Origin of the sequence: Streptomyces sp. NRRL S-920 (assembly GCF_000717945.1) — a bacterium.
GTDB lineage: Bacteria > Actinomycetota > Actinomycetes > Streptomycetales > Streptomycetaceae > Streptomyces > Streptomyces alboniger.
The window spans coordinates 112576-153272 of record NZ_JODF01000008.1 but is presented as its reverse complement, the minus strand read 5'-3'; the positions used below and the strand labels follow the sequence as shown (position 1 = coordinate 153272).

Annotated in this window: 36 protein-coding genes and 1 pseudogene (1 of these 37 running past the window's edge); 28 read left to right on the top strand and 9 right to left on the bottom strand. The window is 72.0% G+C overall.

The annotated features are described in order from the left end of the window. The 4 genes from IG54_RS0108895 to sucD form a co-directional block, all read left to right on the top strand. Window positions 1-1128: VWA domain-containing protein (locus IG54_RS0108895; protein ID WP_030779557.1), on the top strand; the 1128-nt coding region annotated here is incomplete at its 5' end. A gap of 1326 nt (window positions 1129-2454) precedes the next feature. After that, on the top strand, window positions 2455-3417 hold the full coding sequence (locus IG54_RS0108885) for a hypothetical protein (RefSeq protein WP_030779551.1): 963 nt from the start codon (window positions 2455-2457) through the stop codon (window positions 3415-3417). A 354-nt stretch (window positions 3418-3771) separates the two neighbouring features. After that, window positions 3772-4950, top strand: a complete 1179-nt coding sequence (gene sucC, locus IG54_RS0108880) for an ADP-forming succinate--CoA ligase subunit beta (protein ID WP_030779549.1) — start codon at window positions 3772-3774, stop codon at window positions 4948-4950. A 22-nt stretch (window positions 4951-4972) separates the two neighbouring features. Next, window positions 4973-5857 (top strand): succinate--CoA ligase subunit alpha, encoded by an 885-nt coding sequence (gene sucD, locus IG54_RS0108875; protein WP_030779547.1) that lies wholly within the window; start codon window positions 4973-4975, stop codon window positions 5855-5857. 70 nt (window positions 5858-5927) lie between these two features. Here sucD and IG54_RS0108870 read toward each other — a convergent pair whose 3' ends face one another. Then, window positions 5928-7262 carry a helix-turn-helix domain-containing protein gene (locus IG54_RS0108870; RefSeq protein ID WP_030779545.1) on the bottom strand — a complete coding sequence of 445 codons (1335 nt, stop codon included), beginning with the start codon at window positions 7260-7262 and terminating at the stop codon, window positions 5928-5930. A 151-nt stretch (window positions 7263-7413) separates the two neighbouring features. On the opposite strand from IG54_RS0108870, the gene IG54_RS43555 reads away from it, so the two are divergent. After that, the gene (locus tag IG54_RS43555; RefSeq protein ID WP_051819372.1) at window positions 7414-9654 is read left to right on the top strand and encodes a DUF6350 family protein; all 2241 of its coding nucleotides are present in this window, start codon (window positions 7414-7416) and stop codon (window positions 9652-9654) included. Between the two features lie 123 nt (window positions 9655-9777). Here IG54_RS43555 and IG54_RS0108860 read toward each other — a convergent pair whose 3' ends face one another. Then, complete coding sequence (locus IG54_RS0108860) at window positions 9778-10551, bottom strand: hypothetical protein (RefSeq protein ID WP_051819371.1); 774 nt, start codon at window positions 10549-10551, stop codon at window positions 9778-9780. 275 nt (window positions 10552-10826) lie between these two features. Here IG54_RS0108860 and purN point away from each other — a divergent pair, with 275 nt between their 5' ends. Together purN and purH are read left to right on the top strand one after the other, a co-directional pair. Continuing rightward, window positions 10827-11465, top strand: a complete 639-nt coding sequence (gene purN / locus IG54_RS0108855; RefSeq protein ID WP_420712233.1) for a phosphoribosylglycinamide formyltransferase — start codon at window positions 10827-10829, stop codon at window positions 11463-11465. Between the two features lie 11 nt (window positions 11466-11476). Next, complete coding sequence (gene purH / locus IG54_RS0108850; RefSeq protein WP_030779532.1) at window positions 11477-13081, top strand: bifunctional phosphoribosylaminoimidazolecarboxamide formyltransferase/IMP cyclohydrolase; 1605 nt, start codon at window positions 11477-11479, stop codon at window positions 13079-13081. A gap of 111 nt (window positions 13082-13192) precedes the next feature. Here the strand turns inward: purH and IG54_RS0108845 are convergent, their stop codons facing one another. Continuing rightward, window positions 13193-13819 carry a hypothetical protein gene (locus IG54_RS0108845; RefSeq protein WP_030779529.1) on the bottom strand — a complete coding sequence of 209 codons (627 nt, stop codon included), beginning with the start codon at window positions 13817-13819 and terminating at the stop codon, window positions 13193-13195. 242 nt (window positions 13820-14061) lie between these two features. Between IG54_RS0108845 and IG54_RS0108840 the strand changes: the two genes are divergently transcribed. The 6 genes from IG54_RS0108840 to IG54_RS0108815 all read left to right on the top strand — a co-directional run bounded on the left by IG54_RS0108840 (window position 14062) and on the right by IG54_RS0108815 (window position 20925). Further along, window positions 14062-14922 carry a bifunctional methylenetetrahydrofolate dehydrogenase/methenyltetrahydrofolate cyclohydrolase gene (locus IG54_RS0108840; protein WP_030779526.1) on the top strand — a complete coding sequence of 287 codons (861 nt, stop codon included), beginning with the start codon at window positions 14062-14064 and terminating at the stop codon, window positions 14920-14922. A 36-nt stretch (window positions 14923-14958) separates the two neighbouring features. After that, entirely contained in the window at window positions 14959-15558 is a 600-nt protein-coding gene (locus IG54_RS0108835) for a DUF3017 domain-containing protein (protein WP_030779523.1), read from the top strand. A 584-nt stretch (window positions 15559-16142) separates the two neighbouring features. Beyond that, the gene (locus IG54_RS0108830) at window positions 16143-17324 is read left to right on the top strand and encodes a sensor histidine kinase (protein WP_030779520.1); all 1182 of its coding nucleotides are present in this window, start codon (window positions 16143-16145) and stop codon (window positions 17322-17324) included. A gap of 4 nt (window positions 17325-17328) precedes the next feature. Continuing rightward, window positions 17329-18018: a response regulator gene (locus IG54_RS0108825; RefSeq protein ID WP_030779516.1), complete on the top strand. Its 690-nt coding sequence runs from the start codon at window positions 17329-17331 to the stop codon at window positions 18016-18018. Between the two features lie 397 nt (window positions 18019-18415). Next, on the top strand, window positions 18416-19573 hold the full coding sequence (locus IG54_RS0108820; protein ID WP_030779513.1) for an XRE family transcriptional regulator: 1158 nt from the start codon (window positions 18416-18418) through the stop codon (window positions 19571-19573). Window positions 19574-19935: 362 nt separating this feature from the next. After that, window positions 19936-20925: a malate dehydrogenase gene (locus IG54_RS0108815; RefSeq protein ID WP_030779509.1), complete on the top strand. Its 990-nt coding sequence runs from the start codon at window positions 19936-19938 to the stop codon at window positions 20923-20925. 107 nt (window positions 20926-21032) lie between these two features. On the opposite strand, the gene IG54_RS0108810 is transcribed toward IG54_RS0108815, so the two are convergent. Further along, a complete protein-coding gene (locus IG54_RS0108810) occupies window positions 21033-22433 on the bottom strand; it encodes an MFS transporter (protein WP_051819370.1) in 1401 nt (466 codons plus the stop codon). A 92-nt stretch (window positions 22434-22525) separates the two neighbouring features. Between IG54_RS0108810 and IG54_RS0108805 the strand changes: the two genes are divergently transcribed. The 8 genes from IG54_RS0108805 (at window position 22526) to IG54_RS0108770 (ending at window position 31688) form a co-directional block, all read left to right on the top strand. After that, window positions 22526-23482, top strand: coding sequence for a LysR family transcriptional regulator (locus IG54_RS0108805; RefSeq protein WP_078593866.1), 957 nt, complete (start codon window positions 22526-22528; stop codon window positions 23480-23482). A gap of 18 nt (window positions 23483-23500) precedes the next feature. Further along, a complete protein-coding gene (locus tag IG54_RS0108800; protein ID WP_030779490.1) occupies window positions 23501-23746 on the top strand; it encodes a helix-turn-helix transcriptional regulator in 246 nt (81 codons plus the stop codon). Beyond that, window positions 23746-24309, top strand: a complete 564-nt coding sequence (locus tag IG54_RS0108795) for a hypothetical protein (RefSeq protein ID WP_030779487.1) — start codon at window positions 23746-23748, stop codon at window positions 24307-24309. Before IG54_RS0108800 ends, IG54_RS0108795 begins: the two co-directional genes overlap by 1 nt. A gap of 194 nt (window positions 24310-24503) precedes the next feature. Next, on the top strand, window positions 24504-26033 hold the full coding sequence (locus tag IG54_RS0108790) for an aldehyde dehydrogenase family protein (RefSeq protein WP_030779473.1): 1530 nt from the start codon (window positions 24504-24506) through the stop codon (window positions 26031-26033). A gap of 64 nt (window positions 26034-26097) precedes the next feature. Further along, on the top strand, window positions 26098-27645 hold the full coding sequence (locus IG54_RS0108785; RefSeq protein ID WP_030779470.1) for a GMC family oxidoreductase: 1548 nt from the start codon (window positions 26098-26100) through the stop codon (window positions 27643-27645). After that, window positions 27642-28751, top strand: a complete 1110-nt coding sequence (locus tag IG54_RS0108780) for a quaternary amine ABC transporter ATP-binding protein (RefSeq protein WP_051819368.1) — start codon at window positions 27642-27644, stop codon at window positions 28749-28751. The genes IG54_RS0108785 and IG54_RS0108780 overlap by 4 nt, the downstream gene beginning before the upstream one ends. Further along, on the top strand, window positions 28751-30721 hold the full coding sequence (locus IG54_RS0108775) for an ABC transporter permease (protein WP_030779464.1): 1971 nt from the start codon (window positions 28751-28753) through the stop codon (window positions 30719-30721). Before IG54_RS0108780 ends, IG54_RS0108775 begins: the two co-directional genes overlap by 1 nt. Window position 30722: 1 nt before the next feature. Further along, window positions 30723-31688: an ABC transporter substrate-binding protein gene (locus IG54_RS0108770; RefSeq protein WP_030779460.1), complete on the top strand. Its 966-nt coding sequence runs from the start codon at window positions 30723-30725 to the stop codon at window positions 31686-31688. Between the two features lie 68 nt (window positions 31689-31756). On the opposite strand, the gene IG54_RS0108765 is transcribed toward IG54_RS0108770, so the two are convergent. From IG54_RS0108765 to IG54_RS0108755, 3 genes are read right to left on the bottom strand one after another with little or no spacing between them, the layout of a single operon-like run. Beyond that, complete coding sequence (locus tag IG54_RS0108765) at window positions 31757-32485, bottom strand: isocitrate lyase/PEP mutase family protein (RefSeq protein WP_030779456.1); 729 nt, start codon at window positions 32483-32485, stop codon at window positions 31757-31759. Beyond that, the gene (locus tag IG54_RS0108760) at window positions 32482-32928 is read right to left on the bottom strand and encodes a carboxymuconolactone decarboxylase family protein (protein WP_030779453.1); all 447 of its coding nucleotides are present in this window, start codon (window positions 32926-32928) and stop codon (window positions 32482-32484) included. The genes IG54_RS0108765 and IG54_RS0108760 overlap by 4 nt, the downstream gene beginning before the upstream one ends. Then, window positions 32925-33455, bottom strand: coding sequence for a carboxymuconolactone decarboxylase family protein (locus tag IG54_RS0108755; RefSeq protein ID WP_030779450.1), 531 nt, complete (start codon window positions 33453-33455; stop codon window positions 32925-32927). Before IG54_RS0108755 ends, IG54_RS0108760 begins: the two co-directional genes overlap by 4 nt. A gap of 47 nt (window positions 33456-33502) precedes the next feature. Here IG54_RS0108755 and IG54_RS0108750 point away from each other — a divergent pair, with 47 nt between their 5' ends. The 3 genes from IG54_RS0108750 (at window position 33503) to IG54_RS0108740 (ending at window position 36830) form a co-directional block, all read left to right on the top strand. After that, entirely contained in the window at window positions 33503-34909 is a 1407-nt protein-coding gene (locus IG54_RS0108750) for a PLP-dependent aminotransferase family protein (protein WP_030779446.1), read from the top strand. A gap of 134 nt (window positions 34910-35043) precedes the next feature. Beyond that, entirely contained in the window at window positions 35044-35928 is an 885-nt protein-coding gene (locus IG54_RS0108745; RefSeq protein WP_030779443.1) for an NAD(P)-dependent oxidoreductase, read from the top strand. A 95-nt stretch (window positions 35929-36023) separates the two neighbouring features. Then, entirely contained in the window at window positions 36024-36830 is an 807-nt protein-coding gene (locus IG54_RS0108740; protein ID WP_030779440.1) for an SAM-dependent methyltransferase, read from the top strand. 8 nt (window positions 36831-36838) lie between these two features. Here IG54_RS0108740 and rocD read toward each other — a convergent pair whose 3' ends face one another. Further along, window positions 36839-38053 (bottom strand): ornithine--oxo-acid transaminase, encoded by a 1215-nt coding sequence (gene rocD / locus IG54_RS0108735; protein ID WP_030779436.1) that lies wholly within the window; start codon window positions 38051-38053, stop codon window positions 36839-36841. A gap of 285 nt (window positions 38054-38338) precedes the next feature. Beyond that, window positions 38339-38470, bottom strand: a pseudogene (gene glyA, locus IG54_RS40080) (serine hydroxymethyltransferase); the annotation flags it as partial. On the opposite strand from glyA, the gene IG54_RS0108730 reads away from it, so the two are divergent. From IG54_RS0108730 to IG54_RS39165, 4 genes are all read left to right on the top strand, one after another. Beyond that, a complete protein-coding gene (locus IG54_RS0108730; RefSeq protein ID WP_030779432.1) occupies window positions 38464-38673 on the top strand; it encodes a hypothetical protein in 210 nt (69 codons plus the stop codon). The pseudogene glyA and the gene IG54_RS0108730 overlap by 7 nt on opposite strands. A 24-nt stretch (window positions 38674-38697) precedes the next feature. Further along, window positions 38698-39711, top strand: a complete 1014-nt coding sequence (trpS, locus tag IG54_RS0108725; RefSeq protein WP_030779429.1) for a tryptophan--tRNA ligase — start codon at window positions 38698-38700, stop codon at window positions 39709-39711. 101 nt (window positions 39712-39812) lie between these two features. Beyond that, window positions 39813-40394, top strand: coding sequence for a 2'-5' RNA ligase family protein (locus IG54_RS0108720; RefSeq protein WP_030779427.1), 582 nt, complete (start codon window positions 39813-39815; stop codon window positions 40392-40394). Window positions 40395-40429: 35 nt separating this feature from the next. After that, a protein-coding gene (locus IG54_RS39165) for a hypothetical protein (protein ID WP_051819367.1) crosses the window boundary here: on the top strand, window positions 40430-40697 show its 5' end (the start). The gene runs 950 nt beyond the window's last position; the window shows 268 of its 1218 coding nt (coding positions 1-268); the start codon lies at window positions 40430-40432; its stop codon lies off the right edge, out of view.

Below are 40697 nucleotides of genomic sequence, written 5' to 3'. Positions count from 1 at the left end.
GTGTTGGGTGGGGAGGGAGGTGAGGGGACCGGGTGTGCGCTCGCGGGGCGGGACGCGGCGATGGACGGGGCGCTCACCGCGTTGTACGGGGCGGGGAGTGAGAAGGGCGGCCGGGGGCGGGAGCGTTCGGCGGGGCTCGGGGGGTCGGCGCCGTCCGTGGCGCGCTGGCTCGGGGACATACGGACGTACTTCCCCTCGTCCGTCGTCCAGGTCATGCAGCGCGACGCCATCGCCAGGCTCGGGCTCTCCACGCTGCTCCTGGAGCCCGAGATGCTGGAGGCCGTCGAGGCGGACGTACACCTGGTGGGCACGTTGCTCTCGCTCAACAAGGCCATGCCCGAGACCACCAAGGAAACCGCGCGGGCCGTCGTGCGCAAGGTCGTCGAGGACCTGGAGAAGCGGCTCGCGACGCGGACCCGTTCCACGCTCACCGGAGCGCTCGACCGCAGCGCGCGCGTCAGCAGGCCCCGCCACCACGACATCGACTGGAACCGCACGATCGCGGCCAACCTCGGGAACTACCTGCCGGAATACCGGACGATCGTGCCCGAGCGGCTCATCGGGTACGGACGGGCGTCGCGGTCCGTGAAGAAGGAAGTCATTCTCTGCATCGACCAGTCGGGCTCGATGGCGGCGTCCGTCGTCTACGCCTCGGTGTTCGGCGCGGTGCTCGGTTCGATGCGGTCGCTCAACACGCGGCTCGTCGTCTTCGACACGAGTGTCGTCGACCTCACCGATCAGCTCGACGACCCGGTGGATGTCCTGTTCGGCACGCAGTTGGGGGGCGGCACCGACATCAACCGCGCCCTCGCGTACTGCCAGGCGCAGATCACCCGGCCCGCCGACACCGTCGTCGTCCTCATCAGCGACCTCTACGAAGGGGGCATACGCGACGAGATGCTGAAGCGGGTCGCGGCGATGAAGGCGTCCGGGGTGCAGTTCGTGACGTTGCTCGCGCTCTCCGACGAGGGGACGCCCGCGTACGACCGCGAGCACGCGGCGGCGCTCGCCGCGTTGGACGCGCCCGCCTTCGCCTGTACGCCGGACCTCTTCCCGGAGGTGATGGCCGCGGCGATCGAGCGGCGGCCACTGCCCATACCGGACACGGCGGTGGGGAACCGGACATGACTGTGCATCGGGCGCAGGGGGCTTGCGCGAGGGCGGGCGTTCCGTGCGAGGATCGACGCGCCGTGGGCGCGGAGTGATGCGTTCCGCTCTCGCGGCGACGTGACACGGGCGTACGTTCCGAGCCCCGTTCTCCTTCGCCTCCCGCTCCCCTTCCCCTCCCGCTCCCCTTCCCCTCCCCGCCCTGCTTCCCTCCCGCCCTGCTTCCCTCCCCCCCCGCCGCGTAGAGGAACCTCTTCGTTTTGAACCCCGCTTCCGCAGCTGTTCCGTCCGGAGCTGCCCTGCGCCTCGTGCGCGCGGTGGCCGGGCGGCGTGCGCTGCGAGTGGCCATGCTGCTCGGGGGGTTGCTCGTCATCGGGTTCCTCTTCGGAGAGCGGGCGCAGGCGGCGGACGGGCCGGTGCGGCCGGTGGAGCGGGTCCAGCCCGTGCCGCGGGCCGTCGCCGAGCCGGTGGTGAAGCCGGTCGTGCGGAGCGCCGAGCGGGGTGTCGTGCGGGGTGTCGGGCGTCCCGTGGGCGAGGGTGTTGACGAGGTGGCCGCTGCCTTGCGCAAGGCGCCGCATCCGGGGCCCGGGGAGTTGCTCCCCGAGCAGCCGTTGCCGTCGCCTGGCGTCGGCCTTGGCCGGGGCGCCGTGCCCGCCCCCATCCCCCTCCCTCTCCCGACACCCGCGCCTCTCCCGACTCCCACGCCTCTCCCGTCACCCGCGCCCCTCCCGACACCTACGCCTGCCCCGGCTCCCGCACCCGCCCCGACACCCGCGCCCGACCCTCAGGTCGAGGCCGAGCCGCAGGGTGAGGGCGGTTCTGCTCCGGGGCCGGTGCGTCGGGCCGGGCGGTCGGGCGGGGCGGGGGCCGAGTCCTCGGATCGTGCCGCGTACGCCACCGCGCATGGGGCCGGGTATGGCACCGGGAGCTGGTGTGGGGGCCTCGGTTCCTGTCACGGCGCCGACCGGCACGGTGACCGTGACGCGGTCGCGGAGGTGGACGGGTCGGGGCCGGGGTCTGTGCCGCTGCCCGCGCCCGGGGTTCCCGGCGGGAGCCTCGGCGGTGCCACCGCCGTTGACGGTGGCGCTTCGCGGTTCGGCGGCGATGTGCAGGCGGCCGCGCTCTCCGGCATGGCGCCGGTTCGGCTTCTTGAGGGTCCCGGTCTTTCCGCGGGCTCCTTCCCGACACGTGACAGACACCGGGACATTCCCGAATTCCCTGGCTAGGGCAGCCCTTTCCCCGCGATGACCTGCCGCGCGGGGGCGGAACAGGTCTGCCCGCCGGTCCGTGGACATCTCCGGACCGGATCCACAGCCAGAACACGAATTCGAAGGATCTGACGTCAGCATGAACAAGAACATCCGCCGTTCCATCGTCATAGCCGCCGGTGTGACCGGGGCCTGGGCCCTCGGTTCCGCCGTCGCCAGCGCCGACGAGCTGCCCCAGCACTCCGTCGCGGTGCCGGACCAGGCGTCCGACGCGGTCTCCGACGTCACGGGTGGTGTCGCCGATGTGACCGACGCCGATGTGACCGACGCCGATGTGACCGACGCCGATGTGACCGGTGACGACGTGACCGGCGACGAGGTGACCAGCGATGAGGTGATCGGCGACGACCTCGCCGATGTGCCGGACAAGGCCGAGACCGAGGCCGAGGCAAAGGCCAAGGTCTCCGACGACGTCGACTACCTCTTCGGCCCCCTCTCCTCCTTCGCCCCGGACCTCGCCCAGGCCCAGGACACCGCCACCCGAGCCGCCGCTCAGGCCCCCGGCCAGGCCCAGCGCACCGCCACCCCCATCGTCGACGAGACCGCCGCCTCCGTGCTGCCGCCCGTCGCCGCCACCGCCGTCGACGGTGTCGTGCCGGTCGCCGGGCAGGCCGTCGGGGACGTGTCCGGCCTGGCGCGGGGTGTGACCGGTGAGGTGCTGCCGTTCGCGGGCGGGGTCGTCGGCGAGGTTCCGCCGTTCGCGCGGGAGGACGTCCAGCCGTTCGCGGACGGTGTCGTCGGCTCGGTCGCGCCGGTCGTGCGGACCGTCACCGACCAGGTGCGGCCCGTCGTACAGGGCGTCGGTGGCAGCGCCGAGGGGCTGGCGTGGGGCGTGGCCGGTGACGTGCAGCCCTTCGCGGGCGGCGTCACCTCGCAGGTCCACCCGTTCGCGCGGGACCTGACGGGCGCCACCGTCGCGCCGCGGGTCCAGACCCTCGCGGGCAACGCCGTCGGCGGCGTTCAGGGTGTGGCCGACGACGTCACGCCGAGCTACGTGCCGACGTACGACTCGGTCGCCGCGTACACGCCGTACGGCGTCTGATCGCCGCCCTCGTACACCCCGTACGCCGTCTGATCGAGCCCCATAGGCCCCCGTACCGCGCCCGCTCGCTGGCGCAACGGGAGCAAACGGGCGGTCCCTGCTCTGTCAGGGGCCGCCCCTCGGTGCTTCGCGGACGCGATCTGTGACCGTCATCACCGCCCAAATGTGATCTGCGATTTAGGGACCCACGTCCCACGGCGATAACCTGCGAGACGGACATGCCGCGTACTGGACTCCGTCCTACGCCTCCCTTGTGACAGCGCAGTCACGTTGCCCTCCGCGGCACGCCCACGCAGACAGCTGACACCAAAGCAGCGAGATCGCAGCGAGATCACGGATTAGGGACGGACGCGCGTGGACCTGTTCGAGTACCAGGCGAGGGACCTCTTCGCCAAGCACGGTGTACCGGTGCTGGCCGGTGAAGTCATCGACACGCCTGAGGCGGCGCGCGAGGCCACCGAGCGTCTTGGCGGCAAGTCGGTCGTCAAGGCGCAGGTGAAGGTCGGCGGCCGCGGCAAGGCCGGCGGCGTGAAGCTGGCGGCGGACCCGGACGAGGCCGTCGCTCGTGCGACGGACATCCTCGGCATGGACATCAAGGGCCACACGGTCCACAAGGTGATGATCGCCGAGCTGTCCCCGGAGATCGAGGCGGAGTACTACGTCTCGTACCTCCTCGACCGCACCAACCGCACCTTCCTGGCCATGGCGTCGGTGCAGGGCGGCATGGACATCGAGGAGGTCGCGGAGAAGACCCCCGAGGCCCTCGCGAAGGTCCCGGTCAACGCCGTCGAGGGCGTGAACATCGAGAAGGCCCGCGAGATCGTGGCGCAGGCGAAGTTCCCGGCCGAGGTGGCCGAGAAGGTCGCCGAGGCCATGGTGACCCTGTGGGACACCTTCGTCGCCGAGGACGCGCTCCTCGTCGAGGTCAACCCGCTGGTGAAGACCAAGGACGGCCGGATCCTGGCCCTGGACGGCAAGGTGTCCCTGGACGCCAACGCCGACTTCCGCCAGCCGGAGCACGAGGCTCTGGAGGACAAGGACGCAGCCAACCCGCTCGAGGCTGCTGCCAAGGCCAAGGGCCTCAACTACGTCAAGCTCGACGGCGAGGTCGGCATCATCGGCAACGGCGCCGGCCTGGTCATGTCGACCCTGGACGTCGTCGCGTACGCCGGTGAGGCGCACGGCGGCGTGAAGCCCGCCAACTTCCTCGACATCGGTGGCGGCGCCTCCGCCGAGGTCATGGCGAACGGCCTGGAGATCATCCTCGGCGACTCGGACGTCAAGTCCGTCTTCGTCAACGTCTTCGGTGGCATCACCGCGTGCGACGAGGTCGCCAACGGCATCGTGCAGGCCCTGGAACTGCTCGCCTCCAAGGGCGAGAAGGTCGAGAAGCCGCTGGTCGTGCGCCTCGACGGCAACAACGCGGAGCTGGGTCGCAAGATCCTGAGCGACGCCAACCACCCGCTCGTACAGCGCGTGGACACCATGGACGGCGCGGCCGACAAGGCCGCCGAGCTCGCGGCTGCGAAGTAAGGGAAGAGGTTAAGACACCACCATGGCTATCTTCCTCAACAAGGACAGCAAGGTCATCGTCCAGGGCATGACCGGTGCCACGGGCATGAAGCACACCAAGCTCATGCTGGGTGACGGCACCAACATCGTCGGCGGCGTGAACCCGCGCAAGGCGGGCACGAAGGTCGACTTCGACGGCACCGAAGTGCCGGTCTTCGGCACGGTCAAGGAGGCCATGGAGGCGACGGGCGCCAACGTGTCCGTCCTCTTCGTGCCGCCGGCCTTCTCCAAGGCCGCCGTCGTCGAGGCGATCGACGCCGAGATCCCCCTCGCCGTCGTCATCACCGAGGGCATCGCCGTCCACGACTCCGCCGCCTTCTGGGCGTACGCGAAGTCGAAGGGCAACAAGACCCGCATCATCGGCCCGAACTGCCCCGGTCTCATCACCCCGGGCCAGTCGAACGCCGGCATCATCCCGGGCGACATCACGAAGCCGGGCCGCATCGGCCTGGTCTCGAAGTCCGGCACGCTGACGTACCAGATGATGTACGAGCTGCGCGACATCGGCTTCTCGTCGGCCGTCGGCATCGGTGGCGACCCGGTCATCGGCACGACGCACATCGACGCCCTGGAGGCGTTCGAGGCCGACCCCGACACCGACCTGATCGTCATGATCGGTGAGATCGGCGGCGACGCCGAGGAGCGTGCGGCGGACTACATCAAGGCCAACGTGACGAAGCCGGTCGTCGGCTACGTCGCCGGCTTCACGGCACCCGAGGGCAAGACCATGGGCCACGCCGGCGCCATCGTCTCCGGCTCCTCCGGCACCGCGCAGGCCAAGAAGGAGGCCCTTGAGGCCGCCGGCGTCAAGGTCGGCAAGACGCCGACCGAGACGGCGAAGCTGGCGCGAGCCATCCTGGCCGGCTGACCCAGCCTTCGAAAGCGGGCCCGCACCTCTGTGGAGGTGCGGGCCCGCTTTCTCTTGGGTGGGCCGGGGGCTATTTCGGCTCCGGGAGCAGACGGTGGGGGCCGTTCGGTACGTAGGAGCGGAGCTTCTCGCGCAGTTCCTCGTCCTCGTACGAGAGAGGGCCCGGTCCCATGTGGGGCGGTACTCCGCTGATGGCCCTGCCCGGCGCCTGCGGGGGCTCGTAGTGGGTCGGGGCCGTCCGCAGGGTCATGGCGGTGGCGCCGATGATCAGGGTCGTGAGGGCGATGGCCGCGCGGGTCCAGACGCGGGCGCGGTGCTCGCCGGTGATCCTGACCCGCTCCGGCTTCGGCGGCCGGAGCTTCTCCGCGCCGCCCAGTTCGGCGAGGCGCCGGTGCAGCGTCTCGGGGTCCGCCAGATCGGGCAGCCGCTCGGCGACAACCTCGCGCGCGTGCAGCAGGCGGTACGCGGCGGCGGGCGTGCTCGCCTCCGTCTCGGCCGCGGTGTCGGGCAGGTCGAGGCCGATGCCGTCGTAGAGCAGCAGCGTGCGGCGCTGGGCGGGCGGCAGGCTCAGGAGTACGTCGAGGAAGGCGCGGTCGGCCGGTTCCGCGGGCGGGGCGTCCGAGTGCCGCAGGGAGGGGCGGAAACGGTGCCAGGGCGACATCGCGTACTCGTGTACGACGGCACGGACCCAGCCCGCCGGGTCGCGGTCCACGGCCACCTCGGGCCAGCGGAACCACGCCTGCTGGAAGGCGCGCTCCACGGCTTCCTGGGCCAGCGTCCGACGCCCCGTGAGCACGTAGGCCTGGCGGACCAGGGCGGGGGCGGTGCGGGCGCAGAGGGCGTCGAAGGCGTGGGCCGGGGTGCGGGGCCGGGCGGGGGCCGGATCGGCCGTAGATGTCGGCTCGGGCTCCGGGGCGGGCTTGGGTTCTGGCTCGGGGGCGGGATCGGGTTCGTTGTCGGGGCCGCACTCGGGCTCGGGCCCAGGCTCGGGCTCCGGCAAGGGCGGGGGTGGCGACGGTGACGGTGACGGGTGGTGGGCGTGGCCGCTCACCGCGGCCGGGCCCGGCGCCACCGCCGTCGGGGTCTGCGGCTTCGCCGCGCGCTTGACCGGGGGCTCGGGCCGCGTCGTCGACCGGGCGCCGTCCGTGGGCGGCGCTTGCGTCGCGTTCCGCCGCGCGGGCCGCTCCTGGGGCCGCTCCTCGCTCTTGGCGAGGGAGTTCAGGAGCTTCGCGTACGCCTCATGGGAGCGCCCCCGGGGGTGCGTGCGACCCTTCTCCCACAGACGGACCGTTTCGCGCGTGACGCCCAGCTTCGCGGCGACATCGGCATGGCTCAGCGACTTCGCCTCGCGCAGCCTGCGGCGTTCCTTGGGGGACGGCAGAGACGTGGCAGGGCTCTGGGGCATGTCGGACTCTCCGCAGCGTGGGCCGACGTGCGGCGGGCGGCCGGGCGCAGCCGATCCGCCGTACGAAAAAGTACATAAACGTATATTGGGCGACACATCCGATATTCGCCTGTTACGGGAAGAAAGCGCGTGTCGTTGGCAGCATGGCCGGGTGACCCAGACGACCGATCACAGCGCCTCGCCGCCGCCGTTGCTGTCGCGTGAACGCACCCGTGAACGCTCTCCCGGCCTCGCCACCTGTCTGGCGGGCGGGGCCGTGGCGGCGGGCCTCGGCCTCGGCTCGCTCGCCGTCCTGGTGATCGTCCTGTGGATCAGCTCGCCGTATCCGGACAGCGGTCCCGACGGGGCGCTGCACGTCGCGGCGGCGCTGTGGCTGCTCGCGCACGGCACGGATCTGATCAGGACGGACACGCTCGCGGGGGCACCCGCGCCGGTCGGGGTGACGCCGCTGCTCCTCACCCTCCTGCCGGGCTGGCTCGTGTACCGCGCGGCGCGGGACGCGACGGCCCCCGAAGAGCGGGGGCATCCGGCGCGGACCGTCTGGTGCGGGGTGATGAGCGGCTATCTGCTGGTCGGCACCGCGGCGGCGCTGTACGCGACGGGCGGCGAACTGCGCCCCGACCTGCTCGGCGCGGCGATCCACGTGCCGGTGCTCGCGGCCGGGGCGGCGGCGCTCGGGGTGTGGACGGCGCACGGCCACCCGCGCGGGCCGCTCCCACACTTCCTGCGGCCCGCCCTCGCCGCGCTGCCCCGGGGGGTACGGGCTCACTGTGTACGAGGTGCCTTCGTGCGGGGCAGGACACTGGCCGTCGCGCGGGCGGGGGTGAGCGGGGCGGCGGTGCTCGTCGCGGGCGGCGCGCTGCTGGTCGCGGTGTCGCTCATGCTGCACATGGGGCCCGTACGGGAGTCGTTCGCGCAGGTCGCCGACGTGTGGTCGGGGCGGTTCGCGGTGCTGCTGCTGACGCTCGCGCTGGTGCCGAACGCGGGGGTGTGGGGCGCGGCGTACGGCCTCGGTCCCGGCTTCGTACTCGGCACGGGAAGCGTGGTGAGCCCCCTCGCGGCGGACGCGGTACCGCTGCTTCCGCCGTTCCCGCTGTTCGCGGCGGTGCCCTCGGCGGGGCCCGGGTCGCCGCTCACGTGGGCGGCCGGGGCGGTGCCGGTCGCGGCGGGTCTCGCGGTGGCCTGGCGCCTGGTCCAGCTGGCGGCGCCCGCCTTCGGGGAACGGGAGGATGCCTGGTCACCGGGGAGGACGGCCGCGGGCGCGGCGGTGGCGGCGGTGCTGTGCGGGGCGACGACGGCGGCCCTCGCGGCACTGGCGGGCGGCCCGATGGGCGTGGCGGTACTGGCCGACTTCGGCCCCGTGTGGTGGCAGACGGGGGCGGCGGCACTGGCATGGACCGCGGTGGTGGGGGTGCCGGGGGCGCTGGCGATGCGGGGGTGGCGGGTGCGTTCACGGGCGGGGTCGCGGTTCCTGTCGAAGGCGCGGTTCCTGGCGGGGGCGCCTCGGGCGGGGCTGCCTGCCCCCGCGACCGGTTCGCCCGACGCGGCGGACCCCTCCGGCCGGGCGGGGGCCGGGGTGCGGGGGGCGTTGGGCCTGCGGGGTTGGCGGTTGCGGGCGGAGGAGCCGTCCGGGGTTACTGGCCGAGGCTCGGGTGAGCGTGGGCCTGTGGACGGGTTGCGTGAGGCGGGGTTGTTCCCCGGGGCTGCTGCGGGCCGAGTCGCGGGCCGGGTTGGGGCTGAGGCTGGGTTGCCTGATGTAGGGGCGGCTTTCGGGGAGGCGTACGGAGGCTCGGAGGAGTTCGGGCCCGTGGAGGGGCCGTCGGATGCCGATGTGTCCCCTCGCGCCGGGCATCGCACCTCGGATGGGGCCGAGGCCGGGGCATCCGACGCGGACGCGGCCGCCGGTGCCGCGTCACTGTCGCGGCGAAAGCTGCTGCCACGGCCCGGAGCGGCTAGCGGGGAACGGCCGCGCCGAGGATTGCCCCGCGTCAGGCTCCCCTGGCGCGGCTCGGAGCCCGCGGATACCCCGCCGTCCCCCGCGGTGCCACTCTCCCCGGCACCCTCAGCCGAGTCACCGTCCCTGGAACTCCCCGCCACCTCACCATCCCCGGAACCTCCCGCAGGCCCGCCCGCCTCGCCGCCCCCCGAACCGCATGGCGCACGCCTCGCTCCGCCGCCTTCAGGCGCCCCGACCGCCCCGGCCCCCGACCTCATCCCACCCGACTTCGAGCCGTACGCCTTCCTCCCGGAGAAGCCGAAGCCCCCGCGCGCCAAGCGTTCCGACACTCCGTACGACGACGAGTCCCCCTGGCACGACGACGCGTTCCGTGAGGCCCGCTGGCGGGCCCTGAAAGAGGCGGGGGAGCGGCCCCCCGAGGCGCCCGCGCCCTGAAGATCTCGGCGCGCCTCGCCGACACAGCCAGGCTCGCCCCGCTCCAGCCAAGCGCACGCAAAAGACCCGCCCCCCGCATCGCGGAGTGGGGCGGGCCCGAGCTGAAGGGGCGGGGAGGCCGCCCTAGTCCTCCTCGCCCAGAAGCGGACGCAACTGCTTCGGCAGCAGCTCCTCGCACGACTGCTTCGACGTGCTGGTGAGCGCGTCGTCCACGCACGTGTAGTAATCCCGGTACACAAGCTGCGCCGTGAACGTCCCCGCCACCATCAGCAGTGCCAGCGCCCCCGTGACCAGGCCACTGATCGCGGCCGTCGTCTGCGGCCGCGTGGTCGCGGGCGCCTGCGCCGCGCCACCCGGGGCGGTGGCGGCCGGTGCCGTCGGGTCCGGCGTACGCGGCTTCGCGCGCAGCGACTGGATGGCCCAGTTCAGCGCCAGCGCGCCGAGCAGCAGTGCGACGTACCGCCAGCCGAACAGCGCGAAGAAGAAGGCCCACATGCCCGAGAGCAGGGCGTAGCGCGCGCGGCGCTGGGCCGGGTCCGTCGGGTCCCAGCGCAGGCCACCGCCGGAACCGGAGGGACCGTCCTGGCCGGGGCCACCCTGCTGGCGCGGCCGGTCGCCGAAGCCGCCCGGGGAACGGCCGGGCTGCCGGTCGCTCCACTGGCTGCCCCAGGGGGAACCGTGGCCGTCACCGGAGCCGTCGGGCGAGGGCGAGGAGCCGTCCGAGGGGCGCGGCTGCCACGGCCGGTCCGGCGTCCCCTCCGGCGGCGGCGCGAAGGGGTTGTCGTCGTCCTTGCCCGTTCCCCGGGAATCCGTTCCCCGGGAGCCCGCGCCCCGGGACTCCGGTCCCTGGGCGTCGGAGTCCTGCGGTGGAGACGAAGGGCGGCTACGGTCCGGCATCAGGTGTGCGTCTTCCCCTTGGTAGGGCCGTGGAGGAGCCGTCGCGCGGCTCGGCAACTCGGCGTGCTTCGGTATTCAGGGCGCCTTCTCCACCAGACGCTACCTCTAGGCCGCGCCCCCGTCCCGTGAGGGGCGGTTCCGGGTGCCGGTATCGTTGCTGGCGGTCGGCCGCTTCGTAGGGTTCCCCGTATCGAGGGGCCTGAAGCCTTTGTACGACCGTACAAAGACGCAACGACGCGCCTTCCGAGACGCATCCTCCGAGAAAGGGCCCCGCTGTGGCCGAGAGCGCTGTGGTCGCGCGCCCCAAGCGACTCGTCGTACTGGTCTCCGGGTCGGGCACGAACCTCCAGGCCCTGCTCGACACCATCCGCGCCGAGGGGCCGCGGGCCTACGGGGCCGAGATCGTCGCCGTCGGCGCCGACCGCGACGGCATCGCCGGCCTGGAGCGCGCCGAGCGCGCCGGCATCCCGACCTTTGTCTGCCGGGTGAAGGACCACGCGACCCGTGACGAGTGGGACGCGGCCCTCGCCGCCGCGACCGCCGCGCACGAGCCCGACCTGGTGGTCTCCGCCGGGTTCATGAAGATCGTGGGGAAGGAGTTCCTCGCGCGCTTCGGCGGGCGATTCGTGAACACGCACCCCGCGCTGCTGCCCAGTTTTCCGGGGGCCCACGGCGCGCGCGACGCACTCGCGTACGGCGTGAAGGTCACCGGCTGCACCGTCCACTTCGTCGACGACGGCGTCGACACCGGCCCGATCATCGCCCAGGGCGTGGTCGAGGTCCGGGACGAGGACGACGAGAGCGCTCTGCACGAGCGCATCAAGGAAGTCGAGCGCACGCTGCTCGTCGATGTCGTGGGGCGTCTGGCCCGGCACGGCTACCGCATTGAGGGACGAAAGGTTCTTATCCCGTGACCGCCGAAGCTATGAACACCGCGAACGCCGCAGGCACCGACGGCACGCGGCGCCCCGTCAAGCGCGCCCTCGTCAGCGTCTACGACAAGACCGGCCTGGAAGACCTCGCGCGCGGCCTGCACGGGGCGGGTGTCGAGCTGGTCTCCACCGGTTCGACCGCCGCGCGGATCGCCGCCGCCGGGGTGCCCGTCACCAAGGTCGAGGAGCTGACCGGCTTCCCCGAGTGCCTCGACGGCCGGGTCAAGACCCTGCACCCGAAGGTCCACGCGGGCATCCTCGCCGACCTGCGCCTGGCGGACCACCGCGACCAGCTCGCCGAGCTGGGCGTGGAGCCCTTCCAGCTCGTCGTCGTGAACCTCTACCCCTTCAAGGAGACCGTCGCCTCGGGCGCCACTCCCGACGAGTGCGTCGAGCAGATCGACATCGGCGGCCCCTCCATGGTCCGCGCCGCCGCCAAGAACCACCCCTCCGTCGCGGTCGTCACCGACCCGAAGCGGTACGCCGACGTCCTCGCGGCGGTCAGGGCGGGCGGCTTCGACCTGACCGCGCGCAAGCGGCTCGCCGGAGAAGCGTTCCAGCACACGGCCGCGTACGACGTGGCGGTGGCGAGCTGGTTCGCGGATGCCCGCGGCGGAGCCGCTGATGAACACAGCGCCGCCGACGACGACAGCGGCCTCCCCGGCTTCCTCGGCGCCACCTACGAGCGCAAGAACGTGCTCCGCTACGGCGAGAACCCGCACCAGGGCGCCGCGCTCTACGTCGACGGCACGGGCGGTCTGGCCGAGGCCGAGCAGCTGCACGGCAAGGAGATGTCGTACAACAACTACACGGACACGGACGCCGCGCGCCGTGCCGCGTACGACCACGACGAGCCCTGCGTCGCGATCATCAAGCACGCCAACCCGTGCGGCATCGCGATCGGCGCGACCGTCGCCGAGGCGCACCGCAAGGCGCACGCCTGCGACCCGCTCTCCGCGTTCGGCGGCGTCATCGCGGTGAACCGCCCGGTCAGCAAGGAGCTGGCGGAGCAGGTCGCCGACATCTTCACCGAGGTCATCGTGGCGCCGGAGTTCGAGGACGGGGCTCTCGACGTCCTCACCAAGAAGAAGAACATCCGCGTGCTGCGCGCCCACCGGGCGCCGTCGAACCCCGTCGAGGTCAAGCAGATCGACGGCGGCGCCCTGCTCCAGGTCACCGACCGCCTCCAGGCCGACGGCGACAACCCGGCCAACTGGACGCTGGCCACGGGCGACGCGCTCAACCCGGGCGAGCTGGCCGAGCTGGCCTTCGCCTGGAAGGCGTGCCGCGCGGTGAAGTCCAACGCCATTCTGCTCGCCAAGGACGGCGCCTCGGTCGGCGTCGGCATGGGCCAGGTCAACCGCGTCGACTCCGCGAAGCTCGCCGTCGAGCGGGCGGGCGAGGAGCGGGCGCACGGCTCCTACGCCGCCTCCGACGCGTTCTTCCCCTTCCCCGACGGCCTGGAGATCCTGACCGCCGCGGGCGTCAAGGCCGTGGTGCAGCCGGGCGGTTCGGTCCGTGACGAGCTGGTCGTGGAGGCCGCGAAGAAGGCGGGCGTCACGATGTACTTCACGGGGACGCGCCACTTCTTCCACTGAGCGGTCCCGAGGTGGAGCTGAGCGGTACCTGACGTACGTACGACAGTGGCCGCGTCCTTCCTCCGGGAAGGGCGCGGCCACCGTCAGTGCCCCGGGGCGGGGTCAAGTCGCTCAGTAGCGCGGGCGGTTGAACCACGCGGTGCCGCTGGGGACGACCGGGGCCATCGTGATGATGACGGCGAAGACGACCCAGATCAGCGGGAGGATGATGGCGCTCGCGAAGCCCGTGTCCATGCCGATGAAGAGGTAGATGAGGCCGAAGACGCCGCCGAGCGCGCCGTAGATCACCGTGGTGATGCGGACGCCCTGGCCGCCGCGGCTGAACTTCACCCCGAGCGTGATCGACAGCGTGGCGAGGGCCGCGCAGATGAGCGCGAAGACCACGAAGATGCCGGCGGCCGCGTCACCGAAGTCGCCCGCGCTGTTGAACCCGAACTCGTCGGCGCTGTCCGAGACGTCGTTCGCGACAGCGGCGCCGTAGAGGAAGCCGATCGCGCTCAGGATCTGCACCGCAGAGATCAGGAACAGGAAGACCCGCGCGGTGACCAGGAGACCCGGCATCGACTGCTGCATCATGTTGCCGCCCGGGTAGCCGGGGTAGGCCGGCTGCTGCGGGTAGCCGTAGCCCTGCTGCGGCGGGACGCCGGGCGGGGCCTGCTGGGGGTAGCCGTAACCGGGAGCGGGCGGCGGCTGCTGGGGCGGCTGCCCGTAGGGGTTGTTCGGGTCGCCGTAACTCATGGCGGTCTTCCTCCGTCGGGTAGTGCGGGGAGACGCGGCACATCACGGAGGAATGTTCTACAGATGCGGTCCGTCCCCCCGACACTGCCCGCGGCACTGTGCGCTTATCGTTCTTTAGCTGTGGCTTATTTGTCCAGCCGCATTCCGTATGTGTTGTGCAAGTGCAACCTCGCTGATCAGCGGGCGGGCCGTGGGGGCGCCCTGATTGGTACCGGGCGGGCCTCATCCGGGAAGATGGAGCCATGACCGCCCAGATTCTCGATGGCAAGGCCACCGCAGCCGCGATCAAGTCCGAACTGACCGCCCGCGTGGCGGCCCTGAAGGAGAAGGGCGTCACGCCCGGACTCGGTACCGTCCTGGTCGGCGACGACCCGGGCAGCCAGAAGTACGTCGCGGGCAAGCACCGCGACTGCGCGCAGGTCGGCATCGCCTCCATCCAGCGCGAACTGCCCGCCACCGCCTCCCAGGAGGAGATCGAGGCCGTCGTCCGCGAGCTGAACGACGACCCGTCCTGCACCGGCTACATCGTCCAGCTCCCGCTGCCCAAGGGCATCGACGAGAACCGCGTCCTGGAACTCATGGACCCGGACAAGGACGCCGACGGCCTGCACCCGATGAACCTCGGCCGCCTCGTCCTCAACGAGCCGGCGCCGCTGTCCTGCACCCCCTACGGGATCATCCGGCTGCTGCGGCAGCACGACGTGGAGATCAAGGGCGCCGAGGTCGTGGTCGTGGGCCGCGGCGTGACCATCGGCCGGCCCATGCCGCTCCTGCTCACCCGCAAGTCCGAGAACGCGACCGTCACGCAGTGCCACACCGGCACCCGTGATCTGGCCGCGCACCTGAGGCGGGCCGACATCATCGTGGCCGCCGCGGGTGTCCCGCACCTCATCAAGGCCGAGGACGTGAAGCCCGGCGCCGCCGTCCTGGACGTCGGTGTCTCGCGCGACGAGAGCGGCAAGATCGTCGGAGACGTCCATCCCGGCGTCGCCGAGGTCGCCGGGTGGATCTCCCCGAACCCGGGCGGTGTCGGCCCGATGACCCGCGCCCAGCTCCTGGTGAACGTCGTCGAGGCCGCCGAGCGCATCGCCGCCGCGAGCTGACCCGGGGCGGGCGGACGGGAGAGGGGCGAGCAGCTCATGAACGCAGAATCTGAGCCGGGGGCGGGGCCGGTGGCGGAGGGGGCGGCGGGGTCCTCCTCGGGATCCCCGGAGTCCTCCGGGCCCTCCGCCCACTCCGGGTCTACGGAGGTCCAGGAGACCCACGAGACCCCGGATACCCCGGATACCCCGGAGACCGTGGAGGCCAAGGGCGCGGTCAGCGCGCCGGGCCCGGACGGGCAGCCGCGGAAGGTCTCGCGCCGCTTCCCGCTGTTCACCCGGGACACGGCACGCCCCGAGGGCGGCGGCCGCGCGGCCTCCGGTGACGCGCCCGCGCCCGCCCGGCAGTGGCCGCTGCTGAGCGTCGCCTCCGTGGTCGGGCTCGGGCTGCTGCTCACGGCGCTCGACGTGTTCCGCGTCGGCACGATGCTGGTCGGCATCGCGCTCGTCGGCGGCGCCGCGCTGCGGTGGGCGCTGCCGGACGTGGGCATGCTGGCGGTGCGCTCGCGCTTCACCGACATGGTCACGTACGGGGCGCTCGGCGTCGCCATCGTGCTCCTGGCGATGATGGCGCAGCCGAATCCGTGGCTGGAGATCCCGTTCCTCGACGACACGCTGCACTTCACGATCGACAGCTAGGGCCTGTCCGGCGGGTGGCGGTCGCCTTCCCGCGCGGGTGCCGGCCCCCGTGGCCCGCGGCATGACCCGCCGGACAGGCCCCCGGCCGTGTCCGGCGGATCGAGCCGGGCGGCATGGGGGTGCCGGCGGCTGCCTTTCCGTGCGGGCTGGGCCCCGCGATTGCCGTGCGGGCTGCGCCCCGTGATTCCGTGTGTGCAGGACCCTGCGATTCTGGGGGGGGGCTAGGCCCTGCGATTCCGTGGGGGTTAGGGCCCGCGCCCCCGTGCGTGCCGTACCCCGACCCCGTGCGTGCCGTACCCCGCGATTGAGCGCGTGCCGCCCGGGGGGGGGGGCTCATTGCCTGCCCCCGCCCCCCTCGGGCCAGCACGGCCCCCCCGAAACCCCCGTGACAGGTGGCCCGCCCTCCCCCGAAGGGACGGGCCACCCGCTGGGCGACGACGTTACGCGGCTGCCCGGCGGGGGGTCGTCCTCCGGCCGGGTGGTGTCCGGCTGCTCCCGCGGTGGTAGTCGTGCGGTTCCTGCAACTTCCGCGGTACTTCGGATGGTTGACGTTCCCGCGCCCGCGCGAGGGCTACGCTGCGGCGATGCGGATCCGCCCCCTCGTCGTCGACGCGCTCATCGCGGTCGCCCTCACCGCGGTGGCCGTGCTCCTCGGCCAGGAATCCGCGCGACAGGGCTGGCCCGAACTCGACGCCGCCGGATACGCGCTGGTGGCGCTGGTCAATCTGCCCGCGGTGCTGCGCGGCAAGGCGCCGCTCGTCGTATTCCTCTTCGTCCACAGCGTGTGGATCGTCTACGTCACGGTCGGCTACTGGCCCGTCCTCAACACCTTCGCGCCCATGCTCGCCGTCTACACGGTCGCGTCGCTGCGGCCCACCCGCGTCTCCCTGCCCTGCGCGGCACTGATGGGCGCCGTGTGGATCTACGCGGGTCTGCTCACGGAGGGCGCGGGCATGGCGGCCGTCGTCGCGCAGGCCGTCGGCTTCCCGCTGGTGCTGTGGCGTTTCGGGTACGCCGCCCGCCGGACGGCCGAACTGGCCCGTCAGCTCAAGCGCGAGCAGGACGAGCGGGCCCGGCGTGAGGTCGCCGAGGAGCGCGGCAGGATCGCGCGCGAGCTGCACGACGTGGTCGCCCACCACATGTCGGTGATATCCGTGCAGGCGGGCCTCGCCACGTTCGTCTTCGGCTCGGACCCCGCCACGGCGCGCGCCGCGCTCGGCACCATAGCGGGGACCAGCGGCGAGGCCCTCGAGGAGCTGCGCCGCATGCTGCGCGTGCTGCGGGCGGAGGAGACCGAGGGAGACGGGGCGGGCGGGGTAGGAGGGGACGGGCCGGAGGCGCCCATGCCGGGGCTCGCCCGCCTGGAGGAGATGGTCGACCGGGTGCGGGCCGGCGGCGTCCCCGTCGAGCTGCGCATCACGGGGACCCCGCGCCCGCTCGCCCCCGGTATCGAACTGTGCGCGTACCGCGTGGTGCAGGAGGCTCTGACGAACGTACTGAAACACGCCCACGGCGCCTCGTCGGCCGTCGAAGTCGCCTACCGGGAACGGCATATCCAGGTTTCGGTCAGCAACGACGGGCAGGGAGTCATTCAGGACAGAGTGCGAACCGGCAGCGGCCACGGCTTGATTGGGATGCGGGAGCGGGCCAAGCTCTACGGCGGGACGATCAGCATCGGCCCGCTGAGCGAGGGGGGATTCGCCGTGCGTCTCACCCTGCCGACCTCGGCGCAGGCCGCGGCTCGGGGGGATGACCAGGCGGAATGACCGGATGACCGGCTCCATCAGGGTACTTGTCGTCGACGACCAGTTCCTCATCCGCGCGGGGCTGGTCGGGCTGCTGCGCGCCGCGCCCGGCATCGAGGTCGTCGGCGAGGCGGGAGACGGGGACGAGGCCGTCGAACTCGCCGCCCGCACCCGGCCCGACGTCATCCTCATGGACATCCGGATGCCGGGCATGAACGGCATCACGGCCACCACGGAGATCCTCGCCCACGCGCCCGAACCGGCGCCGCGCGTCCTGGTGCTGACCACCTTCGACCTCGACGAGTACGTGTACGGGGCGCTGCGCGCGGGTGCCTCCGGGTTCCTGCTCAAGGACTCCGGGCCCGAGCGGCTGCTGGCCGCGGTGGCGGCCGTCGGCTGCGGCGACGCGCTCTTCGCGCCCAGCGTGACGCGCCGCCTCGTCGAGGCGTTCGCGCGGCAGACGGCGGGACCCGGCGGGTGCGACGGTGAACCGCTGCCCGATCTCTCCGCGCTGACCCTGCGCGAGGTCGAGGTCCTGAAGCTGATCGCCCGCGGCCTCACCAACGCGGACATCGCCGAGCGGCTCTACATCAGCGAGGCCACCGTGAAGACGCACCTCAACCGCACGATGAGCAAGCTCGGCCTGGACAGCAGGGCGCAGGCGGTCGTGGTGGCGTACGAGACGGGGCTCGTCAGGCCGGGGGCCCAGGGCTGATCGAGCCGGGCGGCCTGGGAGGCGTAAAAGACGCGGCCGTGGGAGGCGTGGGAGACGGCGCCCGTCCTCTCCCCCGTGGGAGGACGGGCGCCGCCGTTCAGGAGGGTGTTTCCTGCTGGAATCTCCCGATGTAAGCGGTCCGTTCCGCCTGGGATCCAGAGTCATGGACGCGCCAAGCACGTTCAAGGGATGGCCGGCCCCTGTGGCACGGAGGTGACCATTCCGCAACGGTGTTCGTGCCCTGCAACGAGCCTGGTCCGATGTCTGTGACGGAGCGTGCGCGGCGGTGGGACACTGTTGCCCTGACCGTGTCCCCACTCCGGGAACTGACACCCTGGCTCCGCGCATCCCTGTGGGTGGGCAGGACAGGCACGTACGGCGGAAAGAGGGGGGAATGATGCCTCGTTGGAAGGCGCTGCCGGACGAGCTCGACCCGGAGGTCAAGGAGTTCGCCGAACAGCTGCGCAGGCTCGTGGACCACAGTGGTCTGAGCATCGCGGCGGTCTCGGACCGGACCGGCTACAGCAAGACGTCGTGGGAGCGCTATCTGAACGGGCGGCTCCTCGCCCCGAAGGGCGCCGTCGTCGCGCTGGCCGAGGTCACGGGCACGCAGCCGGTGCATCTCATCACCCTGTGGGAGCTGGCGGAGCGGGCCTGGAGCCGGTCCGAGATGCGGCACGACATGACCATGCAGGCGATACGGATCTCGCAGGCCCGTGCGGCACTGGGAGAACTGGGCACCTCCCCCTCCTCTCCGTCCCCCGCTTCCTCTTCCCCCGCTTCCTCCTCCCTTGCCTCCTCGCCTCCTTCTGTTCAGCCGAAGCCCAAGGTGAAGGCGAAGGCGCGCAACGGCTCCGGGGGTGTCGGGAGCCTGACGGGCGTGGCGGGACCCGCGGGCGTCTCGCCCACCGTGCCCCCGCAGGCCCCGCAGGCCCCGCAGGCCCCGCAGGCCCCGCAGGCCCCGCAGGCCCCGCAGGCCCCGCCGTCCTACGGGGCCGCTTCCTCCCCGTACGGCGACGCGCCCGGGGCGCCGCCGGCCGGCTCGCCCGACAGGCAGCGGCGACGCCGGAAGCTGACGATGTTCCTCGCGGGTGTGGTCGGGGCGCTCGTCGTCATCGCGGCGGCGGTCTTCCTCACCGATCTGGGCGGCGGCAAGAAGAAGGACGAGACCAAGCCGTCCGTGACGCCGTCCACGAGCGAGACGGACCTGCCCGCCGGGGTGGAGTGCAGCGGCGCGGACTGCGCGGGCAAGGACCCCGAGAACATGGGCTGCGGCGGTGAGCTGGCGAAGACGGCCTCGCGGGCCACGGTCGGCAAGACGCTGGTCGAGGTGCGCTACAGCAAGACGTGCGGGGCCGCGTGGGCGCGCATCACCCAGGCGACGCCGGGTGACAAGGTCACGATCACGGGGTCGGGCAAGGGCGCGTCGGCCAAGCAGAACAGCACGGTGAACGAGGACTTCGACGCGTATACGCCGATGGTGGCGGTCAAGGCGGGGACCACCGCCAAGGCCTGTGCGGAGCTGGTCTCGGGCGAGACGGGCTGTACGGAATAGGTGCGGCGAAAAAAAGTGGGCGGTGGGAGTGCATGACCCCGTCGGGGCAGGGCAAGCGGACCGTACCCCCACGGGAGTGGTCACACCCCCACGGCGGCCGTCACTCTCCTCCCCCGAGGTGACGGCCGCCCCCCGACGGCGGCTGGGGAAGGGCTGTGGGCCGGGCCACAGCAGACCCGGCGCTCAAGGTCGGCCGGGGCGCGATAGCCTGACGGCGGATCTCTCTTGATGCCAAGAGATCGATCATCGAGAGGCGATCGAGGACTCGAAGAGGCGTCGGCGGGGATCCAGGAAAAAGGGGATCCAGTACACCAGTACGAGGGACAGGGAACCCCACCGCCAGCTGTCTTACGGAGATCGCCATGACCCGCACTCCCGTGAATGTCACCGTCACCGGCGCGGCCGGCCAGATCGGCTACGCGCTGCTCTTCCGCATCGCCTCGGGCCACCTGCTCGGCGCTGACGTGCCGGTCAACCTGCGCCTTCTTGAGATCACGCCGGCGCTGAAGGCCGCCGAGGGCACCGCCATGGAGCTGGACGACTGTGCCTTCCCGCTGCTGAACTCGATCGAGATCAGCGACGACCCGAACGTGGCCTTCGACGGCGCCAACGTCGCCCTCCTCGTCGGCGCCCGCCCCCGCACCAAGGGCATGGAGCGCGGCGACCTCCTGGAGGCCAACGGCGGCATCTTCAAGCCGCAGGGCAAGGCCATCAACGACAACGCCGCGGACGACATCAAGGTCCTCGTCGTCGGCAACCCCGCCAACACCAACGCGCTCATCGCGCAGGCCGCCGCCCCGGACGTACCGGCCGAGCGCTTCACCGCGATGACCCGTCTGGACCACAACCGCGCCCTGTCGCAGCTGGCGAAGAAGACCGGCGCGCCGGTCTCCGACATCAAGCGCCTGACCATCTGGGGCAACCACTCGGCCACCCAGTACCCGGACATCTTCCACGCGGAGATCGCCGGCAAGAACGCCGCCGACGTCGTGAGCGACCAGGCCTGGCTCGCCGACGAGTTCATCCCGACCGTCGCCAAGCGCGGCGCCGCGATCATCGAGGCCCGTGGCGCCTCGTCGGCCGCCTCCGCCGCCAACGCCGCCATCGACCACGTCCACACGTGGGTGAACGGCACGGCCGCGGGCGACTGGACCTCCATGGGCATCCCGTCGGACGGTTCGTACGGCGTTCCGGAGGGGCTCATCTCCTCCTTCCCCGTCACCACCAAGGACGGCAAGTACGAGATCGTCCAGGGCCTGGAGATCAACGAGTTCTCGCGTGCGCGCATCGACGCGTCCGTCAAGGAGCTGACCGAGGAGCGCGAGGCCGTGCGCGGTCTCGGCCTCATCTAAGACCCGGCCTGATCCCGACCCGGACTGATCCGGGACCGGTCGTACCCCTCGCGGGGTGTTCCGCCCCCGGCAGCCGCTCACCGCGGCCGCCGGGGGCGGTTCCGTCTTCACCGGCCCTTGCCGTAGCCCGCCGTGACCAGCGCCGCCGCGGCGACCACCACCAGCGCCACCACGCGCAGCGCCGTCGCCATGCCGTCCGTGAAGCCCGCCGAGGTGTGCGAGGCCAGCGTCGTCCCGGTGACGGCCACGCCGAGCGCGGCGCCCACCTCGCGTGCCGAGGTGCTGAGTCCGGAGCCGAGGCCCGCCTGGCGTGCCGGGAGCGAGCCGACGACGCTGAGCGTGAGCACGGGCATGCACAGGCCGGTGCCCGCCGAGATGACCAGCAGCCAGCACGCGTACACCGCGTACGGCGTCGACGCCCCCGCCGTGGACGCGCCGAGCAGGCCGAGGCCGATCAGGAGCAGCCCGCCGCCCGCCACGGGCCGGGGCCGCCCCGACCAGCGCGCGGCGAGCCGGGGGACCAGCGCCATGCCGACCGTGAGCGGGACGATGGCGAGGCCCGCGCGGGCGGCGCCGTACCCCTTCACGTACTGGAGGTACTGCGAGTTGACGTAGAAGAGCGAGAAGAGGCCGAAGAAGCTCGCGGCCGTTCCGAGGGTCGCCGCGCGCAGCCGCCGGGAGGCGAAGACCCGCGGGTCGAAGAGCGGGGCGTGCGAGCGCAGCGCGTGGCCGGCGAAGAGCGCGACGAGTGCGGCGCCCGTGGCGAAGGCGGCCAGGATCCGGGCGGATGTCCAGCCGTACAGCGGGCTCTCGATGATGCCGAAGAGCAGCGCGAAGAGGCCGCCGGTCAGCAGGAGTGTGCCGACGGGGTCCAGGGCGGGGGCCTGGGCGGCCTTGTCCGTACGCGGAGTCGCGCGGGCCACGGCCAGGGCGAGGAGCGCGGTGAGCGGGACCACCGCCCAGAACAGCGCGTGCCAGGACAGGTACTGGCCGACGAGACCGCCGCCCACGTTGCCCGCGAGCCCGCCGAGGCCCGCTGCGAGCGTCCAGGAGGCGAGCGCGCGCGACCGGTGTTCCGGTGGCGCCACGCGCATCAGGATCGACAGGGTCGCGGGCATGATCAGCGCGGCCCCCGCACCGGAGACGCCCCGCCCCGCGATCAGCACCGCGGGAGAGGCGGCGAGGGCGCTGAGCGTGGCCCCGGCGGCGAACAGACCGAGGCCGCAGAGCAGCGCGCCCTTGCGGCCGTACCGGTCGCCGAGCGCACCGGCCGGGATGAGGAGCCCCGCGAAGACGATGACGTACGCGTCGACCGTCCACAGGACTTCGCTGGCGGAGGGCTGGAGTGAGGACGAAGTCAGCTGCGGGACAAGGAGGTTGACGGCGGCGACCATGCCCTGCGCGACGAGGACGCAGGCGCAGAGGGCCAGCAGGGTCGAACGCCTGAGGGGTGGCGGGGCCGCCGGGGTGGTGGCCGGTCGGGTCGGTGTGCGGGCAGGCGAGAGCAAGGCTCCTCCTGGGGAGCGTCGTGGCGTGGGATGTGCTGCCACCGTAGGCTCGGACCCGACTTGCTTTCCAGTGCAACTTTCGCAAGGGATGAATGCGTGTGACGCAATCGCAAAGCCCGGCCGGGGGAGAGGCGGGGGCCCCGGCACCCGGCGGGACGGGTCTCGACCTCAATCTGCTGCTCGCCCTCGACGTCCTCCTCGACGAGCAGAGCGTGTCCGGCGCCGCCCGCCGCCTGCACCTCTCGGAGCCCGCGATGAGCCGCACGCTCGGCCGCATCCGCAAGGCCCTCGGTGATCCGATCCTCGTACGGGCCGGGCGGCGGATGGTGCCGACGCCGCACGCGCTGGCGGTGCGGGCGGAGGTCGGCGCGGTCGTGGAGCGGGCCCGCGCGCTCTTCGCCGGGCCCGGCGCCGTCGACCTGCGCACGGTCTCCCGCACCCTGACGATCCTCGGCAACGACGCGCTCGCCGCCGCCTACGGGCCCGCCCTCTTCGCCCGCGCAGCCGAGGAGGCGCCGGGCGTACGGCTCCGCTTCCTCGGCGAGAGCCACATGGACGCGCCCCTGCTGCGGCAGGGCATCGCCGACCTGGAACTCGGAGTCATCGACACGACCTCGCCCGAGGTGCACGTGGAGCACTTCCGCGACGACCGGATGCTGGGTGTCGTACGGCCCGGACACCCGCTCCTCCAGGGCGAGCTGACGCCGCAGCGGCTGGCCGCGGCCGACCATCTGACCGTCTCGCGCCGGGGGCGGCTCAGCGGTCCGCTGGATGCCGCGCTCGCCGAACTCGGCCTGAGCAGACGGGTAGTGGGCAGCGTCGGGACGTTCGCCGCCTCCCTCTTCATCCTGCTGCGCACGGATCTGGTGGGGCTGGTCACGTCCTGGGCCCGCCCGCCGGCGGACCGGCTCGGCCTGGTCACCTTCGAGATCCCCCTGGACCTGCCGCCGTTGCCGCTGGGCATGGCCTGGCACCCCCGGCACGACGCGGATCCGGCGCACGCGTGGCTGCGGGGGTGTGCGCGGGATCTGTTGCGGACGTATGTATGAATGTAGTACTTCTTATACATGAGCGAGCAAGTGCACAACAGGTTGGCGATGGTGCGCGCCGAGCGGAAGGTGTCGCGTCAGAGCCTGGCCGAGGCAGTGGGGGCCCACTACCAGACCATCGGCTACATCGAGCGGGGACAGTACAACCCGAGCCTCGACCTCGCGCTGAAGATCGCGAAGTTCTTCGAGCTACCGGTCGAGGCCGTGTTCTCCCTCGAGCCGTTTCGCCCGCTCACGGATCAGGTTTACGGGAGGAACCAGTGATGACGACCGCCGACCAGCGCCCCATGACGAGCTACGACCGGTGGATGTACCGGCTGATGAACCGCCGGGAGGCCGCGCCGTTCCACGCCACCGCCGCGCGCAGGCGGGCCGTGGTCTGCGCGCACATCGCCCTGACCGGGGCGAGTGTGGCGGTCTGGCTGCTCGCCGTCGTGGGGGACCAGCGCTGGGCGGTGTGGACCATGCTCGGCCTGCTCCTGCCGTGGGGCTTCGCGACCGGTGTCATCAACAGCTCGACGCGCGGCCTGCTCGAACTGCGCGTCCGCGCGCTCGACGAGCGCCAGCGCGCCGAGAAGAACAGGGTGGCTGCCCTCGCCCACCGCGCGATGCTCTGGGTGCTCCTCGCGGCCACGGTCGGCTCGGGTGCCGCCGCTCTCGCCGGGTCGGAGATCGAGGGGCTCGTCTTCCCCGCCCTGTTCACCGTCTTCGTCACGCACTGGCTGATGCCGCTCTGGGTGGCCGGATTCAGCGTGCGGGACGAGCCGGACTTCGACGACGACCCCGTTGAGAATGCGGCGGGCGCGGCGGCCACCGGCGGAGTGTGAGTCAGGCCTCTTGGGCGTCCCGTATGGCGGACACGCGGGTACGGTCAGGAGGTCGACAGCGCCGCACAAAGCGTACTTTTCACCCCCGTTGTCGGCACGCGCAGTGACAAGGCGCACTTTCGGCCACCGAACAGGCATGCTTTTCCCGCCCTGGGGCAGGTGCACCCGGCTACCGCGAGTGACAGGCGGGGCATATGACAGGAACGGAAGGCAAACGGGACGTGTCCGCACAACAGACCATCCATGTGGGCGGAGAGTGGCTGAGCGCCGCCTCCGGCGCCACCCGCGAGATCCTCGACCCGGCAGACGCCAAGCCGTTCGCGCTGATCGCCGAGGGCGGGACCGAGGACGCGGACGCGGCCATCGCCGCCGCCCGCAAGGCCTTCGACGAGGGGCCGTGGCCGCACACGACCGTCGCCGAGCGTGCCGCGCTGCTGCGCAGGGTCGCCGACCTCCTCGTACGCGACCGCGAGGAGATCGGCCTGCTGGAGAGCCGTGACGCGGGCAAGACCCTCGAAGAGGGCCGCGTCGACGTGGACTGTGTCGTCGACGCCTTCCGTTACTTCGCCGACCTGGTCATCGGCGAGGGCGCCGGGCGCGTCGTCGACGCCGGCTCCGACGACATCCACAGCGTCGTCGTGCACGAGCCCGTCGGCGTCTGCTCGATGATCACGCCCTGGAACTACCCCCTCCTCCAGGCCAGCTGGAAGATCGCCCCCGCGCTCGCCGCCGGCAACACCTTCGTCATCAAGCCCAGCGAGGTCACCCCGCTGACGACGGTCGCGCTCATCGACCTGCTCGTCGAGGCCGGTCTGCCCGCCGGTGTCGCCAATATCGTCACCGGCCCCGGGCACACCGTCGGCGCCCGGCTCGCCGACCACCCCGACGTCGACCTGGTCTCCTTCACCGGCGGCCTCGTCTCCGGCACCAAGGTCGCCCAGGCCGCCGCGCTCGGTGTGAAGAAGGTCGCCCTGGAGCTGGGCGGCAAGAACCCGAACGTCGTCTTCGCCGACGCCTGCGCCACCGAAGAGGGCTTCGACACCGCCGTCGACCAGGCGCTCAACGCCGCCTTCATCCACAGCGGGCAGGTCTGCTCCGCCGGTGGCCGCCTCATCATCGAGGAGTCCGTCCGCGAGCGCTTCGTGGCCGAACTGGCCCGCAGGGCGCGGCAGATCAAGCTCGGCCGCGGCACCGAGGAGGGCGTCGAGTGCGGCCCCCTCGTCTCGCAGCAGCAGCGCGAGAAGACCGAGATGTACGTCGCCTCCGCCCTGGAGGAGGGCGCCGTGCTCCGCTGCGGCGGCAAGCGCCCCGAGCCGACCGACGCCAGGCCCGCCACCGGCTACTTCTACGAGCCCACCGTGCTCGACCAGTGCCACCGCGAGATGAAGGTCGTACGCGAGGAGGTCTTCGGGCCCGTCCTGACCGTCGAGACCTTCCGCACCGAGGACGAGGCCGTCGCGCTCGCCAACGACACCGAGTACGGGCTCGCGGGCGGCGTGTGGACCAGTGACGCGGGACGCGGTCGCCGCATGGCCCGCCGCATGCGCCACGGCACCGTCTGGATCAACGACTTCCACCCCTACCTTCCGCAGGCGGAGTGGGGCGGCTTCGGCAAGAGCGGCGTCGGACGCGAGCTGGGCCCCGCGGGCCTCGCCGAGTACCGCGAGTCCAAGCACATCTACCAGAACCTCGCGCCGCAGCCGGTCCGCTGGTTCGCGGGCTGACACCCGCCGGCCCCTTACGCGCAAGCACCTTGCACGACCTCGCAGGAAGAGGAGTAGCTACCCCATGGCTGAAACCCCCCAGGCCGCGACCGAGTACGACTACGTCATCGTCGGCGGCGGCACGGCGGGCTCGGTGATCGCATCCCGCCTCACCGAGAACCCGGACATCACCGTCGCCGTCATCGAGGGCGGCCCCAGCGACATCGACCGCGAGGACGTCCTCACGCTCCGCCGCTGGCTCGGCCTGCTCGGCGGTGACCTCGACTACGGCTACACCACCACGGAGCAGCCGCGCGGCAACTCCCACATCCTGCACAGCCGTGCCAAGGTGCTCGGCGGCTGCTCGTCGCACAACACCCTGATCTCCTTCAAGCCGCTGCCGTCCGACTGGGACGAGTGGGAGGAGGCCGGGGCCACCGGCTGGAACGCCGAGGCGATGGACCCCTACTTCGGCAAGCTGCGCAACAACGTCGTGCGCGTCGCCAAGAAGGACCAGAACCAGATCGCCACCGACTGGGTCGAGGCGACGAAGACCGCCCTCGGCGTCCCGGAGGTCGTCGGCTTCAACGACCAGCCGTTCGACGAGGGCGTCGGCTTCTTCGACCTCGCCTACCACCCGGAGAACAACAAGCGCTCCTCCGCGTCGGTCGCCTACCTCCACCCCCACATGGAGGCCGGCGACCGCCCGAACCTCCACCTGTTCCTGGAGACCTGGGCCACCAAGCTGGAGCTGGACGGCAAGACCGCGCGCGGTGTCCATGTGCGGATGAAGGACGGCGAGGAGTCGCTGCTGACCGCCCGCCGCGAGGTGCTCGTCTGCGCCGGCGCCGTCGACACGCCGCGGCTGCTCATGCACTCGGGCATCGGCCCGAAGAAGGACCTCGAAGCGCTCGGCATCCCCGTCGTGCACGACCTGCCGGGCGTCGGTGAGAACCTCATCGACCACCCGGAGTCGGTCATCGTCTGGGAGACCAACGGGCCGATCCCCGGCAACTCCGCGATGGACTCGGACGCCGGTCTGTTCGTGAAGCGGGACCCGGACCACAAGGGCCCGGACCTGATGTTCCACTTCTACCAGATCCCGTTCACGGACAACCCGGAGCGCCTCGGCTACGAACGTCCCGAGCACGGCGTGTCGATGACGCCGAACATCCCCAAGTCCCGCGCGCGCGGCCGCCTCTACCTCACGTCGGCCGACCCCGAGGTCAAGCCCGCGCTCGACTTCAAGTACTTCGAGGATGAGGGCGACTACGACGGGCAGACCCTCGTCGACGGCATCAAGCTGGCCCGCAAGGTCGCGCAGGCCGAGCCGTTCAAGAAGTGGCTCAAGCGCGAGGTCTTCCCCGGCCCCGACGTCACCGACGACGCCGAGATCAGCGAACTGGTGCGCAAGGCCGCCCACACCGTGTACCACCCGGCGGGAACCTGCCGAATGGGCGCTTCCCATGATGAACTCGCCGTGGTCGACCCGGAGTTGAAGATCCGGGGCATGGCAGGAATCCGTATCGCGGACGCATCCGTCTTCCCGACGATGCCCGCCGTGAACCCGATGATCGGAGTACTCATGGTCGGGGAGAAATGTGCCGAGATCCTTGGTGGTGACGGCCGATGAGCGAAGCCACCATGACGACCGAGGACCAGGCCGCGGCGCCCGCCGACGGGCCCGTGTTCGCCGTCAAGAACCTCTGGAAGGTCTTCGGCCCCCGGGCCGAGCGAATACCGCACGACACCTCGCTGCACGGCCTGAGCCCCGCCGAACTGCGTGAGCAGACCGGCTGCACGGCCGCCGTGCGGGATGTGTCCTTCGAGGTCAACAAGGGCGAGGTCTTCGTCGTCATGGGCCTGTCGGGCTCCGGCAAGTCCACCCTCGTACGCTGTCTGACCCGGCTCATCGAGCCGACCTCCGGCGCCATCGCCATCGATGGCGAGGACGTCCTCGCCATGGACAAGGCCCGCCTGCGCGAACTGCGCCGCCACCGCGCCTCCATGGTCTTCCAGCACTTCGGCCTGCTGCCGCACCGCTCCGTCCTCGACAACGTCGCGTACGGCCTGGAGATCCAGGGCGTCGGCAAGGCCGAGCGGCGCGCCAAGGCCCTCGACGTCGTCAAGAAGGTCGGCCTCGAAGGCCTTGAGCAGCGCAAGCCGGGACAGCTCTCCGGTGGCCAGCAGCAGCGCGTGGGCCTGGCCCGCGCCCTCGCCGTGGACCCCGAAGTCCTGCTGTTCGACGAGCCGTTCAGCGCGCTCGACCCGCTGATCCGCCGTGACATGCAGGAGGAAGTCGTCCGCCTGCACCGTGAGGAGGGCCGCACGATGGTCTTCATCACCCACGACCTCAGCGAGGCCCTCAAGCTCGGCGACCGCATCGCCCTGATGCGCGACGGCCGCGTCGTCCAGTGCGGCACCCCCGAGGAGATCGTCGGCTCCCCGGCCGACGAATACGTCCGCGACTTCGTCCGCGATGTCGCGCGCGCCGACGTGATGAGCGTGCGCAGCGCCATGCGCCCCGCCGAGACCGACGAGGAGAGCAGCGGCGCGGCCCTCGCGCCCGACGCCAAGGTCTCCGAGGCCATCGAGGCCGTCGCCCGCACCGGCCTCCCGGTGCGCGTCATGGACGGCAAGCGGTGCCTCGGCGTGGTCGACCACGCCGGGCTGCTCGGTGTCGTCGCCGGCACCGCCGCGGCGCCAACGGTCCCCGGCCGGGGCGGGGTGGTCGCCTGATGGCCACAGCCACCGCATCGAGTCCCGTACGGGACACCGGAATCGGCGCGCTCCTGCGTCACCGCGCCGTCGGCAAGCTCCTGCTGCTCGCCGTCGCCGCGGCGGTTCTCGTGCCGATCGTCAACGCCAAGTGGGCCTCCGGCGCCTGGCCGGACGCGCTCACCGTCGACCTGACCGAACCGCTGGGCAGGACCAGCGACTGGATCATCGACAACCGCGACAGCCACCCGCTGTTCCTCTACTTCTTCGGGCACGTCAGCAACGCCATCGTGCTCTGCGTGCGCGGCGTCTACCTCGTACTGCTCGCCGCCGGCTGGGCCGGCGTGACCGCGGCCGCCGGGCTCGTCGCCTGGCGTGTGGCGGGCGTCAAGCTCGCCGTCACCGCGTCCGCCGCGTTCGCCGTGTGCGGCCTGCTCGGCATGTGGGTGCCGACCATGCAGACGCTCGCCCTGATGATCGTCGCGGTCCTCGCCTCGGTCGTGCTCGGCCTGCTCCTCGGTCTCGCGGGCGGCCTCAACGACCGCGTCTTCCGCATCCTGCGCCCGGTGCTCGACACCATGCAGGTGCTGCCCGCCTACGCCTACCTGCTGCCGTTCGCGCTCGTCTTCGGCATGGGCGTCCCCGCGGCCATCATCGCCACGGTCGTGTACGCCGCCCCGCCCATGGCCCGCCTCACGGCGCTCGGCCTGCGCGGCGCCGACGGCGGCGTCATGGAGGCCGTGACCTCGCTCGGCGCGACCGGCCGCCAGCGGCTGTTCTCCGCGCGTCTGCCGCTGGCCCGCAAGGAACTCCTGCTCGGCGTCAACCAGACGATCATGATGGCGCTGTCGATGGCCGTCATCGCCTCGGTGATCGGCGCGGGCGGCCTCGGCGACCGCGTCTACCAGGCGCTCTCGTCCGTCGACGTCGGCCAGGCGCTCGCCGCCGGCATCCCGATCGTGCTGCTCGCCGTGGTCCTGGACCGTGTGACGGGCGCCGCGGGCGAACGCATGGGGGCGCCCGCCGCCGGGTCCGCCTCGCCGCTGCGCGGCTGGCGCGGCTGGTCCCTCGTGGCTGCCGTGACGGTCGCGGCCGCGCTCGCCGCCCGCTTCGCGGACCGCGTCGACTGGCCGACCGGCTGGGTCGTCAACATCGCCCCGCCGGTGAACACCGCCAAGGAGTGGATGGTCGACCACATCTACACCGGTGTGCCCGTCGTCGGCGGCACCGCCGACTGGGCGTCTCACTTCACCACCTGGATCCTCAACCCCGCCCGCGACGGCCTCCAGGGGCTGCCCTGGTGGTCGGTCCTGCTGATCGTCGCCGCGCTCGCCTGGCTGATCGGCACCTGGCAGACCGCGCTGACCGCCGTCGCCGCGATGGGCGCGATCGGTGTCCTCGGCGTGTGGAACAAGTCCCTCGACACGCTCGCGCAGGTCATCGCCGGTGTCGCCGTCACGCTCGTCCTCGGCTTCGCGATCGGCATCGCGGCCTCCCGCAGCGAGCGCTTCGAGCGGCTGCTCCGCCCGGTGCTCGACGTCTTCCAGACGATGCCGCAGTTCGTCTACCTCATCCCGGTCGTCGCCCTCTTCGGCGTCGGCCGCGCCCCCGCGGTCGCCGCCGCCGTCGTCTACGCGCTGCCCGCCGTCGTGCGCATCACCACGCAGGGCCTGCGCCAGGTCGACGCCGCCGCGATGGAGTCCTCCCGCTCGCTGGGCGCCACCGGCTGGCAGCAGCTGCGCAAGGTCCAGCTGCCGCTGGCCCGCCCGGCCCTCATGCTCGCCCTCAACCAGGGCGTCGTCCTGGTGCTCGCCGTCGTCGTCATCGGCGGCCTGGTCGGCGGTGGCGCGCTCGGCTACGACGTCGTGTTCGGCATCGCGCAGGGCGACCTGGCGACGGGTCTGGTGGCCGGTGTGGCGATCGTCTGCCTCGGCCTGATGCTCGACCGGGTCACGCAGCCCACGGAGCGCCGCACGAAGAAGGGTGCGTGACATGCGAGTTCGTACGCGTGTGATCAGCGCCGTCACGGCGGGCGGCGCGCTCCTCGCGCTGTCCGGCTGCGGCGCCGCCGACATGACCAAGCAGTCCTCGCCGTACGCGAACGCCGCGGGGGCCAGGACGGTGACCCTCTCGGTCCAGTCCTGGGTCGGTGCGCAGGCGGACGTCGCCGTCGCCGAGTACCTGCTCAAGAACGAGCTGGGCTACCGCGTCGACAAGGTCCAGATCGACGAGGTGCCCGCCTGGGACGCCCTCAGCCAGGGCCGCGTCGACGCGATCATGGAGGACTGGGGCCACCCCGAGCAGGAGCAGCGGTACGTCAAGGACAAGAAGACGATCGTCTCCGGCGGCGAGGTCGGCGTGACCGGGCACATCGGCTGGTACGTCCCCACGTACTTCGCCAAGAAGCACCCGGACGTCACCGACTGGAAGAACCTCAACAAGTACGCCGACCGGTTCCGCACCTCCGAGAGCGGCGGCAAGGGCCAGCTCATGGACGGCTCCCCGTCGTACGTGACGAACGACAAGGCCCTGGTGCAGAACCTGGATCTGGACTACGAGGTCGTCTTCGCGGGGTCCGAGGCGGCGCAGATCACCCAGATCGAGCAGTTCGCCAAGCAGCAGAAGCCGTTCCTCACCTACTGGTACAAGCCGCAGTGGCTGTTCAAGAAGGTGCCGATGACGGAGGTGAAACTGCCCGAGTACAAGGAGGGCTGCGACGCCGACCCGGCCAAGATCAAGTGCGCGTATCCGCACACGCCGCTCAAGAAGTACCTCAACGCGGACTTCGCCAAGAAGGGCGGCGACGCCGCCAAGTTCCTGAAGAAGTTCAAGTGGTCGGAGGAGGACCAGAACGAGGTCTCCCTGATGATCGCCGACCGGAAGATGTCCCCCGAGGACGCGGCGAAGGCGTGGGTCGCCGACCATGAGGCCAAGTGGCGAGCCTGGTTGCCTAAGTGAACCCGCGGGTGGGTGGGCCCGGACTGAACCGCCGCTTCGCGGCGGATGTCTCCCACCCACCCACCCGTTCAGGTCAGCTTCGCCACGATGCCAGCCAGCGCCTCCATTGATGCATGCAACAGACCGGGCCCGAACGTCACGCGCGTAGCGCCCATCGAGCCCAGCTCCTGCGGCGAGGGCCCGCCCGCCCGCGCGATCGCGTTGAGCGGCCCCTCGATGCCCGCCCGCAGTGCGGGAAGCGCCTCGGGCGGCGCCAGGATCGGGTAGACGCAGTCCGCGCCGGCCGCCACGTAGAGCCGCGCCCGCTCGACCGCCGCCGCCACCTCCGGCACGCCCCGCAGGAACGTATCCACACGCGCGTTGACGAAGAGCCGGCTCCCCGCAGCGGCCCGTACCTCCGCGAGGAAGTCGGCCTGCTCGGCCGCTTCCCTGAGCAGGCCCGCGCCCTCCTCGCCGGCGAAGGAGTCCTCCAGGTTGCAGCCGACCGCGCCGGTCTCAAGGAGCCGTTCCACCAGCTCCTTCGCCGGAAGGCCGTAGCCGCCCTCGATGTCCGCGCTCACGGGCACCGAGACGGACCGCACGATGCGCGCGATCGCCGCGAACATCTCGTCGGGCGGCACCTGCCCGTCCTCGTACCCGAGGGAGAGCGCGACCCCCGCGCTCGGCGTGGCCAGCGCGGGACTGCCCGCCTCCTCGAACACCCGGGCGCTCGCCGCGTCCCACGGCCCCGGCAGGATCAGCGGGTCACCGGGCGCGCGGTCGTGGTGCAGGGCGCGCAGGGCGGCGACGGGGCTCACCACGCCCGGCCGCCCGGCTCGACGCGGCGGCTGACCATCAGGCGGTTCCAGCCGTTGATGGCGGTGATCAGGCCGATGAGATGGGCGAGCCCGGCTTCGTCGAAGTGCGCGGCGGCCTTCTCGTACACCTCGTCCGGTACGGAACCGTCGGTGAGGACGGTGACGGCCTCGGTCAGCGCGAGGGCGGCGCGCTCGCGCTCGTCGAAGAGGTCACCGGCCTCCTCCCAGGCGTTGAGGAGGGCGATGCGCTTGGCGCTCTCGCCGCCCTTGAGGGCGATCTCCACATGCATGTCGAGGCAGAACGCGCACGCGTTGATCTGCGAGGCGCGGACCATCACCAGCTCGGCGAGGACCGGATCGCCGAGCCCCCGCTTGGCGGCGGCGCTCAGCGCGGACATCGCGGCCCCGACGCCCTTGTCCAAGTACGTGGTGCGAGCGCTCACTTGAAGTCCCCGGCCTTGTAGTGGCCCGGCACCTGGCGCGTCGAGACACCGAAGCGGTTCCACGCGTTGATGACGGTGATCGCGGCGATCAGCTGGGTCAGCTCCGCCTCGTCGAAGTGCGCGGCCGCCTTCTCGTACACGTCGTCCGGTACGAAACCGTCGGTGAGGACGGTGACCGCCTCGGTCAGCTCGATCGCGGCGACCTCCTTGGCCGTGTAGAAGTGCCGCGACTCCTCCCACGCGCTGAGCTGGACGATCCGCTCCACGCTCTCGCCCGCGGCGAGCGCGTCCTTGGTGTGCATGTCCAGGCAGAGGGCGCAGCGGTTGATCTGCGAGGCGCGGATCTTCACCAGCTCGTAGATCACCGGGTCGAGGCCCTTACCGGCCGCCGCGTCGAGTCTGATCATGGCCTTGAAGACCTCGGGGGCGTGCTTCGCCCAGGCGAGGCGGGGCGTGTGCTCGTGGACGTACTCCTTGGCCGGGGTGTTCTCGGAAGTGTTCTCAGGGGCGGTCTCGTTCGTCGTCATGCCGTCGACCCTACGTACGGAGTAGCCCACAGGTATGGTCCATTTCCATGGAAGATTCCTGGGCCACTTTGGGCGTCGACCTTCATCTGGAGACCGGCGGCGAGGCGTCCCGCAACGGCGTGCGCAAGGGCCTGACGGACGCCCTGCGCGCGGCGGTGCGCGGCGGCCGTCTCGCCCCCGGCACCCGGCTGCCCTCCTCCCGCTCCCTCGCCGTCGACCTCGGCATCGCGCGGAACACCGTCGCCGACGCGTACGCCGACCTCGTCGCCGAGGGCTGGCTCACCGCCCGGCAGGGCTCGGGCACCCGGGTCGCGGAGCGCGTGATCACGCCCCCGGCGCGGCCCGCGCCGACCCGCAGGCCCGCGGGCGCGCCGGTCCACAACCTCAGCCCCGGCACCCCCGACCTGGCGTCCTTCCCGCGCGCGGAGTGGCTCAAGGCGGCCAGGCGGGCCCTGTCGGCGGCGCCCAACGCCGCGCTCGGATACGGCGATCCGCGTGGCCGCGTCGAACTCCGCGAGGCCCTGGCCGGGTACCTCGCGCGGGCCCGCGGCGTGCACGCCGACCCCGACCGCATCGTCATCACCGCCGGGTTCGTGCACGGCTTGTCGATCCTGGGCCGCGTGCTGCGGGCCCGCGGTCTGCGGGAGGTGACCGTGGAGTCGTACGGCCTGGACATCCACTGGAACCTGCTGCACCGCGCGGGCCTGCGCACGACGCCGCTCGACCTCGACGACCTGGGCACCCGCACCGCGGGGCTGGACGCGGGCGCCTCGAAGGCGGTGCTGCTAACCCCCGCCCACCAGTTCCCGATGGGCGTACCGCTGCACCCCGACCGGCGCGCGGCGGCCGTCGACTGGGCGCGGCGCGAGGGCGGGCTGATCCTGGAGGACGACTACGACGGCGAGTTCCGCTACGACCGCCAGCCCGTCGGCGCGCTCCAGGGCCTCGACCCCGAGCGCGTGGTCTACCTCGGCACGGCCAGCAAGTCCCTCGCCCCCGGTCTGCGCCTGGGCTGGATGGTGCTCCCGTCGGGGCTGCGCGACGACGTCCTCGACGAGAAGGAGGCCGCCGGCTGGTCCTGCGGCACGCCCGACCAGCTGACGCTCGCGGACTTCCTCACGTCGGGTGCGTACGACCGTCATGTGCGTGGCGCCCGCCTGCGCTACCGCCGCCGCCGCGACCAGCTCGTGGCCGCCCTCGCCGAACGGTGCCCCGAGACCCGTGCCACGGGCATCGCGGCCGGACTGCACGCGGTCCTCGAACTCCCGCCGGACACCGAGCAGTCGGTCGTCCGGGCCGCCAACTGGGAGCGCCTCGCGGTCCAGGGCCTGTCCCGCTTCCGCCATCCGCTCGCGGCGACGCGGCAGCGGGACGCGCTGGTGGTGGGGTACGGTACGCCGCCGGAGCACGCGTGGGCGGGGGCGCTGGACGCCCTGTGCCGGATCCTGCCCTGACCCGGCCGCCCTCCTTTCGGCCTGAGCCCATAGCCGTAAAGCTCCTCGGCCGCCGGACCGATGCAGCCGCGTCACCCCCACAACTAGCGTTCCTGACCAGCGGAACACACCGCTGACGACGGAACGGGGACACCATGACGACATCGACCACGGGCGGGGCAGCCGGGCAGGTCACCGTGCTGGGGCTCGGGGACATGGGATCGGCGATCGCCCGGACCTTCGTCGAGCGCGGATTGCGCACCACGGTCTGGAACCGGACCGCCGCCAAGAGCGCGCCGCTGGTCGCCGCCGGGGCCACGGCGGCCGCGACGCCCGCCGAGGCGGTGGCCGCGAGCCCGCTCGTGGTGGTCTGCCTGCTCGACGGCACGGCGGTGGACGAGGTGCTCGCCGCCGTCGGCAATGCGATCGCGGGCAAGGTCCTTGTGAACGTCACGAGCGGCTCACCCGCCCAGGCGCGGGCGAACGAGCGCTGGGCGAACGAGCGCGGCGCCCAGTACGTCGACGGCAAGGTCATGGGGGACCCGCCGGACGTGGGCAAGCCGCACATCATGTTCCCGTTCAGCGGCTCCCGCGCGGCCTACGAGGCCCACGAGCCGACGCTGCGGCTGCTCGGCGGCGTCGCCTACTACGGCGAGGACGCCGGGGCGGCCGCCGTGGAGTTCATGGCCCAGGTCGCGATGGGCTTCGAGATGCTCATCGGCTTCCTGCACACGCTCAAGCTGGTGCGGGCGGAGGGCGTCGACGTGGCGGCCTTCGCCGAACGCTTCGCGGGCTCGCTGTCCGGCTACCCGCCCCTGCTCACCTCGATGGCCGAAGCGATCAAGACCGGCGACTACGGCCCGGACCTGGGCTCACTCAACGTCCAGGCGGCCCTGATGGACGACTTGATCAGCCATCGGGAGTCGGTCGGGGTGGAGGCGGTACGCATGCGGGAGGTGAAGACCCTGATGGACCACAGAATCAAGGCCGGCCACGGCGAACAGGGCTTCTCCAGCCTGTTCGAGCTGCTGGGGAAGTAGGGGCCGGGACCCTTGGCGGCTCAACACGCTTGGGTAGGCTGCCCGTTGAAAACGCGCTGTCGCGTGCCGCCCCCCCCGGCCCCCAGGAGCCCACCGTGCCCGAGACCGAGCCCGAGACCGCCATCAGCAGGGTCGACACCGCCCGGCCCCACACGGCCCGGATCTGGAACTACTGGCTCGGCGGCAAGGACAACTACGAGGTGGACCAGGAGGCGGGCGACCGCATCCGCGAACTGCACCCCGGCATCGGCGAGTACGCCCGCGCCGACCGCCTCTTCCTCGGCCGCGCGGTGCGTCACCTGGTGACGAACGAAGGCATCCGGCAGTTCCTCGACGTCGGCACCGGCCTGCCGACCGCCGACAACACCCACGAGGTCGCCCAGCGCCTCGCCCCCGAGTCCCGCGTCGTCTACGTCGACAACGACCCACTGGTGCTGGCCCACGCCCGCGCCCTGCTCACCAGCTCCCCCGAGGGCCGCACCGACTACCTCGACGCGGACATGCGCGACGTCGACACCATCCTCGAACACGCCGCCCGCACCCTCGACTTCAGCGAGCCCGTCGCCCTGATGCTGCTCGGTGTCGTCATCTTCATCGACGACGACACCGAGGCGTACGACGTCGTACGGCGGCTCCTCGACGGCCTGCCCACCGGCAGCCACCTGGTGCTCAGCCACACCGTCACCAGCCCGGCGATGCCGGACGTGGACGCGGCCGTGGCGTTCTGGAACGAACACGGCACACCGCGGCTCACCCAGCGCAGCCCGGCCCAAGTGGCCCGGTTCTTCGACGGGTTGGAGCTGCTGGAGCCGGGCGTGGTGTCGTGCAGCCGCTGGCGCGCGGGGACGGCCGACCTGCCGGACGAGGTGGCGATGTTCGCCGGGGTGGGCCGCAAGTCCTAGGGCGTGTCCTAGGACACGCCCTGGCTCAGCACCGCCCGCAGCTGGTCGAGGCCCCAGTCCAGGTCCTCCTTGCTGATCACCAGCGGGGGAGCGATGCGGATCGTCGCCCCGTGCGTGTCCTTGACCAGCACCCCCCGCTCCATCAGCTTCTCGGAGACCTCCCGGCCCGTGCCGTGCGACGGGGCGATGTCGACGCCCGCCCACAGCCCGCGCCCCCGCACCTGCGTCACCGTGCCGGTGCCGGTCAGCAGCCCCAGCTCGGCATGCAGATGCTCACCCAGCTCCGTGGCCCGCTCCTGGAACTCGCCCGTCGACAGCATGGCGATCACCTCAAGACCCACGGCACAGGCGAGGGGGTTGCCGCCGAACGTCGACCCGTGCTCGCCCGGCTGGAACACCCCGAGCACATCGGCGTCCGCGACCACCGCCGACACCGGCACGACCCCGCCGCCCAGCGCCTTGCCCAGCACATACACGTCCGGCACCACACCCTCGTGCTCACACGCGAACGTACGTCCCGTCCGGCCGAGCCCCGACTGGATCTCGTCCGCCATGAAGAGGACCCCGCGCTCCCGGGTCAGCTCCCTGACCCCCGCCAGATACCCGGCGGGCGGCACCAGTACCCCGGCCTCGCCCTGGATCGGTTCGAGCAGCACCGCCACCGTGTCGTCGGTGACCGCGGCCCGCAGCGCCTGGAGATCCCCGTACGGCACGATGTCGAACCCCGGCGTGTACGGCCCGAAGTCCGCCCGCGCCTCCGGGTCCGTGGAGAAGCTGACGATGGTCGTGGTCCGGCCGTGGAAGTTGTCGGCCGCGACCACGATCCTCGCGCGCCCGTCCGGCACGCCCTTGACCTTGTAACCCCACTTCCGCGCGGTCTTCACAGCCGTCTCGACGGCCTCCGCGCCCGTGTTCATCGGCAGCACCATGTCCTTGCCGCACAGCTCGGCCAGGCGCGTGCAGAAGTCGGCGAACCGGTCGTGGTGGAAGGCCCGCGAGGTCAGCGTGACGCGCTCCAGCTGCGCCTTGGCCGCGTCGAGCAGACGGCGGTTGCCGTGCCCGAAGTTGAGCGCGGAGTACCCGGCGAGCATGTCGAGGTAGCGACGCCCCTCGACATCGGTCATCCAGGCGCCCTCGGCCGAGGCGATCACGAGAGGCAGCGGATGGTAGTTGTGCGCGCTGTGCGCCTCGGCCGAGGCGATGTACCGCTCGCCGGCCGTCAGGGAACTGGTCGTAAGGGAACTGCTCGTCAGGGGAGACGACGTACTCGACACGGGCTCTCCGTTCGTCCTGCGGCGTGGGGCGGTCGTGGCGCCCAGTCTCTATCGTCGCTCGCATCGCGGACGAGGAAACCCGCCGGATCGGCGCGCCCGCCGGGCCGGCCCCGACAGCACGGCGACTGGCGCACGGGGAACGCTCCCCGAACTCGCCGCCCTCGTCGGCGCCGGCCCTACTCCGGCTCCCCGGCCAACCTCGCCTTCGCCGAGCCCGGCGACACCGTGACGGGCCGCGATCAGTCCGGCGATGTGCGCGATGTCGGCGACCAGGACGGCGCCGGTCTCGCGGGCGATCTCCGCGAAGGCGGCGAAGTCGATGGTGCGGGGCAGGGCGGTGCCGCCGCAGAAGATCCGACGTGATCTCCACCACCACGCACAGGACCCTGCGCGGCCCGCGCGGCGCGTCCCGGCCCTCCTTCCGCGACTGCGCCCACGCGGTCGTCGCCGACTGGGACGACGCCCTGAGGAGGATCAGGGCCGAGGTCGCCGACCTGATGACACGCCCTGGGCCCGCCCGGCCGCCCGCGGGTCCGACCTTCCGCCTCAAGCCTGTTTCCGAGCTATGAGAGTCACCTGAGAGAATGGGGCGCATGGCCTCTGAACGACCTCGTGTGCTCTCCGGAATCCAGCCCACCGCCGGCTCGTTCCACCTCGGCAACTACCTCGGCGCGGTCCGCCAGTGGGTGGCCCTGCAAGAATCCCACGACGCCTTCTACATGGTGGTGGACCTGCACGCGATCACGGTCCCGCAGGACCCCGCCGATCTGCGGGCCAACACCCGGCTCGCCGCCGCCCAGCTGCTCGCCGCCGGTCTCGACCCCGAGCGCTGCACGCTCTTCGTCCAGAGCCACGTCCCCGAGCACGCCCAGCTCGGCTGGGTCATGAACTGCCTCACCGGCTTCGGCGAGGCGTCCCGCATGACCCAGTTCAAGGACAAGGCCGCCAAGCAGGGCGCCGACCGCGCCTCGGTCGGCCTCTTCACGTACCCCGTCCTCCAGGTCGCGGACATCCTGCTGTACCAGGCCAACGAGGTGCCGGTCGGCGAGGACCAGCGCCAGCACATCGAGCTGACCCGTGACCTCGCCGAGCGCTTCAACGGCCGCTTCGGCGAGACGTTCACGGTCCCCTCGGCGTACATCCTCAAGGAGACGGCGAAGATCTACGACCTTCAGGACCCGTCGATCAAGATGAGCAAGTCGGCGTCCACGCCGAAGGGCCTGATCAACCTCCTCGACGAGCCCAAGGCCACCGCCAAGAAGGTCAAGAGCGCCGTCACCGACACCGACACGGTGATCCGCTACGACGTGGCCGAGAAGCCGGGCGTCAGCAACCTCCTCAGCATCTACTCCACGCTCACCGGCACCGGTATCGCCGAACTGGAGCAGAAGTACACCGGCAAGGGCTACGGTGCGCTGAAGACCGACCTCGCCGAGGTCATGGTCGAGTTCGTGACCCCCTTCCGGGACCGCACCCAGCAGTACCTGGACGACCCGGAGACGCTCGACTCGATCCTGGCCAAGGGCGCGGAGAAGGCCCGTGCCGTCGCCGCCGAGACCCTCGCGCAGGCGTACGACAAGGTGGGCTTCCTGCCCGCCAAGCACTGAGCCCCACAGCACGACCACGGCACGACCCCAGCACCATCGCAGCACGGCGCTGCTCGCCGAGCAGCGCGCCCTGCCCAACGACACGACGACAGGAGTACGACGTGGGGACCGTAACGATCGGCGTCTCGATCGCGGTCCCGGAGCCACACGGCAGCCAGCTCCAGGAGCGGCGCGCGGGCTTCGGTGACCCCGCCGCGCACGGCATCCCCACGCACGTGACCCTGCTCCCTCCGACCGAGGTGGACGCGTCCGCGCTGCCCGCCGTCGAGGCGCACCTCCTGTCGGTCGCGGCGGCCGGACGCCCCTTCCCGATGCGCCTCTCGGGGACGGGCACCTTCCGTCCGCTGTCGCCCGTCGTCTTCGTGCGGGTGGTGTCGGGTGCCGCCGCCTGCTCCTGGCTCCAGGAGCGGGTGCGGGACGCCTCGGGCCCGATGGCACGCGAACTACAGTTCCCGTACCACCCGCACGTCACCGTGGCGCACGGCATCTCCGAAGAGGCCATGGACCGGGCGTACGAGGAGCTTTCGGAGTACGAGGCCGAGTGGCCCTGCACCGGCTTCGCCCTCTACGAGCAGGGTTCCGACGGCGTCTGGCGCAAGCTGCGCGAGTTCGCCTTCGGCGGCCCCGTGGTGCCTCCTCAGGCGCCTTCGCCGGCGGCCCGGGGTACGCTGCCCGCTCGCTGACCGGGGACGCCCCCGGCCGACGTGCTGGGGGGACCATGCGCAGATCATCGGCCGCCGCCGCCGTGCTCGCCACCGTGCTCGCCACCGTGCTCGCCGTCGTGGTGGCCGGATGCGGGGCCGAAAAGTCCGGTGGTGGCGCCCGCTCCGAGTCGGGCGAGCCGCGGGCGGCCGGGCTCTCCTGGGCGTACGAGCGCATCGACGACGTGGACGGCGAGCTGATCGACGGGGCCGCCATGGCGCCGGACGACATCTGGGCTATCGGCAGCGACCGCGCCGCAACGGACGGGCGGCTCGCGCGGGGGC

What these genes read in the sequence shown, in the direction of transcription:
- IG54_RS0108860 (WP_051819371.1), bottom strand. Translation starts at nt 10,551, where the DNA reads ATGCCGGACCGTAGCCGCCCTTCGTCTCCACCGCAGGACTCCGACGCC.
- purH (WP_030779532.1), top strand. Translation starts at nt 11,477, where the DNA reads ATGAACACCGCGAACGCCGCAGGCACCGACGGCACGCGGCGCCCCGTC.
- IG54_RS0108785 (WP_030779470.1), top strand. Translation starts at nt 26,098, where the DNA reads ATGGCTGAAACCCCCCAGGCCGCGACCGAGTACGACTACGTCATCGTC.
- IG54_RS0108800 (WP_030779490.1), top strand. Translation starts at nt 23,501, where the DNA reads ATGAGCGAGCAAGTGCACAACAGGTTGGCGATGGTGCGCGCCGAGCGG.
- IG54_RS0108775 (WP_030779464.1), top strand. Translation starts at nt 28,751, where the DNA reads ATGGCCACAGCCACCGCATCGAGTCCCGTACGGGACACCGGAATCGGC.
- IG54_RS0108845 (WP_030779529.1), bottom strand. Translation starts at nt 13,819, where the DNA reads ATGAGTTACGGCGACCCGAACAACCCCTACGGGCAGCCGCCCCAGCAG.
- IG54_RS0108820 (WP_030779513.1), top strand. Translation starts at nt 18,416, where the DNA reads ATGCCTCGTTGGAAGGCGCTGCCGGACGAGCTCGACCCGGAGGTCAAG.
- IG54_RS0108805 (WP_078593866.1), top strand. Translation starts at nt 22,526, where the DNA reads ATGCGTGTGACGCAATCGCAAAGCCCGGCCGGGGGAGAGGCGGGGGCC.
- IG54_RS0108795 (WP_030779487.1), top strand. Translation starts at nt 23,746, where the DNA reads ATGACGACCGCCGACCAGCGCCCCATGACGAGCTACGACCGGTGGATG.
- sucD (WP_030779547.1), top strand. Translation starts at nt 4,973, where the DNA reads ATGGCTATCTTCCTCAACAAGGACAGCAAGGTCATCGTCCAGGGCATG.
- IG54_RS0108840 (WP_030779526.1), top strand. Translation starts at nt 14,062, where the DNA reads ATGACCGCCCAGATTCTCGATGGCAAGGCCACCGCAGCCGCGATCAAG.
- IG54_RS0108870 (WP_030779545.1), bottom strand. Translation starts at nt 7,262, where the DNA reads ATGCCCCAGAGCCCTGCCACGTCTCTGCCGTCCCCCAAGGAACGCCGC.
- IG54_RS0108745 (WP_030779443.1), top strand. Translation starts at nt 35,044, where the DNA reads ATGACGACATCGACCACGGGCGGGGCAGCCGGGCAGGTCACCGTGCTG.
- IG54_RS0108770 (WP_030779460.1), top strand. Translation starts at nt 30,723, where the DNA reads ATGCGAGTTCGTACGCGTGTGATCAGCGCCGTCACGGCGGGCGGCGCG.
- IG54_RS0108835 (WP_030779523.1), top strand. Translation starts at nt 14,959, where the DNA reads ATGAACGCAGAATCTGAGCCGGGGGCGGGGCCGGTGGCGGAGGGGGCG.
- IG54_RS0108780 (WP_051819368.1), top strand. Translation starts at nt 27,642, where the DNA reads ATGAGCGAAGCCACCATGACGACCGAGGACCAGGCCGCGGCGCCCGCC.
- IG54_RS0108885 (WP_030779551.1), top strand. Translation starts at nt 2,455, where the DNA reads ATGAACAAGAACATCCGCCGTTCCATCGTCATAGCCGCCGGTGTGACC.
- IG54_RS0108815 (WP_030779509.1), top strand. Translation starts at nt 19,936, where the DNA reads ATGACCCGCACTCCCGTGAATGTCACCGTCACCGGCGCGGCCGGCCAG.
- trpS (WP_030779429.1), top strand. Translation starts at nt 38,698, where the DNA reads ATGGCCTCTGAACGACCTCGTGTGCTCTCCGGAATCCAGCCCACCGCC.
- IG54_RS0108750 (WP_030779446.1), top strand. Translation starts at nt 33,503, where the DNA reads ATGGAAGATTCCTGGGCCACTTTGGGCGTCGACCTTCATCTGGAGACC.
- IG54_RS0108830 (WP_030779520.1), top strand. Translation starts at nt 16,143, where the DNA reads ATGCGGATCCGCCCCCTCGTCGTCGACGCGCTCATCGCGGTCGCCCTC.
- IG54_RS0108755 (WP_030779450.1), bottom strand. Translation starts at nt 33,455, where the DNA reads ATGACGACGAACGAGACCGCCCCTGAGAACACTTCCGAGAACACCCCG.
- IG54_RS0108790 (WP_030779473.1), top strand. Translation starts at nt 24,504, where the DNA reads ATGACAGGAACGGAAGGCAAACGGGACGTGTCCGCACAACAGACCATC.
- IG54_RS0108825 (WP_030779516.1), top strand. Translation starts at nt 17,329, where the DNA reads ATGACCGGCTCCATCAGGGTACTTGTCGTCGACGACCAGTTCCTCATC.